General features: G+C 67.6%; 52 protein-coding genes (2 of these 52 running past the window's edge). 26 read left to right on the forward strand and 26 right to left on the reverse strand.

The annotated features are described in order from the left end of the window. The 3 genes in view from nirB to ACFUTU_RS03100 are tightly spaced (at most 45 nt apart) and all read left to right on the forward strand, a layout consistent with a single transcriptional unit that may run on beyond the window. Positions 1-75: the final stretch of a nitrite reductase large subunit NirB gene (gene nirB / locus ACFUTU_RS03090; protein ID WP_377960519.1), read on the forward strand. The gene continues 2439 nt to the left of window position 1, outside the view; the window shows 75 of its 2514 coding nt (coding positions 2440-2514); its start codon lies off the left edge, out of view; it ends in the stop codon at positions 73-75. After that, the gene (locus ACFUTU_RS03095; protein ID WP_377960521.1) at positions 72-431 is read left to right on the forward strand and encodes a Rieske (2Fe-2S) protein; all 360 of its coding nucleotides are present in this window, start codon (positions 72-74) and stop codon (positions 429-431) included. Before nirB ends, ACFUTU_RS03095 begins: the two co-directional genes overlap by 4 nt. Before the next feature lie 45 nt (positions 432-476). Beyond that, on the forward strand, positions 477-1208 hold the full coding sequence (locus tag ACFUTU_RS03100; protein WP_377960523.1) for an SAM-dependent methyltransferase: 732 nt from the start codon (positions 477-479) through the stop codon (positions 1206-1208). A gap of 212 nt (positions 1209-1420) precedes the next feature. Here the strand turns inward: ACFUTU_RS03100 and ACFUTU_RS03105 are convergent, their stop codons facing one another. After that, the gene (locus ACFUTU_RS03105; RefSeq protein ID WP_377960525.1) at positions 1421-2842 is read right to left on the reverse strand and encodes an MFS transporter; all 1422 of its coding nucleotides are present in this window, start codon (positions 2840-2842) and stop codon (positions 1421-1423) included. A gap of 2 nt (positions 2843-2844) precedes the next feature. After that, positions 2845-3879 (reverse strand): Lrp/AsnC family transcriptional regulator, encoded by a 1035-nt coding sequence (locus ACFUTU_RS03110; protein ID WP_377960744.1) that lies wholly within the window; start codon positions 3877-3879, stop codon positions 2845-2847. 138 nt (positions 3880-4017) lie between these two features. On the opposite strand from ACFUTU_RS03110, the gene ACFUTU_RS03115 reads away from it, so the two are divergent. Together ACFUTU_RS03115 and ACFUTU_RS03120 are read left to right on the forward strand one after the other, a co-directional pair. Continuing rightward, the gene (locus ACFUTU_RS03115; protein ID WP_377960527.1) at positions 4018-5328 is read left to right on the forward strand and encodes a M20 family metallopeptidase; all 1311 of its coding nucleotides are present in this window, start codon (positions 4018-4020) and stop codon (positions 5326-5328) included. Positions 5329-5351: 23 nt separating this feature from the next. After that, positions 5352-6641 carry an MFS transporter gene (locus ACFUTU_RS03120; protein WP_377960529.1) on the forward strand — a complete coding sequence of 430 codons (1290 nt, stop codon included), beginning with the start codon at positions 5352-5354 and terminating at the stop codon, positions 6639-6641. A gap of 6 nt (positions 6642-6647) precedes the next feature. Here ACFUTU_RS03120 and ACFUTU_RS03125 read toward each other — a convergent pair whose 3' ends face one another. Then, a complete protein-coding gene (locus ACFUTU_RS03125) occupies positions 6648-7877 on the reverse strand; it encodes an MFS transporter (protein WP_377960746.1) in 1230 nt (409 codons plus the stop codon). A 273-nt stretch (positions 7878-8150) separates the two neighbouring features. Here ACFUTU_RS03125 and ACFUTU_RS03130 point away from each other — a divergent pair, with 273 nt between their 5' ends. The 3 genes from ACFUTU_RS03130 to ACFUTU_RS03140 all read left to right on the forward strand — a co-directional run bounded on the left by ACFUTU_RS03130 (position 8151) and on the right by ACFUTU_RS03140 (position 10640). Further along, positions 8151-8570: a hypothetical protein gene (locus ACFUTU_RS03130; protein WP_377960531.1), complete on the forward strand. Its 420-nt coding sequence runs from the start codon at positions 8151-8153 to the stop codon at positions 8568-8570. 95 nt (positions 8571-8665) lie between these two features. Beyond that, the gene (gene trmB, locus ACFUTU_RS03135; protein WP_377960533.1) at positions 8666-9598 is read left to right on the forward strand and encodes a tRNA (guanosine(46)-N7)-methyltransferase TrmB; all 933 of its coding nucleotides are present in this window, start codon (positions 8666-8668) and stop codon (positions 9596-9598) included. 205 nt (positions 9599-9803) lie between these two features. After that, positions 9804-10640: a DUF1206 domain-containing protein gene (locus tag ACFUTU_RS03140; RefSeq protein WP_377960535.1), complete on the forward strand. Its 837-nt coding sequence runs from the start codon at positions 9804-9806 to the stop codon at positions 10638-10640. Positions 10641-10879: 239 nt separating this feature from the next. Here ACFUTU_RS03140 and ACFUTU_RS03145 read toward each other — a convergent pair whose 3' ends face one another. After that, complete coding sequence (locus tag ACFUTU_RS03145) at positions 10880-11563, reverse strand: zf-HC2 domain-containing protein (protein WP_377960537.1); 684 nt, start codon at positions 11561-11563, stop codon at positions 10880-10882. Further along, positions 11560-12060 carry a sigma-70 family RNA polymerase sigma factor gene (locus ACFUTU_RS03150; protein ID WP_377960539.1) on the reverse strand — a complete coding sequence of 167 codons (501 nt, stop codon included), beginning with the start codon at positions 12058-12060 and terminating at the stop codon, positions 11560-11562. Before ACFUTU_RS03150 ends, ACFUTU_RS03145 begins: the two co-directional genes overlap by 4 nt. Positions 12061-12253: 193 nt before the next feature. Here ACFUTU_RS03150 and ACFUTU_RS03155 point away from each other — a divergent pair, with 193 nt between their 5' ends. After that, positions 12254-12766, forward strand: coding sequence for a hypothetical protein (locus tag ACFUTU_RS03155; RefSeq protein ID WP_377960541.1), 513 nt, complete (start codon positions 12254-12256; stop codon positions 12764-12766). A 54-nt stretch (positions 12767-12820) separates the two neighbouring features. Next, positions 12821-13414, forward strand: coding sequence for a DUF5655 domain-containing protein (locus ACFUTU_RS03160; protein ID WP_377960543.1), 594 nt, complete (start codon positions 12821-12823; stop codon positions 13412-13414). A gap of 172 nt (positions 13415-13586) precedes the next feature. On the opposite strand, the gene ACFUTU_RS03165 is transcribed toward ACFUTU_RS03160, so the two are convergent. Together ACFUTU_RS03165 and ACFUTU_RS03170 are read right to left on the reverse strand one after the other, a co-directional pair. After that, a complete protein-coding gene (locus ACFUTU_RS03165; protein WP_377960545.1) occupies positions 13587-15308 on the reverse strand; it encodes an Ig-like domain-containing protein in 1722 nt (573 codons plus the stop codon). 219 nt (positions 15309-15527) lie between these two features. Further along, complete coding sequence (locus ACFUTU_RS03170) at positions 15528-16385, reverse strand: hypothetical protein (protein WP_377960547.1); 858 nt, start codon at positions 16383-16385, stop codon at positions 15528-15530. A 240-nt stretch (positions 16386-16625) separates the two neighbouring features. Here ACFUTU_RS03170 and ACFUTU_RS03175 point away from each other — a divergent pair, with 240 nt between their 5' ends. Next, on the forward strand, positions 16626-20060 hold the full coding sequence (locus tag ACFUTU_RS03175) for an SNF2-related protein (protein ID WP_377960549.1): 3435 nt from the start codon (positions 16626-16628) through the stop codon (positions 20058-20060). Here ACFUTU_RS03175 and ACFUTU_RS03180 read toward each other — a convergent pair. The 8 genes from ACFUTU_RS03180 to ACFUTU_RS03215 all read right to left on the reverse strand — a co-directional run bounded on the left by ACFUTU_RS03180 (position 20050) and on the right by ACFUTU_RS03215 (position 29574). Next, positions 20050-20481, reverse strand: a complete 432-nt coding sequence (locus tag ACFUTU_RS03180) for a hypothetical protein (protein WP_377960551.1) — start codon at positions 20479-20481, stop codon at positions 20050-20052. The genes ACFUTU_RS03175 and ACFUTU_RS03180 overlap by 11 nt on opposite strands. Positions 20482-20729: 248 nt before the next feature. Further along, the gene (locus tag ACFUTU_RS03185) at positions 20730-23045 is read right to left on the reverse strand and encodes a SulP family inorganic anion transporter (protein WP_377960553.1); all 2316 of its coding nucleotides are present in this window, start codon (positions 23043-23045) and stop codon (positions 20730-20732) included. A 373-nt stretch (positions 23046-23418) separates the two neighbouring features. Then, on the reverse strand, positions 23419-24279 hold the full coding sequence (locus tag ACFUTU_RS03190) for a phosphogluconate dehydrogenase C-terminal domain-containing protein (protein ID WP_377960555.1): 861 nt from the start codon (positions 24277-24279) through the stop codon (positions 23419-23421). 1 nt (position 24280) lies between these two features. Then, positions 24281-25078 (reverse strand): sugar phosphate isomerase/epimerase family protein, encoded by a 798-nt coding sequence (locus ACFUTU_RS03195; RefSeq protein WP_377960557.1) that lies wholly within the window; start codon positions 25076-25078, stop codon positions 24281-24283. Then, complete coding sequence (locus ACFUTU_RS03200; protein ID WP_377960559.1) at positions 25075-25902, reverse strand: triose-phosphate isomerase family protein; 828 nt, start codon at positions 25900-25902, stop codon at positions 25075-25077. The genes ACFUTU_RS03195 and ACFUTU_RS03200 overlap by 4 nt, the downstream gene beginning before the upstream one ends. Further along, positions 25886-26356 (reverse strand): ribose-5-phosphate isomerase, encoded by a 471-nt coding sequence (locus ACFUTU_RS03205; RefSeq protein WP_377960561.1) that lies wholly within the window; start codon positions 26354-26356, stop codon positions 25886-25888. Before ACFUTU_RS03205 ends, ACFUTU_RS03200 begins: the two co-directional genes overlap by 17 nt. Next, a complete protein-coding gene (locus tag ACFUTU_RS03210; RefSeq protein WP_377960563.1) occupies positions 26353-28107 on the reverse strand; it encodes a dihydroxyacetone kinase family protein in 1755 nt (584 codons plus the stop codon). Before ACFUTU_RS03210 ends, ACFUTU_RS03205 begins: the two co-directional genes overlap by 4 nt. Before the next feature lie 102 nt (positions 28108-28209). Next, positions 28210-29574, reverse strand: a complete 1365-nt coding sequence (locus ACFUTU_RS03215; RefSeq protein ID WP_377960565.1) for an MFS transporter — start codon at positions 29572-29574, stop codon at positions 28210-28212. Positions 29575-29789: 215 nt separating this feature from the next. Here ACFUTU_RS03215 and ACFUTU_RS03220 point away from each other — a divergent pair, with 215 nt between their 5' ends. The 4 genes from ACFUTU_RS03220 to ACFUTU_RS03235 all read left to right on the forward strand — a co-directional run bounded on the left by ACFUTU_RS03220 (position 29790) and on the right by ACFUTU_RS03235 (position 32343). Continuing rightward, positions 29790-30533, forward strand: a complete 744-nt coding sequence (locus tag ACFUTU_RS03220; RefSeq protein WP_377960748.1) for a FadR/GntR family transcriptional regulator — start codon at positions 29790-29792, stop codon at positions 30531-30533. A gap of 81 nt (positions 30534-30614) precedes the next feature. Continuing rightward, a complete protein-coding gene (locus ACFUTU_RS03225) occupies positions 30615-30839 on the forward strand; it encodes a hypothetical protein (protein ID WP_377960567.1) in 225 nt (74 codons plus the stop codon). A gap of 141 nt (positions 30840-30980) precedes the next feature. Then, entirely contained in the window at positions 30981-31343 is a 363-nt protein-coding gene (locus ACFUTU_RS03230) for a cupin domain-containing protein (protein ID WP_377960569.1), read from the forward strand. Positions 31344-31485: 142 nt separating this feature from the next. Continuing rightward, positions 31486-32343, forward strand: coding sequence for a prephenate dehydratase (locus tag ACFUTU_RS03235; RefSeq protein WP_377960571.1), 858 nt, complete (start codon positions 31486-31488; stop codon positions 32341-32343). On the opposite strand, the gene ACFUTU_RS03240 is transcribed toward ACFUTU_RS03235, so the two are convergent. Further along, complete coding sequence (locus ACFUTU_RS03240; RefSeq protein ID WP_377960573.1) at positions 32340-33572, reverse strand: benzoate/H(+) symporter BenE family transporter; 1233 nt, start codon at positions 33570-33572, stop codon at positions 32340-32342. The genes ACFUTU_RS03235 and ACFUTU_RS03240 overlap by 4 nt on opposite strands. Positions 33573-33682: 110 nt before the next feature. On the opposite strand from ACFUTU_RS03240, the gene ACFUTU_RS03245 reads away from it, so the two are divergent. The 5 genes from ACFUTU_RS03245 (at position 33683) to ACFUTU_RS03265 (ending at position 37562) form a co-directional block, all read left to right on the forward strand. Further along, the gene (locus ACFUTU_RS03245; RefSeq protein WP_377960575.1) at positions 33683-34534 is read left to right on the forward strand and encodes a Rieske 2Fe-2S domain-containing protein; all 852 of its coding nucleotides are present in this window, start codon (positions 33683-33685) and stop codon (positions 34532-34534) included. 128 nt (positions 34535-34662) lie between these two features. Then, positions 34663-35001, forward strand: a complete 339-nt coding sequence (locus tag ACFUTU_RS03250; protein ID WP_377960577.1) for a YybH family protein — start codon at positions 34663-34665, stop codon at positions 34999-35001. A gap of 125 nt (positions 35002-35126) precedes the next feature. Next, a complete protein-coding gene (locus tag ACFUTU_RS03255; RefSeq protein WP_377960579.1) occupies positions 35127-35555 on the forward strand; it encodes a YciI family protein in 429 nt (142 codons plus the stop codon). 33 nt (positions 35556-35588) lie between these two features. Beyond that, a complete protein-coding gene (locus tag ACFUTU_RS03260) occupies positions 35589-36863 on the forward strand; it encodes an RNA polymerase sigma factor (protein WP_377960581.1) in 1275 nt (424 codons plus the stop codon). Between the two features lie 117 nt (positions 36864-36980). Continuing rightward, on the forward strand, positions 36981-37562 hold the full coding sequence (locus tag ACFUTU_RS03265) for an adenylate kinase (protein ID WP_377960583.1): 582 nt from the start codon (positions 36981-36983) through the stop codon (positions 37560-37562). Between the two features lie 27 nt (positions 37563-37589). Here ACFUTU_RS03265 and ACFUTU_RS03270 read toward each other — a convergent pair whose 3' ends face one another. Both ACFUTU_RS03270 and ACFUTU_RS03275 read right to left on the reverse strand, forming a co-directional pair. Next, positions 37590-38258, reverse strand: a complete 669-nt coding sequence (locus ACFUTU_RS03270; RefSeq protein ID WP_377960585.1) for a response regulator — start codon at positions 38256-38258, stop codon at positions 37590-37592. 31 nt (positions 38259-38289) lie between these two features. Then, positions 38290-39867 carry an ATP-binding protein gene (locus tag ACFUTU_RS03275; RefSeq protein WP_377960751.1) on the reverse strand — a complete coding sequence of 526 codons (1578 nt, stop codon included), beginning with the start codon at positions 39865-39867 and terminating at the stop codon, positions 38290-38292. Positions 39868-40127: 260 nt separating this feature from the next. On the opposite strand from ACFUTU_RS03275, the gene ACFUTU_RS03280 reads away from it, so the two are divergent. The 5 genes from ACFUTU_RS03280 (at position 40128) to ACFUTU_RS03300 (ending at position 44858) form a co-directional block, all read left to right on the forward strand. Further along, entirely contained in the window at positions 40128-41138 is a 1011-nt protein-coding gene (locus ACFUTU_RS03280; RefSeq protein ID WP_377960587.1) for a Bug family tripartite tricarboxylate transporter substrate binding protein, read from the forward strand. Further along, the gene (locus ACFUTU_RS03285; RefSeq protein ID WP_377960589.1) at positions 41135-41638 is read left to right on the forward strand and encodes a tripartite tricarboxylate transporter TctB family protein; all 504 of its coding nucleotides are present in this window, start codon (positions 41135-41137) and stop codon (positions 41636-41638) included. The genes ACFUTU_RS03280 and ACFUTU_RS03285 overlap by 4 nt, the downstream gene beginning before the upstream one ends. Then, positions 41639-43330, forward strand: coding sequence for a tripartite tricarboxylate transporter permease (locus ACFUTU_RS03290; RefSeq protein ID WP_377960591.1), 1692 nt, complete (start codon positions 41639-41641; stop codon positions 43328-43330). Continuing rightward, complete coding sequence (locus ACFUTU_RS03295; RefSeq protein ID WP_377960593.1) at positions 43327-43719, forward strand: universal stress protein; 393 nt, start codon at positions 43327-43329, stop codon at positions 43717-43719. The genes ACFUTU_RS03290 and ACFUTU_RS03295 overlap by 4 nt, the downstream gene beginning before the upstream one ends. 182 nt (positions 43720-43901) lie before the next feature. Beyond that, positions 43902-44858, forward strand: coding sequence for a D-2-hydroxyacid dehydrogenase family protein (locus ACFUTU_RS03300; RefSeq protein ID WP_377960595.1), 957 nt, complete (start codon positions 43902-43904; stop codon positions 44856-44858). Between the two features lie 133 nt (positions 44859-44991). Here ACFUTU_RS03300 and ACFUTU_RS03305 read toward each other — a convergent pair whose 3' ends face one another. The 8 genes from ACFUTU_RS03305 to ACFUTU_RS03340 form a co-directional block, all read right to left on the reverse strand. After that, on the reverse strand, positions 44992-46779 hold the full coding sequence (locus tag ACFUTU_RS03305; protein ID WP_377960597.1) for a DUF222 domain-containing protein: 1788 nt from the start codon (positions 46777-46779) through the stop codon (positions 44992-44994). Positions 46780-46940: 161 nt separating this feature from the next. Next, positions 46941-49673, reverse strand: a complete 2733-nt coding sequence (locus ACFUTU_RS03310; RefSeq protein ID WP_377960599.1) for a PEP/pyruvate-binding domain-containing protein — start codon at positions 49671-49673, stop codon at positions 46941-46943. A 127-nt stretch (positions 49674-49800) separates the two neighbouring features. After that, positions 49801-50223, reverse strand: coding sequence for a heat shock protein transcriptional repressor HspR (locus ACFUTU_RS03315; RefSeq protein ID WP_377960601.1), 423 nt, complete (start codon positions 50221-50223; stop codon positions 49801-49803). A 15-nt stretch (positions 50224-50238) separates the two neighbouring features. Continuing rightward, entirely contained in the window at positions 50239-51216 is a 978-nt protein-coding gene (locus ACFUTU_RS03320) for a DnaJ C-terminal domain-containing protein (RefSeq protein ID WP_377960603.1), read from the reverse strand. 94 nt (positions 51217-51310) lie between these two features. After that, positions 51311-51973: a nucleotide exchange factor GrpE gene (locus tag ACFUTU_RS03325; protein WP_377960604.1), complete on the reverse strand. Its 663-nt coding sequence runs from the start codon at positions 51971-51973 to the stop codon at positions 51311-51313. A 2-nt stretch (positions 51974-51975) separates the two neighbouring features. Then, positions 51976-53841, reverse strand: coding sequence for a molecular chaperone DnaK (dnaK, locus tag ACFUTU_RS03330; protein ID WP_377960605.1), 1866 nt, complete (start codon positions 53839-53841; stop codon positions 51976-51978). Between the two features lie 237 nt (positions 53842-54078). Next, positions 54079-54501, reverse strand: a complete 423-nt coding sequence (locus ACFUTU_RS03335; RefSeq protein ID WP_377960607.1) for a hypothetical protein — start codon at positions 54499-54501, stop codon at positions 54079-54081. A gap of 59 nt (positions 54502-54560) precedes the next feature. Further along, on the reverse strand, positions 54561-56738 hold the full coding sequence (locus ACFUTU_RS03340) for an MMPL family transporter (protein WP_377960609.1): 2178 nt from the start codon (positions 56736-56738) through the stop codon (positions 54561-54563). Between the two features lie 164 nt (positions 56739-56902). Here ACFUTU_RS03340 and ACFUTU_RS03345 point away from each other — a divergent pair, with 164 nt between their 5' ends. Next, a protein-coding gene (locus ACFUTU_RS03345; RefSeq protein ID WP_377960611.1) for a MarR family winged helix-turn-helix transcriptional regulator crosses the window boundary here: on the forward strand, positions 56903-57124 show its start. Its footprint extends 309 nt past the window's final position; 222 of the gene's 531 nt are visible here — the first part of the coding sequence; the start codon lies at positions 56903-56905; its stop codon lies off the right edge, out of view.

The raw sequence follows: 57124 nt of genomic DNA on the forward strand, positions 1-57124 counted from the left end.
GACGACCCCTTTACGCCGGGCCAGTTCCGCACGTCCCTCCCGCTTGAGGCACTCCCCCGGGTGCCGGTCCAATGAGTACCGGCCCTGTGCACGCGGGCCCTGTGCGCTCCGGGCTGCCCGGCGCCGGGCTGCACGTCCTCGGCCCGGTGGACCAGGTCCCCGTGGGCGAGGGAAGGGCGTACGGCGTGGCCGGCGAACAGGTCGCGGTGTTCCGCCTCCGCGACGGTACGCTCCGCGCGGTCTCGGCGGTCTGCCCGCACAAGGGCGGCCCCATCGCCGACGGCACCATCGACCGGTCCGTGGTGATGTGTCCGCTGCACCAGCACGCGTTCGAGCTGGAGACGGGCTGCTCCACCACCGGCGCCGGCCCCTTGCGCAGCTATCCGGTGTACGCCGACGAAGAGGAGAACATCGTCGTCCGGCTGCCCTGACACGCCTCTGGTTGGGCCCACCCTTTGTGTGGCAGGGTATTCCCCATGGACCACGAGGGGCACGACGGCGCCGCACGCCATTGGGACGACATGTACCGGAGCAGGCCGCGCGTCTGGAGCGGCCTGCCCAACCCGCAGCTGGTGGCCGAAGCGGCAGGACTGGAGCCGGGCACTGCCCTGGACCTGGGCTGCGGCGAGGGCGCCGATGCCCTGTGGCTGGCAGAGCAGGGCTGGACGGTGACCGCTGTGGACGTCTCCGCCGTCGCACTGGAACGCGCCGCGCAGCACGCCGCGGGGTCCGCTGCCGGGCGGCGCATCACGTGGCTGCAGCGTGACCTTGACGCGTGGGCTCCCGAGGAGCAGTTCGACCTCGTGTCCGCCCAGTTCCTGCACTCCACCGAGGCTCCCTGGCAGCGGCCGCACCGGGTGGCCGCCGAAGCGGTCCGCCCCGGTGGCACACTGCTGATCGTCGGACACCATCCTGACGGCCTGCCGCCCTGGCGGAGCCAGGCTGACCAGAGCGCCCACACGGACGACGGCGGCAACGGTGGGCAGGCTGACGGGCAGAGCCACTCGCACGGGGGCGCGGGCCATGCGGGTCCGGGGATGTTCTTCACAGCTGAGCAGGCCGCGGCCGAGCTCGGCATCGCGCCGCCCGGGTGGCGCCTCGATGTTGCGGCCAGCCGGAAGCGTAACGCCACAGGTCCGGACGGGCAGTCGGCCGTGCTGGCCGACGCGGTGCTGCGCGCCACCCGCCTGCAGCCGCCACCTCCTTAGCCTGGAGTTTTTGTCCAGATACCGCGACTTCCGGGCCGCTTAACCCGCGACAGCTGTACAAAAACTCCGGCAGGCGACGCCGCGACCCACCTCTACTACAGGGTCCTCCCCCCTCATCTGAGGCCCTTTCATTGGAGTTTTTGTCCACGTATCGCGACTTCGAGGGCGATGAAGTCGCGATATCTGTACAAAAACTCCAAAGGACAAGAAGGCTAGTGGGCCACGCGGGGCGCTATGGCGACCGCGGCGGCGGCGATGACCGCGGTCAGCACAAAGACGCCTGCGAAGGAGGCCGCCGTCGCCGTAAATGCCGTGAACACGATCCCTGTTGCGGCAAGCGCAAGGGCGCCCCCGAGGGAATCGGAAATGGACATCGCGGAGCTGTTGAAGCCCTCGGTCTCCGGCGTGGAAAGCGCCAGGGTCATCACGCTCAGCCGCGGATACGCGAGCCCCATGCCGCCGCCGGCGAGGACCCAGCCGGCAATGGCGACGGCGGCCGGCCAGCCAAACGCGGTTGTCACCAGCGCCAGGGCGATCGCCAGCAGCACCATGACCGAGCCGATCTGCACCGCGGCCGGGCTGCCCATCCTCCCGCCCAGCCTGCTCTGGACGCCCGACGCCGCCGCCCATGCAAGGGCGCCGCCGGTCAGCGTGAGGCCGGCGAACGTGGGCGAGAAGGCGTAGCGCTCCACGAGCAGGTACGGCAGGTAGACCTCAGCACCGAAGAACCCGGCCGCAACCAGCCCCCGGATCAGGATCACGCTCGGCAGGCCCCGCCGCGCCGTCAGAGTTCCGCGCGGCACCAGCGGCTTCACGGCCAGCAGTGCAATGACGACGGCGGCGCCCGCGACAAGCGGTCCGCCCACCTGAAGTCCGGCCACCTGAAGTCCGGCGGACAGGTTCAGGCCCAGCACGGCCAGCGCGGCGAGCGCCGCCCAGGCCAGCCGGCCCGGCGCCCAGGGCACCGGGTCACCCTGCCCGGGCGCACTGCCGTTCCCGTTCGCGTCACCGTTCCCGTTTGCACTGCCCGACCGCACGCCGCGCAGCGCGGGAAACAGCATTGCCAGCGCGGGCACCACCAGGATGACGACGCCGAGGAACACCCAGTGCCAGCTCGCCAGCTGGGCCACGAGCCCGGCGGCGAACGGCCCCACGAGCGACGGGATCACCCACGCGGCGGAGAAGGCGGCGAAGATCCTGGGATGAAGGACGGCCGGATAGACCCGCGCCACCACCACGTACAGGGTCACGGTCATGGCTCCGCCGCCCAGCCCCTGCACCAGCCGGCCGGCCACCACGGCCCACATCGTTCCGGCAGTGCCCGCCACGAGCAGGCCCAGTGCGAAGACTGCGACGGAGGCCAGCAGCGGGCCAACGGGGCCGCGCCGGTCGGACCAGTTCCCGGCACCCACCATGCCGATCACGCCGGTGGCCAGCGGACCCGCGAAGGCGAGCGCGTACAGGCCGGCCCCGCCGAGTTCCCGGCTCACGACGGGCATGACGGTGGTGACGGCGAGGGACTCGAACGCGGCGAGAAACACCAGGGCACAGGCACCCACGGTCACCAGCAGGTAGGGCCGCTGGAGGATTCCCGCGCCGGGCGGCGCGGATAAGGACGGGGCTGATTCCTGCATGGTCAGCCCACCAGCTCCGGCGCGGCGGCGGGCACGGCCACGACGTCGCCGCTCGCCGTCGAATCGGCGTTCAGCATCCAGCCCACGCGCTTCACCGTCCGCAGCATGACCACGCTCTCCGCCAGCTCAATGCCCGGGATGCGCTGCTGCAGGGCCAGCTCCGCCGTCATGACGTCGGCGAGGGACTGCAGCCACATGATGATGACGAAATTGGTCCGGCCCGTGGTGGAGGCGCTCAGCCGCACATTCCGGAAGCTGCGGAGCTCCTCGGCCGCGGCCTCATGCTGGCCCGGCGGGACATTGGCGAACCAGTGGCAGGTCACCGGGAAGCCCGAGTACCGCTGCGCGATCTCGCAGCGGAAAGAGAGCAGGCCGCTGGCAAGCACCCGGTTCAGCTGGCGCTGCACGGTGGCCGGGTGGCGGTCAAGCGCCCTCGCGATGTCCGCGGCGGTCGCCCGGCCGTCCTTCGACAGGAAGGGCAGGATTGCCAGGTGGCTGGCGGGCAGCGGCTCCCGCACCGCCGCCGAGGGTGCCGACGCCGCCGCCTCGGGACCGGCGAGCGCCTTGAGCGCCTGCAGCTGGCTGCGGTTGAGCACATTGATGCGCCACGCATAGGCGCCGGTGTGCAGCCGCGTTGCCAGGGAAGTCTGGTATTTGACCAGCCCTTCGATGGCATGCAGCTTCGATGCCACGGCCGTGAAGTGCTGGAGGGAGCCGGTGATGACGGTCAGCATCAGGTCCCGGTTGCTCGCCGCCTCCTCCACGGTGACGATCTCGGGCACCGCCGCCAGCGCATGGGTGACCTCCGCCCGGCGGTGCAGCTCGCACTCGACGTCCACGAAGGCGAGGCACATCTTCTGCGGGTCCCCCATCGGATGCGCAGTGACCCACGCCGCCCCGGCGGCGGTGAGCCGTTCCCACCGCGCCGCGAGCGTGGTGGCGTGTACCCCCAGCACTTCCGCAGCATCCGCCCAGCTCAGCCGCGGTGCGATCTGCAGGGCATTGACCAGCGCGAGGTCCTCTTCCGTGACGTCCAGCTGCCCTCCCTCCGCGCCGCCATGCACGAATCGTGGATATCGGGCAGCGCTTTTGCATTTTTCCAGCTCTTCGACCAGATGTGAAGCAGACCACTCCAGAATAGACCCACACCACCTGACCACCAACGAGGAGAACACGTGCCGCTCGCCGAAGACGCCCGCCAGATGCAGGAAGACCTTGCCCGGTTCCGCCATGATTTGCACCGGGAACCCGAGATCGGGCTGCACCTGCCGCGGACCCAGGAAAAAGTGCTGAAGGCTCTGGAGGGCCTGCCGTACGAGATCACCCTGGGCAAGGAGACGACGTCGGTCACCGCTGTTTTGCGCGGCGGGGCGTACGACGGCGGCACTTCCGGCACGTCTGCCGGCGCGGCACCCGCCGCGCTTCCGCCGGCTGCCCTGCCGCCTGCCGTGCTACTTCGCGCGGACATGGACGGGCTGCCCGTCCAGGAGAAGACCGGCGTGGGCTACACCTCCACCATCGACGGCGCCATGCACGCCTGCGGCCACGACCTCCACACCGCCATGCTCGCCGGTGCTGCCACCCTCCTGGCCGAACGGCGGCACCGGCTGGCGGGCGACGTCGTCCTGATGTTCCAGCCCGGCGAGGAAGGGTGCGACGGCGCCAGCTACATGATCCGCGAAGGGGTCCTGGATGCCCCCGGCCGGCGGGTGGACGCAGCCTACGGCATGCACGTGTTCTCCTCCCTCGAACCGCACGGAACGTTCTGCACCAAACCCGGCGTGATGCTCAGCGCCTCGGACGGCCTGGTGGTCACCGTCCTCGGTGCCGGCGGGCACGGTTCGGCCCCGCATTCGGCCAAGGATCCTGTGACAGCTGCCGCGGAGATGGTGACCGCCCTGCAGGTGATGGTCACGCGCCAGTTCAACATGTTCGATCCCGTGGTGCTCTCCGTCGGTGTGCTCCAGGCGGGCACCAAACGCAACGTCATCCCGGAAACGGCACGCATCGAAGCCACCATCCGGACCTTCTCCGAGGAGAACCGGCAGCGCATGATGGACGCCGTTCCGCGGCTGCTCAAAGGCATCGCGGCGGCGCACGGCCTTGAGGTGGACGTGGACTACCAGCAGGAGTACCCCCTCACCATCACGGACCAGGACGAAACCCACACCGCGGAGAAGGTCATCGGTGAATTGTTCGGCGGGTCCCGGCTCTCCCGCTGGGCCACACCGCTCAGCGGCTCCGAGGACTTCTCCCGGGTCCTGGCCGAGGTGCCCGGCACGTTCATTGGGCTCAGCGCCGTCCCCCAGGGCGCGGACCACACGACTTCCCCGTTCAACCACTCGCCGTACGCCACGTTCGACGACGGCGTGCTGTCTGACGGTGCCGCGCTCTACGCGGAACTCGCCATCAGCCGCCTGGAGGCGCTGGCCACTGCCGGCGCCCCTGCTTCAGCCGGTGCATCCGCGTCCGTTCCGGCCCTCTAACCCGCCCATCCCAGGGAGACAACATGACCGCCATCATCAACGCCCAGAGCGAGGGCCGGGTTTCGACCCGCAAGACCATCGTCGGTACCGGCATCGGAAACGCCGTCGAATGGTACGACTGGGCCATCTATGCAACCTTCACGCCGTTCATTGCCAGCCAGCTGTTCAGCAAGTCCGACCCCGCCTCAGCCGTGCTGTCCACCCTGGCGATCTTCGCCGTCGGCTTCGTCGCACGCCCCTTCGGCGGCTTCTTGTTCGGCTGGATCGGCGACCGGGTGGGCCGCAAGGCATCCATGACGCTCGCCGTCGGCCTGGCGTCCCTGGGCAGCCTCATGATCGGCATCGCCCCCACGTTCGCCAGCGTCGGGGCGTGGGCCTCGCTCATGCTGCTGGTCGCCCGGCTGGTCCAGGGCCTGGCGCACGGCGGTGAGCTGCCGTCGTCGCAAACGTATCTTTCCGAGATGGCGCCCCGGGAACACCGCGGCTTCTGGGCCACGCTGATCTACACCTCCGGCACGGTCGGCATCCTGTTCGGCACGCTGCTGGGCGCGGTGCTGAACATGGCACTGACCACCGAGGTCATGAACGCCTGGGGCTGGCGCATCCCGTTCCTGATCGGGGCCGCCATGGGCCTGTACGCCCTGATCATGCGGTCCCGGCTGCACGAGACGGACGTGTTCGAGGACGAGACCGTCGGCCAGAAGCGCGCCCCGATCTGGCCGCAGATTGTCCGGTACCGCAAGCAGGCCGTACAGGTGATCGGCCTGACCGTCGGCCTGACGGTGATCTACTACATCTGGGGTGTGGTGGCGCCGAGCTATGCGACCACCGCGCTGAAAATCGACCGCGGAGAGGCACTCTGGGCCGGCGTCATCGGCAACATCGTGTTCATCGCGGCGCTTCCGGTCTGGGGCAAGCTGTCCGACCGGATCGGACGCAAGAAGGTGCTGTGGGCCGGCGCGATCGGCTCCGCCGTAATGCATTTCCCGATGACCTGGCTGCTGAAGGATTCCGCCTGGCAGCTGGCCGTGGGCATGTCCGTGATGCTCATCTTCATCGCCGCGAGCGCCGCCATCGTCCCCGCCGTGTACGCCGAACTGTTCCCGACGAGCATCCGCACCGTCGGCGTGGGAGTGCCTTATTCCATCTGTGTGGCGGCGTTCGGCGGCACGGCCCCGTACCTGCAGCAGTGGCTGGGAACCACGGTCCAGATGCCCCAGCTGTTCAACGTTTACGCGGTGATGCTGCTGGCCGTCAGCGTGGCATTCATCTTCACCATCCCCGAGACGAAGGGCAAAGACCTGGCACACTGAGCCAGCTCAACCCCCGATGTACCTGTTCCGCCCCGCCCTGTAGCCGAACACCGCAGCCAGCAACCCCACAGCCAGGAACAGGAGCCCCGCGGCCGCAAAGGATCCCGTTGCCTGGTGCAGCTGGCCCACCAGCAGCGTGCCCGTGGAACCGACGCCGTAGCCCACCCCCTGCATCATGCCGGAGAGGTGGGCTGCGGTGTGTCCGTCGCGGGTGCGGAGCATGATCATGGTCAGGGCGACGGCGGTGAGGCTTCCCTGGCCCAGCCCCAGCAGGCCGGTCCACACCCAGACCAGCTCCAGGGGGCCGAAGATGCTGAGGGCAAAGCCGCCGCCCGTCATGAGGGCGACCACCGTGTTGATCGCCCGTTGGTCGCGGAACCGGGCGGCGAGTGCCGGCGCGAACAGCGAGCCCAGCATCTGCAGCACAATGGACACGGACACGATCAGCCCGGCTGTCCCGCCGTCCACGCCGCGTTCACGCAGGATCGGCGCGAGCCAGGCAAAGACACTGAAGGACATCATCGCCTGCAGCACCATGAAGATCGTGACCTGCCAGGCCACCGCCGAGCGCCACACGCTGACGCCGTCCCGCACCGCCGTGTGCTGCCCGTGCCGCTGGCGCGCCGCCACCGGCAGGAAAAGCAAAAGCACGACGGCGGCCGGCACCGCCCAGAACCAAAGCGCCGAGGTCCACTGCCCGGCAGCGCTGAAAATGGGGTAGGTAAAGCCTGCGCCCAGCGCCGCAGAGGCGCAGATGGCCGTGGTGTACAGTCCGCCCATCAGGCCGAGCCGGTGCGGAAAGTCCCGCTTCACGAGCCCGGGCAGCAGAACGTTGCACAGCGCAATCGCGGCCCCGCATGCGGCCGTCCCGGCGAACAGCGCCGGCAGGTGCCCGATGCCCGGGATCTCCGCCGGCCGCAGCAGCAGGCCGGCAGTCAGGACTGCCATGGCGCCCAGCAGTACCCGTTCCGCGCCGAAACGCCGGGCCAGCACGGGAGCCAGTGGCGCGAACACGCCGAGCAGGGTGACCGGCACCGTGGTCAGCACCACCACCGCCCAGCCCGGCAGGCCGGCGTCGGACGTCACCTCGGGGAGAACCGCCGAGAAGCTGGAGAACACCGTGCGCAGGTTCAGCCCGATCAGCACCAGGCACAGGCCCAGGTAGACCATGGCCCGGCGGCTGCCAACGTGGGTGGGTTCGGCGGCGGGGATGTCGTCAGCCTCTGCGTCTACCAGGGTGTCCGCAACGGTTTCCGCACTGCCGGCAGAGTGGTGCGGCGGACTGCCATGCTTGCGTGGATTCCGGTCGTCGATCACCCGCCCATTCTTGCAGCCGCCTCTGCTGGCCGCCGCCAGGTGCCGCGGTGCCCTTCCTCCTGAAGTTATCCACATATGGGCGCAGCACCATATCCCGGCCATCGCCCGTGCAAATACTCTGGGCAACACACGCGGCTTCACAGGGCGGTCGCCCCGATAAAGAGGGCGGCCGCCCCAATAAAGGAGGACACAGTGAACGATCAGGCGATGCCCGAGCACCTTGAGCCGCCGCCGCGGTACGCCCCGCCAGGGAAAGGCGGCGGCGCCCCCAAGCAGTGCGGATCCGGACCGGGTGTGGCCAGCATCATCTGTGCCTTGCTGGTGATGCCCAGCATGATGGTCACGATCGTGCCCACGATGTTTGTCGCGCTGTTCACCCGTCCAGACACCGGTAGCAACGGCAGGGAGTGGATGGCAAATTTTGTCTTCCTTAGCCTGCCAGTGGCCTTGGGTCTGCTCGCCATGATTTTAGGGTTTTTCGCCCTCAATCGGGCGCCTCGCCGTTCGAGCGGGTGGAGCGCTGGTATTGCTGGCCTCATAGTGGTGCCGGCGGAGTTCATCATCTTCTTTTTCCCCTCGATCCAGCGAGGCCAGTTTGATGTCTTCTATTGAACTGCCGCCACCGCCTTTGATTCCTTGGGTTGACGGGCCCCTTCAGAGCTTGGCTGAAAACGCATGCCGTAATCGGCTCCACTATTCTGGAAGGGATGAGCGAAACACCCGAAACCCCGCAGATGCCGGCCAATCCGAACCAGCCGAGGCCCGTCACGCCGGGAAGCCAGGCGTCCTACGGAACCTACGGCGGCCGGCCTGTCAGTTTCGTGCGGCGCGGAACCCGGCTGCAGGGTCGCCGGCAGGCCGCGTGGGAGGAGCACTCGGGCCGCTGGGCCATCGACGTGCCCCGCCACGTGGCCAACACCTCGGTCCACCCGGACTACTCGTTCGACGCCGAAGCGGAGTTCGGACGCCAGGCTCCGCTGATCGTCGAGATCGGCTCAGGTCTGGGCGAAGCTGTCTGCCACGCCGCGGAGGAGAACCCGGACAAGAACTTCCTCGCCGTGGAGGTCTACACCCCCGGCCTGGCCAACACCATGATCAAAATCAACAGCCGCGGCCTGACGAACGTGCGCGTGGTGGAGGCAAACGCCCCTGAGGTCCTGGCCACCATGCTGCCGCCCGGCTCGGTCAGCGAACTCTGGGTCTTCTTTCCGGATCCCTGGCACAAGTCCCGGCACCACAAGCGCCGCCTGATCCAACCAGAATTCGCCGAGCTTGCCGCGAAGGCGCTGAAGCCGGGCGGTCTGTGGCGCATCGCGACGGACTGGTCCAACTACGCCGTGCATGTCCGCGACGTCCTGGCCGGGTCGGACGCGTTCGAAAACCTGCACGACGGCGAGCGCAGCGGCCCCGAGAGCCCCCTCACCCGGGTGTGGCAGACCGGTGTCGAGACCCTGGTGGGCGGCGCCCCGGTCAAGGAGGGACGGGCGCCCGTGAGCACGGAGCACACCGGACCCAACGAAGGCATCGACGAAAGAGGTGGCTGGGCCCCGCGCTTCGAGGGCCGCATCCGGACCAGCTTCGAGAACAAGGCCCACGAAGCGGGCAGGATGATCTTCGACCTCTGCTACCGCCGTATCTAGCCCCACCTCAAGGGCCTGGACAGCGCGAACGTACAGTTGTGGCCCCTGCCGGACCCTGCTCCAAGCGCGGGAACACCGGCCGATCCGTCCCTGTGCCGGGGCTCTGTTGCCGGGTGCCGCGCCGTGACACGATAAGCGTGTGGCGGAGTGCCACACGCAGTTGCAGGGAACCACAGCAGCTGTCCAGATGTGCCGGCGCGAAGGAATGATCATCAAACGGGAACTGAGAAGCGCAGCCGGTAAAGCAGCTGACAAAGCCGAGGACGTCTCGAACTCCAAACCGCTCGAAATGCTGGCGCGGGGCGGCTTTGCCGCGAGCGGCGTGCTGCACATACTGGTCGGTCTTATTGCCTTCGGCCTCGCCAGAGGCCGGGGCGGCCACGCGGACGTCAGCGGCGCCGTCGCCGAACTTGCGACCCAGCCCGCCGGCCCCCTGCTCCTGTGGGTCAGCTTCGCGGGATGCATCGCCCTGGCGCTGTGGCAGGCAGGCGACGCCATTTTCGACTTTGAACGGCTGCCCACGAAGCACAAGGCCGGCAAGAAGCTGCAGGCTGGAGCGCAGGCTGTCGTGTATGCCGGGCTGGCCTTCACGCTGGCCGCTTTCGCCCGCGGTACCGGCAAGGACAACCGGGAATCAACCAGCGACTTCACGGTCAGCCTGATGAAGGCACCCGGCGGCATCCTCCTGTTGGTGCTGATAGGCGTGGGTGTAGCCGTGGTTGGGATCATCTACGCCGTCCGCGGTTTCAGGAAGTCCTTCGAGAAGCACATCAATCCGCCGTCCTCCCCCGGCGCACGCAAAGCCATCACTGCCCTCGGGATGGCGGGCTATGTGGCCAAGGGCGTTGCCCTGTTTGTGACTGGCCTGCTGGTGGTCATCGCAACAGTCACCGTCCACCCCCAACAGTCGACAGGTCTCGACGGCGGGCTTCGTGCCCTGCGTGAGCAGCCTTTCGGAGTGTATGTGCTGGCTGCAGTGGGGGCGGGACTCATCTGCTACGGGGTCTTCATGGTAGCGCGGGCAAGGCTCGCCAGGATGTGATTCCCTGGGCAGTTGAACCGACAGCACACCCCGGCTGGCCCGCCCGCGTCGGGAGCCAGCCCGCGTCAAGTGCACAGACGGTTTCAGGTGTCCGGGCGGTTTCAGCTGTCCGGGCGGTTTCAGGTGTCCGGGCGGTTTCAGCTGCCAGGCAGCTTCAGCTGCCAGGCAGTTTCAGGTTGCAGGCAGTTTCCGGTGCCGGGCAGTTTCAGGTGGCAGGCAGTTTCAGCTGCCAGGCAGTTTCAGGTGCCGGGCACCGAAATGACGGCGATGGTCTGCTGCCGGTCGTTCCGCACCTCGACGCTGGCGATGCTCGTGTACTGCAGCGGCGTGGCGCTGGTGACCCGGACCCTGCCGCTCGGTGTTGCCATCCACGCGCAGGCGCGGTCCTCAACCCCGGCACGGTCCTTCACCCACAGTGAAAGCCGTCCGTTCTGGGGCAGGCTCCGGCCATCGACGGCCAGCTCGGTGCCCCAGGTTTTCTTGACCATGCCCACGGTGACCTGCATGCCGGTGTCTGCCCTGACCGAGTAGCTGGCGTCGGGTTTATCGGCCGGATCAAAGAGCGGCGCCGCCGCAAATCCCAGGGCCAGGCAGGCTGCCGCCACCACCCCCACCAGAGCCGTCACCCGCCGTCGGGAATTACGACGGCGGGCCGACAGTTCGTCGAGAACCGGCCCCGGAACGGGCGCCGGGTCAGGTGACGCGGTGTCCGCGCCGGGACGGCGGGGCGAAGGAACGGCGAGCGCCACGGCATCGGGGACGGGCAGCGCATCCAGCAGGCCCGGCAGGGATTCCAGGTCCGACAGTTCACGGCGGCACGTGCCGCACTGCTTGAGGTGGTCCTCGAACCGCAGCCTGTCCGCGTCGTCGAGTCCTCCCAGCAGGTATGCCCCCAGCAACTCATGGACTTCCTTGCCGTTCACCGTTCCACACCCATTTCGTCGAGTATTGTCCGCAGGGCCTTCACCGCGTAGAAGGCCCTGGATTTCACCGTTCCGCTCGGAATGTTCAGCTGCACCGCCGCTTCGCCCACCGTGAACCGCCGGTAGTGCAGCGCCACCAGCACATCACGGTGCTCCGAACTCAGCCGCAGCAGCGCCTCCTCCATCAGCACCTTGTTCAGGAGATCATCCACCCGTCCGGTGGCTTCCTCCGGGTCCGCGAGGTCACGGTCCTCGGACTCCTGCGGGCGGCGCTGGGCCTTCCGGTAGTTGTCGATCATGATGTTCCGGGCTGTCCGGAACAGGTAGCTGCGCATGCTGCCCGTCACCTTGGGAGCCTGCTGCCAGACGCGAAGCACCGTTTCCTGGACTATGTCGTCAGCCATGTGCGGGTCGCGGGAGGCACTGAGCACAAACCGGCGGAGCGCCGTTCCGTGCTCACGGTAGATCGCTGCAACCAAATCCTCATCCAGCGGCACCTTCGGCCTCCCTGCACTGACCCTATGAAGCCGTTCCGGGCGGGCGGGCTTTCCTGGCAAATACGACGTCGGTGGCCGGGGATAAGTTCAATTCCGGCCAGCTCCAGATTCCTTTGAACCATTCTTCACCTTTGTGCGTCATTCCAAATAGCGCCGGTCTCCCAATCTGCCGGCCCGAGCCAAGGAGCAGCACATGAAGAAGCAACTGAGCGTTGGCCTCGCAGTTATGGCCCTTGCCGCCTCACTGACGGCATGTGGCGGCGGATCCGGCACGACGGCCACCACCACGGCGGCCGCCCCGGCCAGTGAATCGCCGGCGACCACCGCCAGCGCATCGGCCACCAGCGATTCGGCCACGGTGGACCTCAAGACCGCATCGTCCAGCAAGGGTGACATCGTGGTGGACGGCAAGGGCATGAGCGTCTACTACTTCACCAAGGACGTGAAGGATTCCGGAAAGAGCAACTGCACCGGCGACTGCCTCGTGAAGTGGCCCCCGGTGATTGCTGCCACGGACACCCCCAAGGTCGAGGGTGTTACGGGAACGGTCGGCACCATTGACACCCCGGATGGCAAGAAGCAGGTCACGGTCAACGGCATGCCCGTCTACCTGTGGGAGAAGGACAAGGCCCCCGGCGACATCACCGGCCAGGGCGTCGGAAACGTCTGGTACCTCGTGGCACCCGACGGGGAGATGATCAAGTAAACGCTCAGGTCTGTGCCGGCGCCTGGCGACAGGTGCCGGCACTACCATCGGAGCATGGCGAATCCACACAGTCTGACAGCAGCTGCCGGAACCTGGAAGTCCATGGTGGACAACAACCAGGCACTGCTGCTGCGAAAGTCCGGACATGACGTTCACTGGTGGGCGGAGCAGGGACGCTCCGCCGGGCTGAAGAGCGACGCCGAGCTGCGCGAATGGATGCGCGCCGAGCATGGCATCACGGGCTATGCGCAGTACGCCGTGTCGTGGGAGATGTTCGGCTACCCCGATTTCATGCTGCGGGACGCCGACGAACTCCTTGACGGCCAGTACAGGGACCATCCAAACCTGCGGCCCATCGCCAACACCCTCCTGGCGTGGGCCGCAGCCCATCCGGGTGTGGAAGTCCAGATGCGCAAAGGCTACATCTCGCTGCACAGCAGCCGCCGGAAGTTCGCGCAGGTGACGCGGGCCAACAACACCGCAGTGGATGTCACCCTCCGCCTTGAGGCGCCTATTGGGGAGCGCCTCAAGGCAGTCAAAGTCCGCGACGGCGATTTCTTCGACCGCAAGATCCGGCTCACTGCGGAGGACCAGGTGGATCAGGAGCTGTTGGACTTCCTGGAGACCGCACTGGAGCAAAACAGCTGACAGCAGCCACAGGCCGGGCCCGCCGAGTTCAAAACACGCCCCACCGGCCGGCCCGCCGAGTTCAAACACGCCCCACAGGCCGGGCCTGCCGAGTTCAAAACACGCCCCGCAGACCGGGCCCATCGACTTCAAATACGCCCCGCCGGACGTTACAACCAGCGGCAAAGGCTGCCTACGGTCCGGTGGTGAAGCTCCAGGACTTCGGAACCAGGGAATTTCCGACCGCATCCTTGATGGCCGTGGACAGTGACGCCGTGTACTGCGTGTTCGCCGCGAGCGTTACACCCGGGTTGAGTGTGGCCACCCTGGTCACGGAATTGAAGGTGACGGTTGCCGGGATAACAGTGGTGGTCCCCGCCTTTCGCAGCGTGAAGGTTCCGGCGCCGACGCCTGACACCCGCTCGCTGATGTAGGCGGCGAAGTTTGCGGCCCTGGGCACTCCGGTGCGCCCTGCGCCGGGTGTTGTTGCCGTAACCGTCGGCCGCGGCCCCGTGGTGAACGTCCATGACGATGCGCTCATCGGGTTGCCGGCAAGATCGGTGATGCCGGCCGTCAGGCTGGCCGTGTACCTGCTGTCGGCTGCCAGGGTCGCCGTCGGGTTCAGGGTGGCAACCCGGGTTGTCGCGTTCCAGCTGACCGGCGCTGCCAGAACCGTCCCTGCCGCATTCCGCAATTTGAAGGTGGCGGTTCCCAGTCCTGCAATCGCCTCGTTGAATTTCGCGGCGACGTTCCCGGTCTGGCTTGCCCCCGTCGAGCTCACTCCCGGCGCTTTGGCGGTGATCACGGGCCCCGCTGTGTCGACAGTGACGGTGAGCGAGCCAACAGAGCGGGTTTCGACGCCGGCCGGGCTGACTTCGCCGGCGGTGACTGTATGCCGGCCGTTGGCCAGCACTCTGCTGGACGTGATGGAGTAGGTGCCGTTCACCACCGTTGCGCTGCCGCTGGCCACGCCGTCGATGAACAGGTTGACGCTTGCCGCGTCCGGCAGGGCGACAGCACCGGCAAACGTGGGTGTGGTGTCCCGTGTGATGTTGTCCGTGCTGAGCCGGCCCGTGTCACTGGCGGCAACCAGGTTGGGTACCGTCGGCCCCTTGGCCAGGGGTGCGGTGCACTCGGGGCCGGCCGGACCGCCGACCGCGCCGTACTCGAAAATTGTGACTTCGTTGCCCACCGCGGCATTTCGTCCCAGCCACATGCCCCGGCTTTCGGAGTTGGTGGGCGATGCTGCCCGGTCTGCGTCGGTCAGGCCGTCCGCACCCACACCGCCGAGACCCGTCCAGGTTGCCGTCCAGGTGGTGAGGCCCGGCCCGTCGTAAACAACCACGCCCTCCTCGCCTGAACCCGGGGCCCCGGCACGCAGGGTACGCCGCCCATTAAGGGCGAACGACTGGTTGGCGGCCACAATCCTGGCTTCCAGTTCGTCCGCCGGAAGCTGCCCGCCGCCGGGCGCCACGGCGGTACCCTTCATCACCACGGTGGTGGCGTTGGTCTTGGTGGCGGGCTGCGTGACGGTGACGTTCCCCACGAACGTCTGGTCGCCGACGTCGGGCGCTGTGAGAACGCGGATGACATCCCCGGAGCGGATGTCCGGAGTGGTTCCTTCCCAGCAGCCTCCGCCGGGGTGGTTGACTTCGACGATCCCGCCCACGGGCACCAGATTGGATGCGGTGCCGATAACGGCGCCGCCGCGAAGCACCTGGATGGTGGGGCGGTCGCTGGAGGCGTATCCCTCCGCGGAGACCATGTCGCGTTCCGGGAAAACGGTGATGATATGCGTCCCCGGGTTGCTGATGACGCCGAACGCCGGAACAGCCACCGTGGGAACGGCCAGTGCCACGAGCGCTCCGGCCGTGATGGCGGCTGCCAGGCGTGGACGGCTTCTTGCAGGTTTCATGGAAAGCTCCCCTCAAAGGCCCCAGACTTCACCCCGGCCGAGACCCAGCAAGGGTGATCCTCTTCAGGTCCATGATCTGAAGAGGAAGCCAGTATCCGGACGCCACCCTGCGGAAACCTTTAACCAGAACCTGCAAGACCCCTCAAGGAGGGTTACCCGCGACCGAAGCACTGCACCGGGGCAGCCGGCAGCGGGAGGTGCCGGCCGCCCCGCTCGGTGCTACGCCTCCACGAGGTCCTCTTCCAGTTCTTCGAACTCGACGGCGGCCACGATTTCCTTGGTATCGGGGTTGAGCATGAAGGCCTCGTCCTCATCCTCGATCATGAGGAAGTCGCCGTGGTCTGTGCTGAAGCGCCAGGCGAGTACCGTCTCGCCGTTGTGGTCGTAGTTCGGATCGCCCATGGTGATCCGTTGCAGCTCATACCCGGCGATGTCGCACAGCTCCCGGATGATGATCTCGAATTCCGGGGCGTTCTCCAGGGCCTCTTCCTCGGCCTCAGCTCGGCGTTCTTCGAGGTCCAGCAGCGCTGCCACCCGCTTGGCGATGTGGGCGGTGAGCTCATCGTCGTTCAGGACCAGGAGGCCTTCCTGTCCGCGCAGCCACGCCGCGTTGAGGGCCACCAAATCCTCCGTTTCAAGGAGCGCCTCGAATTCAGCGTCGAGGTCCTCCATGGCCTGCACGGGCTCCGGGAGCACTCCATCATCACTGGCGTCAGCCACGCCGTCGAGGTAGGTATCAGCTTCCTCCTCGGACAGGGAGTCGAAGGTTTCCGCCGTGCGGTTGAACAGGTCAGCATGCCCGGCGGCGCCCATGCCTTCCAGGCCCTCACGGATGTAGGCGTCGATTTCCTCACGGTCCTGTGCGGTGAACACATACTGCGCAAAGCCGCCGCCCAGGGACTGCGTCAGATAAAAGTCCACAAAGTAGCTGCGCAGGGCGTTGGGCGCGATCTCCCCCGCACCGAGCAGCTCCTGGTACATGGTGTTCACCACCGCAACGTTGGAATCAACTGTCCCTGCATCGCTGCCTGCTGTGCCTTCAACGGTCAGGACAACGGGGTATTCGTTGGAAGTCATGGGAATCCTTACTGCTGAAAAACCGGTGGTGCTCAGGACACCTTCAACGTACGCGGCCCCGGCTGGCTGCAGGTTTAGGGCGAAGTTAACGCCAGGCGAAAGTTTTGCGCCTGCGGCGCCTTTGGGCAGTGGCAGAAAAGCCCGACGGCGGCCGGCGGCAAATTTGAGAGCCTCCTCCGCCCTACTAAGATGGATCAGATAACCTGCAGATTCCCGACCTGCCGAAAGTAGCGCGCACCCATGCCTTCCCACCCGGACGACAGTGCGGCACTGGCAATCCAGACCCCCGCGATCAACGACCGCTCCCTTGCGGCCGGACTCGCCTATGCCATGGGCGGCCGCGTCTCCGGAATCTCCTTCGACTCCGCCACCGGGCTGATGCTCGGCAAGGTCCGGGGCGGCCTGGAGGTGCCCTACTCCACGACCGCCAAGCTGGTCCGCAGGGGCGGCGGCTGGAGCTGCACGGTGGGTGTCTGCAGCTGCCCGGTCCGCAAGGACTGCAAGCACGTTGCCGCTCTGCTGTTCGCCGCAGAGGACAACCCCGCTGTCAGGGTTCAGCTCCTGTCCCCCGCCGATGTTTCCAGGGTGTCGCGGGAACAGTCCGTCCCGGCGCTTTCTGACTGGGAGCAGGCGCTGAGCCCCCTCATTTCGCAGGCCGGCCCGGCCCAGCAGAGCGGCGGCACTCCCCTTGCCCTGCAGTTCGAGGTGGAGGAGCCGGCCCCGCACTTCTCCTACACAGGCCGCCGGGACCCGCTCCGCAGCGTCCGCCAGCTTAAGGCCCGCCCGGTGATCATGGGCGCCAAAGGCAAATGGATCCGCGGCGACGTCTCATGGAACACCCTGAGCTACCTGAGCTTCAAGCGTGAGTGCAACCAGGCGCACGTCGAGTGGATGCAGACCTTCCTGGCGGCCCATACCGCCGGCGCCAACCGGCCGTATTCGTCGTCGTCCGCTGCTTCCTGGCTGGGGCTGAACTCCTTCGCCGGCAAGAATCTCTGGAGTCTCCTGGAGGAAGCCCGGGAAATCGGCGTCGCCCTGGTGCACAGCCGCGGCCAGGAGCCCGTGAAGGTGGCGGCGGAGCCGGCGGCCGTGGGCCTCAACCTGGGCCGCTACGGCAGTGACGGGCAGGAAGGGGGCCTGGAGCTCGCGTCCACGGTCACGGTCGACGGAACCGAGGTTGATCCGGCCTCGGTGGGCACCATCGGGCGCCCGGCGCACGGAATTTTCATCACCTCCAGCGGGGACTCGCTGCCGGGAGTCGCCGCGGACGAGATCATCACCCTGGCACCGTTGGAGAGCGGCCTGAGTGAGGAGCTCCTCGCGTTCGTGACGGCGGGCAGCACCCTGCACATCCCGGCACGGGACGAAGGCCGCTTCCTGACGGGGTTCTATCCCAAGCTCAAGCAGACCGCGCGCGTGACGGCGGCAGACGAGTCCGTCGAACTGCCCGAGCTCGCCCTCCCCACCCTGTCGCTGCTGGCCAACTACGGCACCGACCACCGCGTGCGCCTGCACTGGGAATGGCACTACAAATCCGGAAACATCGTCACCGCACAGCCGCTCTGGCGCCATCCCGGCGATCACGGCTACCGCGACGACCCGGCCGAAGCCCGGATCCTGGAAGCCGTGGGCCAGCCCTGGGACGTGGTGCCCAAGCTGGGCGAGTCCGCCACCGGCGGCTGGGGCACGCCACGGCTCGCGGCCACCGCGGAGCTGAGCGGGCTGGACACGCTCGCCTTCACGGAGGAGGTCCTCCCGAAGCTCAAGGCCACCCCCGGCGTCGACGTGGACACGTCCGGAGACATTGCCGACTACCGGGAGGCCGAGGACCCTCCGGTGGTGGCCATCTCCACGAAGGCCACCGACCAGCGGGACTGGTTCGACCTTGGCATCGTGATCACCCTCGAGGGCCATCCGGTGTCCTTCGCGGCCCTCTTCTCAGCCCTCGCCGCCGGCCAGACGCGGATGCTGCTGCCCAGCGGGGCGTACTTCTCGCTCGACCTCCCCGAGCTGCACCAGCTGCGGGCCCTCATCGATGAGGCCCGCGCGCTGCAGGACAACAAGGACGCGCCGCTGCAGATCAGCCGGTTCCAGGCCGGCCTGTGGGATGAGCTTGCCCAGCTGGGGATCGTGGACGAGCAGGCGGCTGCCTGGCGCGCGGCCGTGGGCGGGCTGCTGGAGGACGGTGTCCAGGGGCTGCCGCTGCCGGCCACGCTCAACGCAGAGCTGCGCCCCTACCAGCTCGAAGGCTACAACTGGCTGAGCTTCCTGTACCGCCACAGCCTCGGGGGCGTGCTCGCGGACGACATGGGCCTGGGAAAGACGGTCCAGGCGCTGGCCCTGATGTGCGCGGCGAAGGAGCACGCGGCTTCGCCGCCGGACGCTACGGCAGCGGACCCGGAAACAGCGCCGGGCAAGGCAGCGAACGACGGCGGCACGCCCTTTTTGGTGGTGGCCCCCACCAGCGTCGTGGGCAACTGGGAGGCCGAGGCCGCCCGCTTCGCGCCCGGCCTGACGGTGCGCGCCGTCGGCGAGACGTTTGCCAAGAGCGACGCGGACCCTGCCGAAGCCCTGGCCGGGGCCGACGTCGTCATCACGTCCTATGCGCTGTTCCGGATCGACTACGAATCATACGCGGGGCGCCAGTGGGCCGGGCTGGTGCTGGACGAGGCCCAGTTCGTGAAGAACCACCAGTCCAAGGCCTACCAGTGCGCCCGCAAGCTTCCGGCGGCATTCAAGCTGGCCATCACCGGCACACCGCTGGAGAACAACCTCATGGAGCTCTGGGCACTGACCTCCATCGTTGCCCCGGGGCTGTTTGCGAGCCCGTCGAGGTTCGCCGAGTACTACCAGAAGCCGGTGGAGAAAAACGGTGACAAGGGGCAGCTGGACAAGCTCCGCCGTCGGGTCCGTCCGCTCATGATGCGCCGCACCAAGGAGCAGGTCATCAAGGACCTGCCGCCGAAGCAGGAACAGGTGCTGGAGGTGGTGCTCAACCCGCGGCACCAGAAGGTCTACCAGACACACCTGCAGCGCGAGCGGCAGAAGATCCTGGGCCTGATCGAGGACGTGAACAAGAACCGGTTCACCATCTTCCAGTCGCTCACGCTGCTGCGGCAGCTCAGCCTGGACGCCTCACTGGTGGACGAGTCACTGTCCGGCGTGCGCTCGAGCAAGCTGGATGTGCTGTTCGAGCAGCTGGAGGACCTCGTGGCCGAAGGCCACCGTGCCCTCATTTTCAGCCAGTTCACGGGTTTCCTGGGCAAGGTCCGTGAACGGCTCACCGAGGAGAATATCGAGTTCTGCTATCTCGACGGCGGCACCCGGAACCGCGCCGACGTCGTCAACGAGTTCAAGAACGGCACGGCCCCGGTGTTCCTGATCAGCCTCAAGGCCGGCGGCTTCGGGCTCAACCTGACCGAGGCGGACTACGTGTTCCTGCTCGATCCGTGGTGGAACCCGGCCTCGGAGGCCCAGGCCGTGGACCGCACGCACCGGATCGGCCAGGCCCGGAACGTCATGGTCTACCGGCTGGTGGCCAAGGACACCATCGAGGAGAAGGTCATGGCCCTGAAGGCCAAGAAGTCGCAGCTGTTCGCCGATGTGATGGAGGGCGACGCACTCTCGGGCGGCGCGCTGACGGCCGAGGACCTGGCGGGGCTCTTCAACGACTGACGGATCCCGGGCCTGCGACGGACATCGCCGCGGCCGAGGCCGGCGTGAGCCCGAAGGCGATCCGCCTGCTGAACCACCGCCCCAGCGCCTTGCCCTTGCCCTTCCACCAGCTGTCCTCGTCGGTGTCGGTCCGCCACCGGTAGATCAGGACCACCAGCACAAACATGCCGGCCGTGACGTTCGGCCAGACGCCGGAGGCAGCATCGAGCAGCGCCCTGACCGCCGTGGCCAGGATCGCCGGCAACGCCAGCGTGCGGAAGACGGTGTTGGCCAGATACCTTCTGTGGGAGCGCGGCACGGACATCAGGCGGACCATGTCCGAACAGGCGCACACCACCACCACCGCCTGCCCCAGCGTGAGCAGGATGGACCCCGGCAAAGACCCGGCGAACATCACCGCTGATGCCAGCCCGGAACTCATGGCCTGTATCCGTCCATGTTCGTCTCCTTCGTCGGTTCTCGCGCCTTACCGCTCGTCCTGCACCACTCCCCGTACCCCGGTGGGTGTCAGACCATTCAACGCGTGCGGCCCGCCCCAGTCACGGGGGTCGGCTACCCGTCTTTGCCGCAGCGGCTACGCGCCTGCACAAGCGGGTACGCAGAGCGCCCCCCGATTGCCCGGGTGGAGACCAGCTGCCTTTAAGACTTGCCGATGGCCCGGGAGACCCGTCAGGCGGGCGCCAGCTCCCCGGCCTGCGGCAACGGGTCCAGGTGGCTGATGCCGGTCGGCGTGACCTGGAGGACCCTGGCCGTGGCAATGTCGTAGAACAGGCCGGTCACGTGCACGTCCCCGTTCCGGACGGCGTCCTGCAGGCTGGCGTGCCGCTGCAGGCGCTCCAGCTGGACTGCAACATTGACCATGGCTAGCTGGTCCACGGCGCCGAATCCGGCCTGCTCGGCTGCAACCTGGACGGGATGGCCCGCATGGAACGACTCGAGGCTTGGCCTGCCGTGCTCCAGCCAGGATTCGACGGGGCACCGTTCCTCCTGCCCTTCCGGCCCCCGGCCCCCGGCCGGTCCGGCGTGCAGGGCGGTCATGGCGCCGCAGCCGGAGTGGCCGCAGATGACCACGTTCTTCACCGACAGCTCCTCAACCGCGAACTTCAGGGAAGCTTCCACCGAAGGTTCAAGCCGGTCGCTTCCCACCACGTTGCCCACGTTCCGGACCGTGAACAGGTCGCCCGGGCCGCTGCTGGTGATCAGGTTCGGCACCAGGCGCGAGTCAGCGCAGGTGATGAAAAGCGTGTCCGGGTCCTGGAAGGTGGACAGCTCCTGGACGTGGGGGCGCAACAGGTGGGCGTGGCGGCGATGGTAGCTGTCGACGCCGCTGAGCACCGAACGAACGGGCGCCGGTACATCCTCCGCGGCGCCGGCCGGCGCCCCACCGTCCCGCTGCCAGCTCCGCCACGGCGCGAACCCGCCGCGCAGGGCCGACCGCGAGGAGCCGCGCGCAGGTGTTCCGGCAAGGGCGGCATGGAGCGTCGCAGTGCCGGTCTCCTCGATTTCGACGCTGCCTCCGTTGTTCATGTGCCGTACGCGCCAGGCCTCCAGGGTGTCGTGGACGGGGTGGTCGAGGTAGTCGACGTCGAGCTCCACCGTGACATGGGCGGCCGCCGGCACCGCGGCCAGCACCTTGCTCAGGCGCGGCAGCGACAGGAACGTGCAGGAACCGTCAATGACCACACGCCAGCGGCCTTCGGCTGCTGCACCGAGGGGCTCGGCGTGGATGCTGGCGCGGACCACGCGCCACAGGACCAGCAGCACGGCCAGGGCAAGCCCGATCAGCACTCCGGCCAGCAGATTGACGAACACCACCGTCAGCAGCGTGGCGGCGTAGACAGCCAGGTCACCGGTGACCCGTGCCGTCTGGAAGTCGGCAACCTTGACGAGCCGGATACCGATCATGATGAGCAGCCCGGCGAGCACGGCGTTCGGCACCAGCTGGATGACTCCTGCCAGCAGCAGGGAAAAAACCAGCACCCAGATGCCGTGGAGGATGGCGGACTTGCGGGTCCGGGCCCCGGCCTCCACGTTGGTGGCGCTGCGCACGATCACGCCGGTGACGGGAAGCCCGCCCAGCATGCCCGACGTCACGTTGGCGGCACCCTGGCCGAGGAGCTCGCGGTTGAAATCCGTCCGGTCGCCGTGGTGCATCTTGTCGACGGCCACGGCGGACAGCAGCGATTCGACGCTCGCCACCAGGGCGATCGTGACGACGCCGACCGCAATGGCTGTCCACTCACCCTGCGGCAGGTGCGGAAGGGAGAGCGCGTCCAGCAGCGAACCGTCGAAGGTGATCCGGTCGACGTCGGAATTGAACGGCAGCGAGAGCAGCGTCGCGGCCACGACGGCGACGAGCGGCCCGGGCACGCGGCGGACGGCCGCGGGCATGTGCTTCCACCCGACGAGCAGCGCGATCACCACGGCGCCCAGGAATGCGGCCTGCGGGTCGAGCACGGCGAGGGTGTCCGGCAATGCAAGGATGTTGTGCAGCGCCGCCTCGCCGGCTTCGGCGCCGAGCATGACGTGCAGCTGCTGCAGGACGATGATGATGCCGATCCCGGCAAGCATCGCATGCACCACCACCGGCGCGATGGCCAGGGCCACCCGCCCCACCCTGGCCATGCCCAGCAGCACCTGGAGGACGCCGGCAGCCACAGTGATGGCGCAGGTGACGGGCCATCCGAACTGCTCAATGAGGCCGGCGACAATGACTGTCAGGCCTGCGGCCGGGCCGCTGACCTGCAGCGGCGCGCCGCCCAGGCTGCCTGCCACGATGCCGCCGACCGCGGCCGCGATCAGCCCGGCCATAACGGGGGCACCAGACGCTGCTGCGATGCCGAGCGACAGCGGGACAGCAACGAGGAAGACCACGAGGGAGGCGGGAAGGTCCCAGCGCAGGCCCGAGGTCAGGCGGGCCAGGACTGGTATCCGGCTCCTGCCGGAGTGGATGGGGTTTGGATCCGTGGCGGCTGGCGAGGGCATATATGTCCTTAGCTCGTTCGAAGGGTCCTTATCCACGCTATTGACGGCGGAACACGGGCCGCAAGGATACCGCCCGTGAGAAGAAACACGAGGTCAGAGCAGACATAAAGCGAAAATTTGCGCGCTAATCCATTCGTTTGCATAAAGGAGGGCCGGGCTCGGAGGAACTGCTCCCCGGAGCGTCGGGGCTGCAGAGCCGGAGGGGGAATCCGGCGAGGTTCAAGTCAAACCGGGGCGGCACACGCCCGACGCCGGCTGGTCCGGCAAAGATTTTACCGGCCGGAAATATTTGGCTTCAGGGCTTAAACGGCAATGGGCCCGTCCCGGGGGGACGGACCCATTGCCACTAGGCTGGGTTTTCTGGCCCGCTGCCTTACCGCTTGACGGCGTCCAGCTTCAGCATCTTGGCGATGACGCTGTCGAGTTCGGAGTCGTCGAAGATCTTCTTCCAGTCGTCCTTGATGATGGTGTCCTTGCCGTACTGGATGGCGATTTCGCAGGCCTCGGAGAACGGGTTGGAACCGCGCAGGGCGTTCGTGAGGGCGATCTGCACGTGGCCGAACAGCATGGCCTTGGCGGCTTCCTCGGGCACACCGGCGGTGTGGACGGTCTCGTGCAGTGCTTCGTTGAGCAGGGTGCCGATCATGCAGGCCACGGTTTCCACAAGGGTGGGCTCGAGGATGGCGAGCTGCTTCACGGTGACCCAGTGGACGTCGATCACGGGGGCGTAGATGGTGCGGATGGTGGCCTCGGCGGCTGCCTTGGTGTCCGCGGAGGCGTCCTCGTCGATCGCGGCGACGACGTTCTGCGGGGCGCCGGCGCCGCCGAAGGTGTCGGCCCATTCTTCCTTGGTGGTGCGCTCCAGGAACACGGACGGGTGGCAGGGGTGGGCCACGGCCTGGACGACGTCCCCGCGCTGGGCGAGCAGGCCGGCGTAGGCGGCGGCCGGGTCCAGGGTGAGCAGGATCGCGCCGGACTTCATCTGCGGGACGACCCCCTCGGACACGACGCCCAGGACGGTGTCCGGGACGGCGAGGATCACGACGTCGGCGCCCTTGACGGCGTCGTCGGTGGCGGTGATTTCACGGCCTTCGGCGCGGACGCGCTCCTGGCCTGCGGGTGAGTTCTCCGAGTAGAACACGGTGTGGCTGGACTTCTGGAGGTTGCGGGAAACGCGCATCCCCATCTTGCCTCCGGCTCCGATAACGGCGACGGTCAACTGTTCTGCAGACATTTCATTTGCTCCTTAGGAAATCGAGGCTTTGCTTGGTCCACTGGTTTTCGAGGCGGATGGTTTCGTCCTCGGAGTCCTGCCACGGCAGCCAGTGTTCGACGATCTGGTTGATGTTTCTTTCTTTGGGCTGAAGCTTCCGGACCATGTAGTCGTAGTCCAGGAGTCCTTGCCCGAGCGGCGCACCGGAGTAGGTGAATCCGACCCATCCCTCCTTGCGGCTGAACGCAAAGTCTTTGATGTGCATGTTCATTACGTGGGGTGCGACGGCGTCAATCACCTCACGCGGCGACTCCAGGGCCGCCACGGTGTTGGCCGGGTCGCTGCACACGCCCAGGTACAGGCTTCCGACCCGGTCCACGACCTCCAGGATCCTGGACGTGGGGACCTGTTCGTACGTCTCGATGGCGATCTTCACGCCGGCTGCCTTGAACTCGGGCAGGACCTGGGTGAAGATGTCCACCGCTTCGTCCGCTGTCGGGGTGTGCCCGGGGGTGTTGAACATGGTCCGCAGCAGGGGTGCGCCCAGGATTCTGGCGATGTGCAGGAACTTCCGGAGGTGTTCGGGCCGGATGCCCTTGGTGCCCAGTTCCAGGCTGATCCCGAGGGAATCCGCGGTGGCCCGCACGGCCTGCAGTTCGTCGTCGGTCATGGTTTCCAGCGGCGCGTAGTCGCAGATCTGGAACAGGTCCACGCCCAGTTCCGCGGTCCGCTCCAGCGCTTCGTGGATGCTCAGCGGCCGGGAGACCCGGTCCGAGAGCTGCCAGAAGAACGCGTAGCTGCTGAGCCCTATCCTGCTCATGCCGCCACCTCCATGGTTTCCAGCCGTGCTGCGGCTTCATCCAGGATGTCCCGCACGGCTGCGGGGTTGTGGGCGAAGCGGCCCAGGAACAGTCCGGTGACGGCGGGGCCGAGCTGGCTGATCAGGCCCGGTCCGGCGCTGCCGCCGTAAATGACCCGGCTGTCTTCCTGGCCGGGGCGGCTGCGCAGGTGGGCGTCCAGTCCGGTGATGACTTCGGTGATGAACTCCGGGGAGGCCGGCTCGGGGGCGCCGATGGCCCACTGGGGTTCGTACGCCACAATGGTCCGGCCGGGGTTGCCGAGGCTGCCCGCGCGGTTCAGGACGGCGTCGATTTCGCGGACGCAGTGCTTGACGGCGTCCGCCGCGGTCCCGCGGCCGGGTTCGCCCACGCACAGCACCGGGGTGAGGCCGTTGCGGTAGGCCGCAGCGGTCTTGAGCCCGATCACGTCGTCGTCCTCACCGAAGATGCGGCGCCGTTCGGCGTGGCCCACCTCGGCGTACCGGCCGCCGGTTTCGGCCACCATCTTGCCGCTGACCTCGCCGGTGAAGGCTCCCTCGTCCTCCCAGAAAATGTCCTGGGCCCCGGCCGCGGCCCCGGCGGCGGAGAGGATCCGCGCGCACTCGGGCAGGACCGGGTGGGCCGGCAGGGCGAACAGTTCAATGTCGCCGCTGCGCACGGCCGGGTGGGCCGAGGCGATCCGGGCCACGTCCCGGCACCAGTCCAGGGTGCGCTCGTAGCCGAAGTACATCTTCAGGCTCACGCCGATGATCGCCTTGGGCGTCGCCGCGCCGGGCTGGGAAGGCTTGTTAGCAGGAAGTGACACCTTCGTAGTCCTTAATCAGGGTGACTTTCTCTGCGGAGGCGGAGGTTTCGTCGAAGGTGTAGGTGAGCCATTCCCTGGCGAGGCGGCGGGCGAGTTCCAGGCCGATGACGCGCTGGCCCATGGTGAGGACCTGGGCGTTGTTGGACAGGATGGAACGTTCAACGGAGAAGGAGTCGTGCGCGGTGACGGCGCGGACGCCGGGGACCTTGTTCGCCGCGATCGCGACGCCCAGGCCGGTGCCGCAGACCAGCAGGGCCCGGTCGGCCTTGCCGGCGGCGATGAGTTCTGCGGCGGCGATGGCCACGGACGGGTACGGGGTGTGGCTGGTGGCGTCCACCCCGACGTCGGTCACGGACTCGACGCGGTCGGACGCTTCCAGGTCCGCCTTCAGGGCTTCCTTGTACTCGAATCCGGCGTCGTCGGAACCGATGACCAGGCGCAGTTTGGCGCTCATGCGTTCTCCTTCAGGGTTGTCTTTTCGACGTTTTCTACGAGGGTGTTGTGGATGGCGCGGACGATCAGCGCCATGGACACGGCGCCGGCGTCCGGCGTGCCCAGGCTCTTCTCGGCGTGCGGGCGGGCCCGGCCCATCAGGGGCAGCAGGTTGGCGGTTTCCTCCGCGGCCTGCTGGGCCGCGGTGGCTGCCGTGCCCCAGGCGTCGGTGAGGGACTGGCCGGTGCCGACGGCGGCGGACAGGGCGTCGCGGAACGGAACCAGCACGTCCACGAGGGTCTTGTCGCCCACCTTGGCCTTGCCAAAGCCCATGATCGAAGCGGCGGCTTCCGCCACCCCGGCGGCGACAGCGCCGCCGTCGGGAATGCTGCTGTTGCCGATGGCGTCCCCGACCGCGCGCAGGGCCATGCCCCATAGCGCACCGGAGGTGCCGCCGGCCCGGTCGGCCCAGGCGTCCGCAGCCAGGTGCAGGGTGGTGGCGGCGCCGGCACCGCGTTCGACGGCGTCCGTTGCGGCTTCGACGGCTGCGCGGACACCGCGCTCCATGCCGATGCCGTGGTCGCCGTCGCCGGCGATCGCATCGATGCGGCCCAGTTCCTCGACGTTCGCGTCGATGACGTCCTTCGCGGCGCCGAGGGCGGCCAGGACCCGCACGGCAGCGGCGCGGGACTCGTCCGTGGCGTCCGGGATCACCGTGGTTTCGGTGTCCGTGGCAGACAGTTCGTCCGCGGTGAGGGCCTGCGCGGTGACGGCGCCGCGGCGGAAGGCCGGCGCGTCACACGGGGCGTTCCAGAGTTCTTCGAGTTCGGCGTCGAGCCAGAATAGCGTCAGCGAGGTGCCGGCCATGTCGAAGCTGGTGACCAGTTCGCCGACCTGCGGGTCCACGGCCTCCACCCCGGCCTCGGCCAGGAGCTGGGCGACGCGGCGGTACGCCACGAACAGTTCCTCGTATTTCACCGAGCCCAGGCCGTTCAGGATCGGCACCACCCGCGCACCCCTGGCTTCCACGCCCTCGGGGACCTCGGTGAGGAGCTTGCCCACCAGCAGCCCGGCGAGCTCATCCGCCGTCGGAATGCCTGTTTCGTCGATGCCGGGTTCGCCGTGGATGCCCATGCCCACGGCCATCCGGCCCTCCGGGACGGTGAAGAGCGGCTTCTCCGCACCCGGGAGAGTGCAGCCGGTGAACGCGACGCCGAACGAACGGGTCCGGTCATTGGCGCGTCCGGCAATGTCGACGACGGCGTCCAGCGAATGCCCTGCCTCCGCGGCGGCCGCGGCGACCTTGAAGACCGTCAGGTCCCCGGCGATGCCGCGCCGTTTGTGCCGCTCGGCCAGCGGGGCGGAGGAAACGTCGTCGGTCACCGCGATGCTGCGGCAGTCGATCCCTTCGGCGCGGAGCTTGTCCTGCGCCTGGGTGAAGTGCAGGACATCGCCGGCGTAATTGCCGTACCCCAGCAGCACGCCGCCGCCGTTGTTCGCGGCCTTGGCCACGCTGTAAACCTGCTGGGCCGAGGGGGAGGCGAACAGATTGCCCATCGCCGCGCCGTGCGCCAGGCCCTGGCCCACCAGACCCGCGAACGCCGGGTAGTGCCCCGAGCCGCCGCCGATCACCAGGGCCACCGTCTCCGCAGTGCTCCTCGTGCTGCGGGCCACACCACCGCTAACGCGACGGACCCACCGGCCATGCGAGGCAACAAAGCCCTCGATCATCTCATCAGCAAACGCTGCGGGTTCATTGAACAGGCGGGTCATTGCGGTTTCTCCTGGGGACTGATGGCTGGCGACTGGGCATGGAGGATCGGTTGGTGGGTTGCGCCCTCCAATGGCAGAGGGCGCAACCGGCTATGGGTTTTTCTACGGCTCGGAGTGGTGTCCGGCGCCCGCGGGGTCCAGTGCCTCGGCAGCGACGCCCTCACTGACCTTGCCGGAGCGGCTCAGTGCCACCATGAGGATGCAGGACAGGAGCATGAAGCCGCCCACGACGATCATCGGAACGGTGTAGCTGCCGGTCCAGTCCTTGAGCCAGCCGGTGATGTAGCCGGCGCTGAAACCTGCCAGGTTGCCCATGGTGTTGATCAGGGCGATACCGGCGGCGGCCGCTGCCCCGGTGAGGAACTGGGTGGGGACAGTCCAGAAGTTGGGCAGCGCAGCGAAGATGGACATGGCCGTGATGGTGATGACGGCAATCGTGGCTGCCGGCGAGCCGGCGAACAGGGCCAGCGGGATGCTCAGGCCGCCCACCAGGGCAGGGACCGCAATGTGCCAGGTCTTGACGCCCCGCTTGGTGGCGTCCTTGGACCAGAAGTACAGGGCAAAGGCTGCCGGGAGGTACGGGATCGCGGTGATGAGCCCCTTCTGGAAAACATCGAACTTGGTGCCGTAGATGCCTTCGAAGCCGGAGATGATGGTGGGCAGGAAGAACCCGAGGGCGTAGAGGCCGTAGATGAAGCCGAAGTAGATCGCCGAGAGCACCCAGACGCGGCCGTTGCCGAAGACGGTGCGGACGCTGACGTGCTTGTTGCTGGCGACGGTCTCGTTCTTTTCCTTCTCCAGGGCGCCGGTCAGCCAGGTCTTTTCCTCGGTGGTGAGCCACTTGGCCTTTGCCGGGGAATCTGCCAGGTAGAACCAGGCGATGACGCCGATGATGATCGCCGGAAGAGCAACACCGAAGAACATGACGCGCCAGCCGGCGAGGCCAAAGAGCCCATGCTGCTGGATGAGCAGGCCAGCCAGGGGCGCCCCGATGACCGTGGTCAGCGGCTGGGCCAGGTAGAAGAGGGCGAGGATCTTGCTGCGGTGCCGGGCCGGAACCCAGAGGCTCAGGAAGAGAATGGCGCCCGGGAAGAAGCCGGCCTCGGCCACACCGAGGATGAAGCGCAGGATGTAAAGCTGCTCAACGTTGCCAACCCAGGTGAACAGGAGCGAGACGATGCCCCAGCTGACCATGATGCGGGCAAGCCAGCGGCGTGCACCGAACTTGTGCAGGGCCAGGTTGCTGGGGACCTCGAGCAGGATGTAGCCGATGAAAAAGACGCCGGAAGCGAAGCCGAACTGCGCCGCGGAGAGGGCGAGGTCCGTGTTCATGCCGTTGGGGCCGGCAAAGGAGATGGCCGTGCGGTCGAGGTAGTTGATGAAGAACATCAGCGCGACGAACGGCACCAGCCGGATCGCTACCTTCCTGATTGCAGATCGTTCGACCACCGATTGTGTGGTGTCCACATTGACTCCTAGATGTTGGTATCCCCGGCCAGCGCCCTGCTCTGGAGGCTTTGGGGGTTGTCTCAATACCGTCGCCGGAAGGAGACCGGCATTGGCTAAAGCGTGTGAGATCAACCATACGGCTCGAAAGGCAAATTGGTCAACCGGTTGACGGATTTAGTTGCTTTTCGTCTTTCCCCGCCGAAAATTGGTCAGCCGGTTGCTACCCTGTGAAGATGTCCCAAAACTCCCCGGCCGCTGTGGCCAAGATCAGCGCCGCCCTTGGCCCCATGGAACAGGGGTCGGTGGTGTCCGAGGTCGCGGAACGCCTGCTGGCCTACTTCACCAGCGGAGACATAGCAGCGGGCACCAGGCTTCCTGCCGAACGGACCCTTGCCGCGTCCCTTGGCGTGGGGCGCTCGGCTGTCCGCGAAGCATTGGCGGCCCTGGAGATCCTGGGCATTGTGATTGTGCGGCCAGGCTCCGGGACGTATCTCCGCGACGGCGTCTCGGAACTTCTGCCGCGGACGCTGAGCTGGGGCCTGATGCTGGGCGCGCCGCGCACCCGCGAGCTCGTGGAGCTCAGGAGCGGACTTGAGGTGCAGGCCGCGCAGCTCGCCGCGGAGCGCATCGACGACGCGGCGCTCGACCGCATGCGCGCCAACCTGCAGACCATGGAGGACAACCTCGACGACCTGGCCGCGTTTGTCGAGGCCGACGCCGCATTCCACCGTGAGATCGCCGCCGGCTCAGGCAACGACGTACTCCGGGAACTGCTGCAAAGCATCCGGTCACTGCTTCGTATCTGGGTTGACCGCGCCCTCACCGACGAAGGCCATGCCGCGGCGGCGCTCAAGGAACACCGCGAAATCTTCATCGCGCTCGAAGCCCATGACCCGGCCGCTGTTACGGCGACAATGCGCTCCCACATGCAGACCGCATCACGCCGCCTGCTCGCGGGGTTCGACGCCGCCCAGTAAGGGCCCGTGCAACGGCGGGGCGCCCCATTTGGGGGTGCCCGCCGTCAGGAATCTCGAAGGACGCGGCGACAGCCTGTCTCCATGGTCTATGCCCAGAGCGATCCGGCCGCGCTCCGCGTCAGCGCGGCCCTGATGATGCTCGACATGGAGCACCGGGACGTCCTGCTGGCTCTGCACTACAGCCGCCTCACAGTGGCCGAAGCGGCAACACAGCTGGGTATTTCCCCCGCACTGGTCAGTCACCGTGCGCTCGGGGCGTTGAGAACGCTGCGGCAGCTGCTGGACCAGGGGACACAGACCCCTTAGCTTCCGCTTTGACCTGCCGCCTGAGGGGTGCGGGGCCTTGACATGACAGTCCGGCGGGCCTACAAAGTGGCGTAGCAGACAGCGGCATCTGCATTCCAAGCCTTCATCCCAGGAGCAGGAAATCCACTACAGGAGGTTAAGATGCCAGGTCTAATCCGCAAGAGTTTCGACTCCCCCGAGGAGACCCGGCCGTTTGAGGACGGCAAAGGCCAGCTCCAGCTGGTGCACATGGAAGGCGGCGGCGTGGGCCGTGCCACGTTCGAGGCAGGCTGGCGTTGGTCGCAGCACGTGAAACCCATCGCCAAGACGGACAGCTGCCAGGCTGCCCATAAGGGCTACTTCGTCTCCGGCCGGATGAAAGTGGTCATGGATGACGGCGAGGAGATGGAGTACGGGCCCGGTGACTTCGCCATCATTCCGCCCGGACATGACGCCTGGACCGTGGGCGATGAAGCCTGCGTGGTGATCGACTGGCAGGGGTTCTCCGACTACGCGAAGAGGTAGCAGCTCTTCTCGCGTGACCCGGCGCCGCCTGAACTAGGCTGCGCTGCCTGCAATAGGCGTCGCTGTTTGGATTAGCTGGCGCTGCTTGGGTTAGCTGGCGCTGTTTGGATTAGCTGGCGCCGGGCGTGACATCATACGGAACATGGCCCAGAAAATTGCGTTCCAGGGTGAGCCCGGCGCCAACTCAGATATCGCCTGCAAGCAGATGTTCCCGGAACTGGAGAGCGTTCCCTGCGCCAGTTTCGAGGATGCCTTCGAGCTGGTGTCCAGCGGCGCGACGGATCTGGCCATGATCCCGATCGAGAACTCCATCGCCGGCCGGGTGGCTGACATCCACCTGCTGCTGCCGCACTCCGGCCTGCAGATCGTGGGTGAGTTCTTCCTGCCCATCCACTTCGACCTGCTCGGCATCCCGGGCAGCACCATCGAGGGCGCCACCGAGGTCCACAGTCATATTCATGCCCTGGGCCAGTGCCGGAAGCTGATCCGTGAGGCCGGACTCAAACCCGTGATCGCCGGTGACACGGCCGGTTCGGCCCGCGAGGTGCGCGAGTGGAACGATCCCACCAAGCTGTCCCTCGCGCCGCCGCTCGCCGCCGAACTGTACGGCCTGGAAGTTCTGGCCTCCGCGGTGGAGGATGACCCCTCCAACACCACCCGCTTCGTGGTCCTGGCCCGGGAAACCGAGCTGCCGGCCCGGGAGGCATTGCCCGGCCCGGCAGTCACCAGCTTCGTGTTCCGTGTGCGGAACGTCCCCTCCGCCCTCTACAAGGCCCTGGGCGGCTTCGCCACGAACGGGGTGAACATGACGCGCCTCGAAAGCTACATGGTAGGGAACGAGTTTGCCGCCACGATGTTCATGGCAGACGTCGAAGGGCACCCCGAGGATCTGCCGCTCAGCCTGGCTCTGGAGGAACTGGACTTCTTCACCACGGAAGTGTGGATTTTGGGCGTTTACCCGGCCGCCGAACACAGGACGCAGCGGGCAGCGGGGAATTAACCAGCGGCTTTGCCCTGCGGCTTCTTCCGGGCCTTGAGGACCTCCCGGACCAGCAGCCCCGCCAGCAGGGCCCAGAACGCTGCCCCGATGCCCAGGAAGCTCAGCCCCGACGCGGCCACGAGGAAGGTCACCACGGCGCCCGTCCGCTCGCCCGGTTCCGCAAGGGCCGACGCGGCGGACCCGGCGAGCGTGCCCAGCAGGGCGAGCCCGGCCACGGCTTCCAGCACCCCTGCCGGAGCCGCAGCCACGAGGGCGGCGAGTCCGGCGGAGAAGGCGCCCAGGAGCAGGTACGCCAGTCCTGAGACAAAGCCCGCCACCCAGCGCCGGCCCCGGTCCGCGCCGGCCTCCTCCCCCGCTGCCAGCGCGGCGCTGAGCGCGGCAAGGTTGACGGCGTGCCCGCCGAACGGCGCGGCAAGCAGCGTTCCGGCGCCGGTGACCAGCATGGAAGCCCGCCACGGCGCCCGGTAGCCGAAGGACCCCAGCACCGCCACCCCGGGAACGTTCTGGGACGCCATCGTGACGATGTACAGCGGCAGGGCGATGCCCGCCACCGCACCCACCGACCAGGCAGGAGCGGTCCACTCCAGCCCCGGCAGCAGGCCGTCCGCCGCCACGGCCCGGCCGTCAACAACCAGTTCCACCACGATGCCCGCGAGTGCCACGGCCAGTGCGCCGGGAACCGCCCAGCGGGGCGCGAACTTTGAAAGCAGCAGCCAGCACAGCAGGATCGGAACCACCAGCAGCGGCGCGGTCTGCAGCGCCTCCACCGGGGCCAGGCACAACGGCAGCAGAACCCCGGCCAGCATGGCCTGCGCCAGGGGTGCCGGGATACTGCTGATGAGCCTGCCCAGGGGGCGGACCAACCCGGTCACGGCGATCAGCACCCCGGTCACCAGGAAAGCGCCGACGGCGGCCGGCCAGCCGCCGTCGGGAACTCCCGCAACGGCCAGCAGGGCGGCCCCCGGAGTTGACCAGGCGAGGGTCACCGGAAGCCGGCTCCGCCACGTCAGGAACAGCACCCCGGCACCGACCACCAGGCAAAGGGCCAGGAGGCCGCTCGACGCCTGCTGGGGGTTCGCGCCCACGGCGCGAAGGCCGGAGAGGACGACGGCGAACGTCGAGGTGAAGCCGACAAGCGCTGTCACTATGCCCGCCATGGCCGGCTTCACCAGCCCCTCGGAAACGGGGGCAGCGGGGTCGCGGGATATTCGGGGCGATGACAGCGGCATGTGAAATCACGTTACCGGAGACCGGCCCGCCGGCACCTTGTCATGGCGTCCGCAGCGATGCAGACTTTGGTGGACCACCTGCCCTGACCGCCAGGCCGAAGGAGTCCGCCGTGAACCCGTTGCACGCGCTAGTTGATGCCATTGAACACTTTGACCGGCTGGACGGGGCGGCCGCGGCCATCTCCAAGGCGGTTGGGAAAGCCGTCCAGCCGCGGGCTGTCCGCAACACCCTCAGCGGCACATCACTGGGCCACCCGCTGCATCCGGTGCTAACGGACTTTCCCATTGGAGCCTGGACCATGGCGACGCTCCTGGACGCCGTCGGGGGTCCCGCCGCCGAGCCGGCCGCCGACGTTCTGGTGGCCGCGGGAATAGCAACGGCCGTCCCCACCGCAGCGGCGGGCCTGAATGACTGGTCCGACACGCAAGGGAAGTCACGGCGCGTGGGGCTCGTCCATGCGGCCGCCAACGGTACGGCGCTCTGCCTGTTCTCATGCTCGGCCGCGGCACGGGCCACTGGCAACCGGACCGCCGGTAAAGCTCTTGGGATGGCCGGCTTCGGGGTCCTGATGTTCGGCGGCTTCCTCGGCGGCCACCTCGTTTTCGGCAGCGGAGTCAACGTCAACAGGACGGCAAGCAGGATGGGGCCCCGGCAGTGGACGCCTGTACTGCCGGAGTCCGAGCTCGCGGACGGTGCGCACCGCAAAGTCGACGCCGGCAAGGTCTCGGTCCTGCTGCACCGCTCCGGTGCCGGAATCACGGCGCTGGACAGTGTGTGCAGCCACATGGGAGGTCCGCTCGAGGAAGGTACGATCGCGGACGGCTGCGTCACCTGTCCGTGGCACGGCAGCACGTTCCGGCTCGACGACGGCCACATAGTCCGCGGACCGGCAACCACGCCCCAGCCCAGCTACGAAGCCAGGGTGAACGAGGGCCAGATCGAGGTGCGCCGGCGCGCCTAGCAGGCAGCGGTCCGCCGGCCTGCAGTTTCCCTCTGGCTTCCCCGGCCCGCTGCTGATAGATTGCCCACCTCAGACGATGGAGTCGTGGGGAGGGCCCCGTGGGAATAACGGATCCGCATGCTTTGCACATGGCATGGGCTGCGCGTTTCAACGCCAGGGACGTTGACGGAATGCTGGAGTTCTTCGAGCCGGATGCCGTGTTTGTTCCCCAGCCGGGCATGCCCACCACGGGCGAAGACAGCGTCAACGCGATGATGGGATTCCTGCAGGCCGGGCTGCCCATCAGGATGACCACCCGCCATGTGTACGTCATCGGCGACGTCGCCCTCGCCATCGCCGAATGGGCCATCAGGGGCACCGCCGCCGATGGCAGCAACGTGGACCTTCACGGCAAAACTGCCGACGTCCTGCGTAAAGGACGCGAAGGCTGGAAGTTCGCCATCGACAATCCCTTCGGCACTGCCTGAAAAGATTCCCGGCCCGGAAAATTTGGCCGTGAAAAACTTCGGCCACCTGTCGATTTCCGCAAGTCCCGTTCGACGGAAGAGTAGATGGACGCACACGGCGTCCACGTCAAGGCAAGGAGAGAACCATGAAGTACATGTTCATCATGCGCGCCACGGACGAAGCCATCGAAGCGTCCAAGCAGGTGCCGTTCGAGGAGATCCTGAACCAGATGGGCGCCTACAACGAACAGCTCATCAAGGCAGGCGTCATGCTCGCAGGCGAGGGGCTGACCGACCTGTCGGAGGGTTCGGCGTTCGTGGTCGACTTTTCCGATGAACCGCCCGTGGTGACGGACGGCCCCTACGGCGAAACGCATGAGCTGTTCAACGGCTTCTGGATTGTCCAGGTGGCCTCCAAGGAGGAGGCCAAGGAGTGGGCCAGCCGCTGCCCGCTCGGTCCGGGGTCGAAGCTCGAGGTCCGCAGGATCGCCGAGGCAGAGGACTTCGCCGATTTCGCCGACAACGAGTACATCAAGAAGGAAGCTGTGTGGCGCCAGGAGCTGAACCAGGCCTGAGCCGAGGTCAGCCGGCGGGGAGGGGAGCAGGCGGTGAGTGAGCCGGCAGGGAACCGTGAGCAGGCAGGGAACCGTGAGCAGGCAGCCGCGGTCCGGCGCCGGCTTGATGCCCTGTGGCGCATCGAGGGCGCGCGCATCGTCGCGGCCCTCGCCCGCGCCACCCGGGACGTGGGTTTCGCCGAGGACCTGGCCCAGGAAGCCCTTGCTGATGCTTTGGTGCAATGGCCGGCATCCGGGACGCCTGCCAACCCCGCCGCCTGGCTCACCGCCGTCGCCAAACGCAAGGCCATCGACGCGTGGCGGCGTTCCGAAGGGCTCGAGGTGCGGTACCGGGCCATGGCCCGGGATTTGGAAAACGACGACGGCGTGGCCTGGGTTCCGCTGGAGGACGACGTGCTCCGGCTCGTGTTCACCGCCTGCCATCCGGTCCTCTCCCGGGAGGCACAGATGGCGCTGACGCTGCGGGTGGTGGGTGGCCTCACGACGGAGGAGATCGCCCGGCTGTTCCTGGTTCCCGTCGCCACGGTGCAGCAGCGCATCGTACGGGCCAAGAAAACACTCGCGGCGGCTCAGGTGCCCTTCGAGGTTCCCGAGCCCAACGAGTGGGGCGCACGGCTGGGAGCGGTCCTCGGCGTCGTCTACCTCATGTTCACGGAAGGGTACGCCGCCACCACGGGGGAGGCCTGGATCAGGCCCGACCTCGCCAGGGAGGCCCTGCGGATCGGCCGCATCCTGGCCGGGCTGGTTCCCCGCGAGCCGGAGGCCCACGGGCTGGTGGCCCTGATGGAGTTCCAGGCGTCCCGCTTCCCGGCCCGCACCACTCCAGGCGGGTCTCCGGTGCTGCTGGCGGACCAGGACCGGACCCGGTGGGACCGCGCGCAGATCGGCCGGGGCCGCGCCGCCCTGCGCCGCTGCGATGCACTTAGCCGGGGCCGCGGCAATTACGCATTGCAGGCTGCGATCGCCGAATGCCACTCGTCGGCGCCAAGCGTCGACGACACCGACTGGCACCGCATCGTCCTGCTCTATGAGGCCCTGGGGAGGATCGCGCCGAGCCCCGTGGTGGAGCTGAACCGGGCAGTGGCGGTATCCATGGCTACCGGACCGGCGGCCGCGTTGGTGATCGTGGACGGGCTGGCAGCCGCAGGTGTGCTGCGCGGAACGCACCTGCTGCCCAGTGTCCGCGGTGAACTGCTGGTCCGGCTCGGCCGGATCGACGAAGCACGCTCCGAATTCGTTGCGGCGGCCGGGCTGGCGAGGAACCAGCGCACGCGGGAGCTCCTGGAGGAGCGCGCCGCCGGCATCTGACCGTCTCTGGACCGCCAACGGGACCGTCCGGCTCATCGGCAACCGCCCATTGCAGGCGGCTGGGACGCACGGGAGAATGGGCCCAAGCGTGCTTTCTCGGCAGATCGGACCAAAAGCATGACCCGCATCCTGCTCATCGGCCCGCCGGGTTCCGGCAAAGGAACCCAGGCGCGCCGGCTCAGCGGACAGCTCCACGTCCCGGAGATCTCCACCGGGGACATGTTCCGCAGCCACCTCGCCAACGGCTCCCCGCTGGGCCGGGAAATCAAGGAATTCCTCGACGCCGGCAACCTCGTCCCGGACAACCTCACCACCGCCATGCTGCGGGACCGGCTGCACGAACGCGATGCGAGGAACGGCTTCCTCCTGGACGGCTACCCGCGCACCGTGAGCCAGATGAACGACCTCGACGGCATACTGGACGCCACCGGGACGAAACTCGATGCCGTGGTGGAAATTGCCGCCGGCGACGACGAGATCGTCCGGCGGCTGCTGCTCCGCGCTGAAGCCGAGGGGCGCAGCGACGATACCGAGCACGTCATCCGCCACCGGCTGGAGCTGTACCGGCAGGAAACCGAGCCCGTCATTGAACGCTACGGCCGGCGGGCCCTGCTGGTGCGCGTTGACGGCACTGCGGACGTCGACGCGGTCACCGTCAGCGCACTGCAGGGCATCGAAGAAGTCCGGGCGCGGCCCTGACCGCCACACCCTGAAGCAGCGGCCCGGTCACCCGGCCTTCCACACATACCGCCGTTCAGGCCGTCCGACGCCGTACTTCAGGGTCACATCCACCAGCCCCTCGTCGTTGAGGTACTCCAGATAACGCCGCGCGCTGACGCGCGACGTTCCCACCTGCACGGCCAGTTCCGCGGCCGAGACGTCGCCGTCGGCGCCGCGCAGCGCCTTCTCCACCACCTGGAGCGTCTCGGCGCTGCAGCCCTTCGGCAGCGGACGCTCCGCCCGCTCCAGCCCGAAAACGCGGTTGACGTCCGACTGCTCCGCCACGTCCTTGGACGAGGCCAGGCTCTGGTAGGTGTTGCGGTAATGCTCCAGGCGCTCCTGCAGGTCGGTCTGGGAAAACGGCTTGATGAGGTAGTGCACGATCCCGCCGCGCAGCGCCTTCCGCACCGTCTCCACCTCGCGGGCAGCACTGATCACCAGCACGTCCAGCTCCGGTGCCACATCCCGCAGCTGGTGCATCAGGTCCAGGCCGTTGATGTCCGGCAGGTGGATGTCCAGGAGCACCAGGTCCGGCTGCAGCCGGCCGGTCTCCAGCACCGCCTGCGCACCGGTATGGGCAACCCCGACGACGGAGAACCCCGGCGTGCGCTGGATAAAACCGGCGTGGACCTTGGCCACCATGAAATCGTCGTCGACGATGAGTACGTTGATCACGTCTGCTCCTCTGTAAGCATCGGCAGCGCCCTTACGCATGAGCACTGCCCTTACGCATCAGCACTGCCGTAAACACGGCACCGTGGTCATTCCGCACGGTAAGCCTGCCTCCGCGGCGCTGGCACACCACCCTGGCGAGCGCCAGACCATAGCCGCGGCCGCCGTCGGGCGAATTCTTGGTACTGAACCCCTGCCGGAAGATGTTATCCATGACCTCCGCCGGGACCCCCGGCCCCGAGTCCCGCACGTCAACCCGCACGCCGCCGTCGTCATCCCCGATGAGCACCTCAACCTTCGCATCGGAGGTGTTGGTGACGGCGTCCAGTGCGTTGTCCACCAGGTTGCCCACCACGGTGGTCAGGTCACGGGACAGTTCCTCGTCCACCTTACCCAGCCGGGATTCCTCAGCGAGCTGCAGGGCCACCCCGCGCTCGGCGGCGAGGCTCGACTTGGCGATGAGCAGGGCGGCCAGGGCGGGGTCCCCGATCCTGCTGGTCACCTCGTCGTTCAGGCGGGTCCGGTTCGACGTGGTGCCGTTCACGAACTGGACGACGGCGTCATACTCCCCGATCTGGATCAGGCCCGAGATCGTGTGCAGCTGGTTGGCAAACTCGTGGGCCTGCGCCCGGAGGGTGTCGGTGGCCGTCCGCGTCGTGCCCAGCTCACGCTCCAGGGAAGCCAGCTCCGTCCGGTCCCGCAGGGTGGTGACCGAGCCGATCACCCGGCCGTGCGAACGCATCGGCATCCGGTTCAGGACCAGCAGCTTCTCCCCCACCAGGACGAGGCGGTCGGGGCCCGGCTGGTCCCCGGTAAGAACCTCGCGCAGCACCGGCGGAACGGCAAGGCTCCCCAGATCCTTTCCCACGCAGTCGTGCGGCAGGCCGAGCAGGCTCCGCGCGCTGTCGTTGACCACCGTGATCCGCTGCTGCGGGTCCAGCGCCACCACGCCCTCCTTGAGCCCGTGCAGCATCGCCTCCCGGTTTTCCACCAGGCCGGTGATCTCGTCCGGTTCCATGCCCAGGGTCTGCCGCTTGACGCGCCGCGCCAGCAGCAGGGAACCCGCCACGCCCAGGACGCTCGCGACGCCCAGATACGTCAGCAGGTTCGGGACCGCGTCACCGAGCCGTTCCAAAACCGAGGGGTAGTTCCTGCCGACGACGGCGATCCCCACCATTTTTCCGGCGTTGTCCAGGACCGGAACGTGGGCCGCCACGGCCTCGCCCGCACCGGTTCCGACGACCCCTGTCCAGGCCCGCCCGGACATCACCGCGCTGTCGCCGAGTTCCAGCTCTCGGCCGTTTTGGGACGGGTCCGAGGACGTCACCACAATCCGGTCGGAGCGGGCGAGCGCCACCTGGGAGGAGCCCGAAATCGTGCGCACCGCTTCGGACACCGAAGGGAGCACGGAGTTGCCCTGCGGCTGGGCGTCAGGCAGCAGGCTGCGGACCGCGGGATTGGCTGCCAGCGTCTCGGCCGCTGAAAGGGCCTGCCGGCCTTCGATCCTCTCAAAAGCCGCCGCGGACTGTGCGAGCGAGATCGCCACCACGGCCACCAGCACGGCCAGCACGATCAGGAGCTGCAGCCGAAGATACTGCCCCGCAAGGGACATTCCTCGCCGTCGAGTCATGCGCTGCTGTTTCTTCCTGTGGATCCGGTTTTCTGGTAGCTCCGGGGGGTGGGGTGAACTATACCTGACACGCTACCGGGCAATCCCGCCGTGTGCTGCCCGGTGCGACGGCGGAAACGTGAACGCAATGAACTTAACTTTCTCTGGTTACACAAGCGTGAGCTGCCTCACGTCCGGCCCTAGCATCGGAAACACACCCCGATCACACGGATCACAACGGACCAACCGAGAAGAGGAACAACATGCGCGGAATGAGCGCACTGCGCGTGGCCGCAGTAGCCGCAGGCATCGCCCTGATGGCGTCAGGCTGCGGAGCAACCGGCAAGACCAACTCCGGCCCCGCCACCAGCGGCGCAAGCAGCGCCCCGCTGGCAGGGCTTCGCATCATGGTGCCGAACACCGCAGGCGGCGGGTACGACACCACGGCCCGCGCCGCGGCAAAGGTTCTCGAAGACGAGAAGCTCGCCACCAACCCCGAGGTCTTCAACCTCGCCGGAGCCGGCGGCACCGTCGGCCTGGCCCGGATCGTCAACGAAAAGGGGAATGGCGACCTGACCATGCTCATGGGCCTTGGCGTGGTGGGCGCGAGCTACACCAACAAGTCCGAGTCCAAGCTGACCGACACCACCCCGCTGGCCAAGCTCATTGAAGAGCCCGGCGCCATCATGGTCTCCAAGGACTCCCCCTACAAAACCATTGACGATCTGGTAACTGCCTGGAAGAAGGACCCCTCCAAGGTCAGCGTCGGCGGCGGCTCCTCGGCCGGCGGCCCGGACCATCTCCTGCCGATGCAGCTCGCAGGTGCCGTGGGCATCGACGCCAAGAAGGTCAACTTCGTTTCCTACGACGGCGGCGGCGACCTGCTCCCGGCCATCATCGGCAACAAGCTCGGCTTCGCGGCTTCCGGAGCCGGCGAATACATCCAGCAGATCAAGTCCGGTGACATCCGCGTGCTGGCGACCAGCGGTGAAAAAAGGCTTGAGGGAGTGGACGCCCCCACCCTCAAGGAATCCAACATCGATCTGGTCTTCACCAACTGGCGCGGCATCGTGGCCCCTCCCGGCGTCAGCGACGCCGACCGCGACGCCCTGATCGCCACCCTGCAGAAGATGCACGAGTCGGCATCCTGGAAGGAAACCCTCAAGACGCGCGGCTGGACCGACGCCTTCATCACGGGTGACGAGTTCAAGTCCTTCCTCGCCGACCAGGACAAGCGCGTTGCCGATGTCCTGACGAAGCTCGGACTGGCGTGACCTCCTTGGCCTCCCGCCTCAAAGGCCGCTCCGAGCTGGGCGTTGCAGCCCTGCTCGGGGTGGCCGGCGCCGTGGTCCTCGCCGACGCGCTGCGCCTGGTTGTGCCCTACTCCCAGTCAGACCCGGTGGGACCCAAGGCTCTGCCCATCGTGGTGGGCGGGCTCCTGCTGGTCTGCGCAGTGATGCTGGCAGTGAATGTCCTGCGCGGCGGCCGCGGCGAGGCCGAGGGCGGCGAAGACGTCGACCTGACCCACCCGGCGGACTGGAAGACCGTCCTCCCCCTGGCCGGCGCCTTCATCGCCAACATCCTGCTCATTGACTGGGCAGGCTGGGTCATCTCCGGAACGGTGCTCTTCTGGGGCAGCGTCTGGGCCCTGGGAAGCCGCCACTATGTCCGCGACGGACTGATCTCGCTGGCGCTCGCCCTGCTGACCTTCTACGGCTTCTACCTCGGCCTTGGCATCGCTCTTCCGGCCGGGCTCCTTGAAGGGATTCTCTAGATGGACATCCTGTCCTCGCTCATGGACGGGTTCGCGACGGCGCTGACCCCCATGAACCTCCTGTACGCCTTCATCGGCGTCCTCCTGGGCACCGCCGTCGGCGTCCTGCCCGGCATCGGCCCGGCCATGACCGTGGCCCTGCTGCTTCCGGTGACGTCCGTCCTTGAACCGACCAGTGCCTTCATCATGTTTGCCGGCATCTACTACGGCGGCATGTACGGCGGCTCGACGACCTCGATTCTGCTCAACACCCCCGGCGAATCCTCCTCGGTGATCACCGCGATCGAGGGCAACATGATGGCCAAGGCCGGAAAAGCGGCCCAGGCGCTGGCGACGGCGGCCATCGGATCGTTCATCGCCGGCACCATCGGCACCACCCTCCTGGTGGTCTTCGCACCGATCGTGGTCAAGTTCGCCGTGAGCCTGGGTTCGCCCAGTTACTTCGCCATCATGGTCCTGGCCCTCCTGGCAGTCACCGCCGTCCTGGGTTCGTCCCGGCTGCGCGGTTTCGCCTCCCTCGGGCTCGGTCTGGCGATCGGCCTCGTAGGCCTGGACATCGTTTCCGGCCAGGCCCGCCTCACCTTCGGCCTGCCGCTGCTGGCCGACGGGCTCGACGTCGTGGTGGTCGCGGTGGCGATCTTCGCCGTCGGTGAAGCCCTCTGGGTGGCGGCGCACCTGCGCCGCACACCGCTGCAGATCATTCCGGTGGGCACGCCTTGGATGGGCAAAAAGGACTGGAAGCGGTCCTGGAAGCCGTGGCTGCGCGGTACCGCGTTCGGCTTCCCCTTTGGGGCACTGCCGGCCGGTGGCGCCGAGATCCCCACGTTCCTCTCCTACGTCACGGAGAAGCGGCTGACCAAGCACCCGGAGGAGTTCGGCAAGGGCGCCATCGAAGGCGTCGCCGGCCCGGAGGCTGCGAACAACGCCGCCGCGGCGGGAACGCTGACCCCCATGCTGGCTCTGGGTTTGCCCACCAACGCGACGGCGGCCGTCATGCTCGCTGCGTTCGTGCAGTTCGGCATCCAGCCGGGTCCGCTGCTGTTCGAAAACGAAGGCCCCCTAGTGTGGGCCCTAATCGCCAGCCTGTTTATCGGCAACTTCCTGCTGCTGCTGGTCAACCTGCCCCTGGCACCCGTCTGGGCAAAGCTGCTCCGCCTGCCCCGGCCCTACCTGTACGCCGGCATCCTCTTCTTCGCCACACTGGGCGCCTACTCGGTCAATCTGCAGGCCTTCGACCTGGCGATCCTGCTGGTCCTGGGCGCGCTCGGCTTCATGATGCGCCGGTACGGGCTGCCCGTCCTGCCGCTCATCCTCGGCGTGATCCTTGGACCGCGCCTGGAGAAGCAGCTGCGCCAGACTCTGCAGCTGAGCGCCGGTGACGTGTCCGGCCTTTGGAGCGAACCGATCGCCGTCGTGGTTTACATCATTGTTGCCCTGGTCCTCCTCTGGCCGCTTCTGATGAAGCTCTGGCGCCGGCTGCGGCCGCGGCCAGCCGCACTGGCCACGGCCGGCGGGCCCGCGGTTGACGGACCGGCTGCGGGACCTGCTGCCGCGCCGCCGGTTGAGGAACCCGGAGCCGGATCCTATCTTTCCCCCACAGTTGAGGCTCCTGCTGCTGCCGGCCGCCGCGGAGCGGGTGCCGCCCATGCAAACGACGGCAACCACGCCAACCACCGACAGGAGAACCCGTGAGCATCATCGTCGGCTACGTCCCCACCGCTGAAGGGACCGCCGCCCTGGACCGTGCCATCACGGAGGCGCACAAGAGCCAAAGCCGGCTGGTCATCATCAACTCCTCGCGCGGTGACGCCATCGTGGACAAACGGTACGCCCAGGCGGCGGACATCAACGAGGTGACTGAACGCCTGGAAAAGGAAGGGATTGAGCATCTGGTGCTGCAGCCGGTCCGCGGCAACGATGCGGCCAACGAAGTTCTGGAGGCCGCGGAGAAGTACCGCGCCGACCTCATCGTGATCGGCCTCCGGAAGCGGACCCCCGTGGGCAAGCTGATCATGGGGAGCACGGCCCAGCAGATTCTGCTGGAGGCGTCCTGCCCAGTGCTGGCCGTCAAGGCGGGCTGAGTTCACCCGGCTGGTTTACGGGCCGGGTATCTATGGCCCGGCAGCCCGCGGCGCGGCAACCCGCGGCCCGGCAACCGCATCCGGCCGCACTACTCGACTAGCCTCAGGAGGCAGGGGCCCGCTCTGGCGGGTCCCTGCCTCCTTGGCTTAAGCACAGTCTCATTTCACCGCAGAAGGACAGCATGCACCAGCTCGCGATTCTCGACGATTACCAGCGTGTGGCCCACAGGTACGCCGATTGGAGCTCCCTGGAGGAGCGCGGCGTCACCGTCACGGCAATCAGTCAGCACATCGCCGCCGAGGCAGATGTTGTGGCAGCGCTGCAGGACTTTGACATCGTTATTGCCATGCGGGAGCGGACACCGTTTCCCGGCCGGATCCTCGAAAAGCTTCCCAGGCTGAAACTACTCGTCACCACGGGCGCCGCCAATGCCTCGATCGACGTGGAAGCGGCAGCACGTCTGGGGATCACCGTCTGCGGAACGGGCGGCTCCCCCGCCGCCGCGCCCGAACTGACGTGGGCGCTGCTGCTGGCCTTCGCCCGGAACCTGACACAGGAGGAAGCCGCACTGCGCGGCGGGCGGTGGCAGACCGGCGTCGGCTTCGAATTGTCCGGCAAGACCCTCGGCATTGTGGGACTGGGGAAGATCGGGACGCGCATTGCGGGCTACGGTCGTGCCTTCGGGATGGACGTGCTGGCCTGGAGTCAGAACCTGACCGAAGAGGCCGCCGCCGCGGCGGGTGTCCGCAAGGTCACCAAGGATGAGCTGTTCCGGGAGTCCGACGTCGTGTCCCTCCATTTGCGGTTGTCGGCGCGTTCAGAGGGCACAGTCGGGGAACGCGAACTGCGCCTCCTCGGTCCCGACGGCGTGCTGGTGAATACGGCCCGCGGTCCGCTGGTGGACCAGGGGGCGCTGGTCACCGCGCTGCAGGAGGGGTGGATCCGAGGGGCGGCGCTCGACGTGTTCGACCAGGAGCCCCTGCCGTCTGGCCACCCCCTCCTTGAAGTTCCCCGTACCCTGCTGACCCCGCACCTGGGATACGTCACCGACGCCAGTTACCGGGCGTTCTTCGGCGGCGCGCTCGAGGACGTGAAGGCTTGGCTGGACGGCTCCGCGATCCGGACGCTGACGCCCTAGAAAACTGCAACAGTCGAAAGGCTGGCGCGGTAGAAGGCTCGCTCGGTAAAGAGCCGGCGCCGGGAAGATGCTGGCGTGGCAGGGCCTTGCCGAAAAGCGCTGATAAGCAGCCAGCAGAGTCCGCGACACGCCCCTACGCTGCGGCGGGCGGAGGCCAGTCAGGCCATTCACAGGCAGGCTCGGGAGGCAGGGGCGGACCAAGGTTGTCGGCTATATCCGGCTCGACACCATCAGGCCCGAAGTTGCCCGGCTCAAAGTTGTTCGGGTCAAAATTCTCCGGCTCAAAGTGGGCTAGCCCAAAGTTGACGGGGTCAGAGTTCCCGGGTCCAAAGTTGCCCGGGTCAAAGTTCCCGGGCCCAAAACCATCTGGCCAGGTGGGTGGTTCCCAGTCCTGGTGTTCGGCCGGGTAGTGACGCCCGGCCGGTGAGATCCAGCCGGGTGGCGTGTCCTTGGTGGCGCCGACCGGTCTCCACGCGGTGGCGTGTTTGAGCCGGTGGTGCTTGGGGCAGGGCTGGCCGAGGTTGGCCACGCCGGTGCCGCCGCCGGCTGCCCAGGCAAGAATGTGGTCGGCATCGTTGTCCAGGGAATGGTTGCTGCAGCCGGGGAACGAGCACTTGGCGTCGCGGAGGCGGAGCCAGTGGCGCATGGGTTTGGTGAGCCGGTAGCTGGTGCGTCCGATCTCCAGCGGTGCCCCGTCCCGCGGGTCGGTCAGGACGCGGAGGAACGACGTGGCGCCGTCGGCGACGAGCCGGCGGGCCATCGAGGCCGGGATCGGCCCGTACCCATCCAGGGTGGCGGGCTCGTCCGTCATGCCGAGCAGCGCGAACACCGGAACTGTGACCAGCACCTGCGCTGCCGGGGACGGCACCTCACCGGTCAGCACACCACCAGCGAGGACATCACCGGTCAGCACATCACCAGTGAGGGCGGAGCCGGTTGTGGCGTCACCTGCCGGGACACTGCCCGGGGGCAGGGATCCCGCCGGCCGGGAGCTTGCGTGTCCGGAGCCTGCCGGCGCACCGTCTATTGCGGCTCTTCCCTCTGCTACGCCAATTCCGTCTGATCCGTGGGCCCCCTGTTCTCCGTGGCGTGGTCTGAGCAGCCAGGTGGAAAAGACATCGGCCCGGAGCTGGGTGAGCGTGCGGGTTTCGGTGGGGCCTTGGAGGGCACGCGCCCCGGCGGTGGTCCGGTTCCAGATCCCGGCGGCCTGGTCCGCTGGGAGGTAGGCCGAGAGCCAGGCCATGCCGTCCCGGTCCGGGGTGTACTCCAGCCGCCGGTCCTTCACGCTGTGCTGGTGCCGGGCTTCGATGCTGTCCTGGTGGTGCCGTTCCCGCCAGTACCGGGCCTTGGCCCGGAACCTCGCCGGTGCCAACTCCCCCGCAAAGCAGCCCCGCGCCGCGCCGGGAGCGTCCGGGTCCAGAAAGTGGGCCTCAAACGCCGCGGCCGCTCCCGGTGACAGCCCGTCGGTCTCATCACACATGATCCGGGCATGCTGCCACGAAATGCTTCCCGCCTGCAACGCGGCAAGAGTCACCGGCAGTTCCGTGGTCAGCAGGCCCGCTTCCACCAGCAACCGCTCGGCAGCGCCTTCGCTGATGGTCAGCGCACCAGCCACCTCCGCCCTCACCGCCATCTGCCGAATGGCCGCATCCTGCGGGCTATTGCCCGGGACCGCCATGGCCGCGTCCGCCGTGACGTACCCGGCAACGAGATCCACCTTCACAGCCGCAAGCCGGGCCTCCATCCCCGCCACCCCGGTCAAACCGTCCAGGCACACAGTCGCCTGCTCCCCCAAAGGATCAACGGGATCCGGCACCGACTCCAAACCGACGTCAGCGGCCCCGCGGACCTCGGCAGCCATCGCCAAGGCAGAGGCAGCAATAGCCTCCAACACCTCCGCAACAGCCACACCACTGTTCATGCATCGAGCATGCCACCGGCCCGTAAGAAAAACGACGCTGCACCTGGTCTATGTGTAAAACCGGGCCCATGTGGAAACCGGACCCGTGTGGAAAACCGGTCGGAGCTGAAAGCGGAGCCTGGAAACGCACCACGGTGGAACGGCCCAACGGCCACGCCGCGTCAGCTGTTGCCGTCGATTGCCCGGCCACCCTCCGTGACACCGGAACCGTCGAGGGTAACGGTGCCGGCATCGCCGTCGACCTTGATCTTCTGTCCGCTGGATACCCGCTGGGTGGCAACGCCAGTGCCCAGAACGGCGGGAATGCCGTACTCCCGGGCGACGATCGAGCTGTGGCTCAGCGGGCCGCCAACGTCCGTGACGACGCCCGACGCCATCGCAAACAGCGGCGTCCACGCCGGCGTGGTCATGCGCGCCACCAGCACCTCGCCGGGCCTCATACTGCCGAAGTCGTCGGGGCCGTGCAGCAGCCGGGCAGGCGCACTCACCTGCCCGGAGCTCGCGCCGACGCCGGTAATGACGTCCCCGGCCTGCTGCAGCGTGCGCGCCGGCATCATGCTGCCGAATGCCCGTTCCATCCACCGGCTCTGCGGCAGCAACTGCGGGGCAGCTGCCTTCCGCTGGCCCCGCCACAGCATTTTGCGCTGCTCAACGGCATCTGCCCGCGCCGGGCGGTCAGTGCCCGTGATCGCTGTTCCCGGCGCGGCCAGGCCAAAGTCGATGGCGTTGCGGAGCTCGTCCAGGCGGAGCCAGAAGATGTCGGCCGGGACGGCGATGACGCCCGAGGCGGTGAGCCGCTCCCCCAGTTCCAGCAGCATCCGGCGCATCAGCGGCCAGGCCAGTCCGACGTCTGCCAGCGCGTCCTCCCGGACCGGCGCCGCTTGCTGCGCCCACCGCAGGAGCTTGCGGAAAACGGCGCGACGGCGGGGACCCAGCCTCTCGCTGACCAGCCGGGCGTGGTCCTCCCGCCGGTCGGCGGACAGCTGCTGGCGCTGGTGCGGATCCTTGCCCTCGCCCCGCACAAAGTACTTCAGGGTCTCCAGCAGCGCGGACGGATCGTCGGCCGGCACGGGGTTGACGAAGTCAAGGTTGTAGACGGCGTGACCGTAACGGTCCAGGTGCCGCTGGAGGCGGGAACGCCACTCCGCCCACTGCTCCGGCTCCACAGCTGCGGCTCCGTTGCCTGGGGGAGGCGTGCCGGCGCGGAGGGCTTCGGCGATGCCGGCCCCTGTTCCTTCCGTGACGGCGGCTGCAAGCTGCGGCCGCTCACGGGTCCAGACCGCGAGGTCGTACAGGGATTTCTCGGCGCGGATGGGCTCGCTGTCGTAGCCGAGGAGGAAGACCTCCGCTGACGGGTCACCGGGCCGCCGGACCAGCTTGTCGTAGTAGCTCCGGAGCATGATCTCGCTGGTGGCGGCGATGGGGATGATGGACTGCACGGCTGTGTAATACGCGGCGCCCGCATCCAGCAGCGCACAGATGCCCTCCAACAGCTCGGGGGCCGGACGGTCCGACGGCGGTTTGGCCGCCCAGGACTTCACGATTCCGCGGTACTTCGGGTGCGAGTGGTCGCGCCAGCCCTCGATTCCCATATGGGCCTTGCCCCGGGCGAGTGCGCGCATGGCCGTCAGGGACTGGCCCATGACCCGCCGCATTCCGGAGTTGCTGTAGTAGTAGTACGCGTAGCCGTTGACGGTGGGCAGGGAAACGTCACCGGGCCGGACCACGTTCTTGCCGAATGCCTCGCCCAGCAAAGCATTCAGGGACCGCACCACGGCGCCGTCGATCATGTCCGCGAACAGGGGTGAAAGCGGGTCCGGCAGCTGCTCAACGATGCTGGCGCGGAAGTACATCCCGTTCGGATAGGGCAGCGGCCACTCCCGGGGGGCCGCGGCGGATGGCTCGGGCAGGGCGGTGATGGGGCGTGCCTGGAGGATGAAAAATTCACCGGAAGCCTGCGCCCACTCGATGTCCTGGGGCACCCCGAAGTGGTTTGCGATCGCGGTTCCGTGGCGGCCCAGCGCGGCTGCCGCATCGTCGTCGAGCACGGCCTGCCGGCGCTTCTCGTCGGGCACGGGCTGCTCAGTGGTGCCGGACCGGGTGAAGACGGTCATCACGTCCTTGTCCGCCGTCCGGCGCTGGGCCACCTTGCCCGTGGCCGAATCCACCACAATGTCGTCGGTGGTGACGGCGCCGCTGACCACTGATTCGCCCAGCCCCCAGGCGGCGCTGATCATCGCCTGGTCACGGCGGCCTGTAGCGGGATCTGCGGTGAACAGCACGCCGGCAGCATCGGCGTCGACCATCTCCTGGATCACGACGGCGAGCCTCAAGTGGGAGGGATCGATGCGGTTCCGTGAGCGGTAGGCCATGGCGCGGGCATTCCACAGGGACGCCCAGCAGTCGATGACCGCGGCGGCCACGGCGTCCGGCCCGGTGACGTTCAGGTATGTGTCCTGCTGGCCGGCGAAGCTGGCGGAGGCGAGGTCCTCCGCGGTGGCCGAGGAACGCACTGCCACCCGTGGCTCACCGCCGGCATCTGCGCCGGAGTCTTCTCCTGTGGCGGCCATGTGTTGGCCCAACTGCAGGTAGGCTGCGCGGAGTTCGCTTCCGATCTCCTCGGGCAGCATGCCCTCGGCGAAAAGGTCCCGGATGTGTCCCGCGGCGGCCTCATAGTCGTCATTGGAAGCGTCCGCCGGCAGGGCCGCCAGTTCCAGGATGCGGCCGGCGATGCCGTTGGCGTTGACGAAGTCCTGGTAGGCGGCAGTGGTAAGGACGAAGCCCGGCGGGACCGGGAAACCGGCCCTGGCCAGCTCGCCGAGGTTGGCTCCCTTGCCGCCTGCCTCGTCCAGATCGCCGCGTCCCAGCTGGTCAAAGTCCTTGATATAGGTCATGACACTGCGTCCCTTCCGCCAGGGAGCCGGGACCGCGGCATTGCGGCTGGTGACCCCGTTCCGGCCTGCACCCTATTTTTGGCACAGCGCCTGCTTCTGGCAATGGGCGGGGGCTAGTAAGGAATGACTAGACCTCGCCCCGGGGACGCCACACCACAACGGCCTGCGAACGGGCGCGCGGCCGCTGGCCGCGCGCCAGGCTCACCACATCGCCGGCGGTGCCGGCGGCGAAGATCCGGGATTCCAAAGGCTCACGACGGCGGGACAGCTCCTCGGTCAGTTCACTCACCCGGTGCTGCAGTGCGGCCACCTGGTTTTCCAGTTCAAGGATGCGCTTGATTCCCTCGAGCGAAACGCCCTCATGGGACAGCCGCTGTACCTCGCGGAGCCGGTTGACGTCCCGCTGGGAGTACCGGCGGGACTTGCCCGGTGCCCGGCTGGGCGAGACGATGCCCAGCCGGTCGTACTGGCGGAGGGTCTGCGGGTGCATGTCGGCGAGCTCGGCGGCCACCGAGATGACGAAGATCGGCTGATCGAAATTGATGTCCACGGCCGGCACCCGTCGCTACAGCCGGGCCTTGGCTGCCAGGCCCTGGCGGACGTCTGCGCCGGCGGTGGCGGCTGCGAATGCTTTCACGGCCTCCTCGGCTTCCTTGCTCAGGTTCTGCGGAACGGCGACGTCGATGGTCACCAGCAGGTCCCCGGTGCCCTTCGACGTCTTCACGCCGCGGCCTTTTACGCGGAGGGTGCGCCCCGACGGGGTGCCGGCGGGAACGCGGACGCGGACATGTTCGCCGTCGATCGTGGGAACCTCGATGTCGGCGCCCAAAGCAGCCTCCGGGAAGCTGACGGGCACGTGGATCCGGAGGTTGTCGCCGTCGCGCGTGTAAAAGTCATGGGGCTTGACGTTGACGGTGACCAGGAGGTCGCCGTTGCCCGCCGGGCCGTACTGGCCCTTGCCGCGGACGCGCACCTTCTGGCCGTCCTTGATGCCCGCGGGCACCCGGACGTCGATGACCTCACCGTCAGGTTCGCGCAGGCCAATCGTGGTGCCGCGGATGGATCCGGCGAAGGAGATGCTGGTGCTGGCCGTCCGGTCAGCGCCCTTCTGGGGCGCGCGCTGGTACCCGGCCGGGCCGCCGCCGAAGCCGCCGCCGAACAGGTCTGCAAACTCGGGCGGAACACCGCCGGCGGTGCTGAACCCGCCGGAGTGCCGTCCGCCGCCACCGGTGAACAGGCCGCCGAAGAGGTCTTCGAAGCCGCCGTTCGCCGTGCTTCCCGCGCCGTGCGGGGCAAAGCGTGCGCCGCCGCCCATGGCACGGATGGCGTCATACTGCTGCCGCTCGTCGGGATCGGACAGCACGGAGTAAGCCTCGGAAATGTCCTTGAACTTCTTCTCCGCAGCAGAGTCCCCGGAGTTCGTATCAGGGTGGTACTGCCGCGCAAGCTTCCGGTAAGCCTTCTTAATGTCAGCGTCGGAAGCGTCCTTGGCAAGACCAAGGATCTTATAAAAGTCCTTGTCCACCCAGTCCTGGCTAGCCAATGGCGTTTCCTTTCAAATCTCTGAGCCGAGATGGCAGTCCACGGCAATGTTCCTTCGAACCACTGCCGCGAACTGCCATCTCGATGGGGTAATGCTACGCAGGCACCGCGACGATTACCTGTGCCGCGCGGAGGACCCTTTCGCCGGACTTGTAGCCGGAGCGGAGCACCTGGCTGACCGTGTCAACCTCGATGTCCTCGCCGGGCTGCTGGATGAGGGCCTCGTGGATGGTCGGATCGAACTCCACGCCGGTCTCATCGATGCGGGTCAGGCCGTACGTCTTCAGCGCGTTCTCCAGCTTGGTGGCGATCGCGGCGAACGGGCCGTCCGCGAGGTCACCGTGCTGGCGGGCGGCGTCGACGTCGTCCAGCACCGGCAGGAGGGAGTTCAGGACGCCGATGACGGCCATCTCCCCTGCCACGGCACGGTCGCGTTCGACGCGCTTGCGGTAGTTGACGTATTCGGCCTGCAGGCGGAGCAGGTCGTTCTTCAGCTCCGCCGCCGCCGCGGCCTCGGTGCCCTGTGCCACGGATTCCTCTGCGGGCACCTCGACCTGGTTGAGGATTTCCTCAGCCTGGGCGAGGGCGTCGCCGTCGGAATCCGCTGCAGCGGCGGAGGCTGCCTGCTCACCCTGCTGGTGGCGGGCTTCCCCGGTCACCGGGTCCACCTTGCGGTGGTCCCGGATGACCGGTTCGTCGCGTTTGCTGCTCTGGTCGCGGGAAGAGTTGTGCTCTTCTTCGTTACCGTGGTGCGGCATGGTTACTTCTTCTCTTCTTCGTCAACGATCTCGGCGTCGACGATATCCTCGTCAGCCTTGCTTCCGCCGGCCTGGGCACCTTCGGCACCTGCAGCGCCGGTGGCACCGTCCGGGGAACCGGCCTGGGAGTAGATGGCCTCGCCGAGCTTGGTCTGGGAAGCCTGCAGCTTCTCAAACGCGGACTTCACGGCGGCGTCATCGGTGCCTTCGAGGGCCTTCTTGAGCTCGTCGACGTCGGCCTGGACCTCGGTCTTGACCTCTTCCGGCAGCTTGTCGGCGTTGTCGGCGATCAGCTTGTCCACGGAGTAGGCGAGCTGCTCGGCGGTGTTCCGGGTGTCGGTGGCCTCGCGGCGTGCCTTGTCCTCGGCTGCGTGCTCCTCGGCGTCCTTGACCATGCGGTCGATGTCTTCCTTGGAGAGCGCGGTGCCGCCGGTGATGGTCATGGACTGTTCCTTGCCGGTGCCCTTGTCCTTCGCGGAGACGTGCACGATGCCGTTGGCGTCGATGTCGAAGGTGACCTCGACCTGCGGGACGCCGCGGGGAGCCGGGGCGATGCCGGTCAGTTCGAACGTGCCCAGCGGCTTGTTGTCGCGGGTGAACTCACGCTCGCCCTGGAAGACCTGGATGGCCACGGACGGCTGGTTGTCGTCTGCCGTGGTGAAGGTCTCGGACCGCTTGGTGGGGATGGCCGTGTTGCGCTCGATCAGGTGCGTCATGACACCGCCCTTGGTTTCGATGCCGAGGGACAGCGGGGTGACGTCGATCAGGAGAACGTCCTTGCGCTCACCCTTCAGCACGCCGGCCTGCAGGGCAGCACCAACAGCAACAACCTCGTCCGGGTTGACGCCCTTGTTGGGCTCCTTGCCGCCGGCCAGTTCCTTCACGAGGTCGGAGACGGCGGGCATGCGGGTGGAGCCACCGACGAGCACGATGTGGTCGATGTCGGACAGCTTGATGCCGGCTTCCTTGATGACGTCGTGGAACGGCTTCTTGGTGCGCTCGAGCAGGTCCTTGGTCAGGTCCTGGAACTTGGCGCGGGTCAGCTGCTCGTCCAGGTGGACCGGGCCGTCAGGGGTGACGGAGAGGTACTGGAGCGAGACGTTGGTGCTGGTGGAGGAGGAGAGTTCCTTCTTGGCCTGCTCGGCGGCTTCGCGGAGGCGCTGCAGGGCGATCTTGTCCTTGGACAGGTCGATGCCCTTGACCTTGAGCTGGTTGAGCAGGTACTCGACGACGCGGTTGTCCCAGTCGTCGCCGCCGAGGCGGTTGTCACCGGCGGTGGCGCGGACCTGGATGGTGGAGAAGTCGTCCTCGTCCTTGCCGACTTCCAGCAGGGAGACGTCGAACGTGCCGCCACCGAGGTCGAAGACCAGGATGAGCTCGTCTTCCTTGCCCTTGTCCAGGCCGTAGGCCAGGGCGGCTGCGGTGGGCTCGTTGACGATGCGCAGGACGTTCAGGCCGGCGATTTCGCCGGCTTCCTTGGTGGCCTGGCGCTCGGCGTCGTTGAAGTAGGCCGGAACGGTGATCACAGCGTCGGTGACCTTTTCGCCGAGGTAGGACTCGGCGTCGTTCTTCAGCTTCATCAGGACGCGGGCGGAGATTTCCTGGGCGGTGTACTTCTTGCCATCGATGTCGACCTTCCAGTCCGTGCCCATGTGGCGCTTGACGGAGGCGATGGTGCGCTCGATGTTGTTGACGGCCTGGCGCTTGGCGATTTCGCCGACCAGGACCTCACCGGACTTGGAGAACGCAACGACTGACGGCGTGGTGCGGCCGCCCTCGGCGTTGGCAATAACGGTGGGCTCGCCACCTTCAAGAACGGAGACAACGGAGTTGGTGGTTCCGAGGTCGATACCTACTGCACGTGACATGTGTTGCTTCCTTCTTTCCTTGGAAACTTGGGGTTCGCCCACTCCTTGAGCGATCTGAACTCAACTTTACTCAGCCCGGAATTTAAGTCAATCTGAAGTTGAGTCAAGTGCGCTCAACTTTGTGTCCAAGCGGCTGACGGGCACAGAGAAGCCCCCGCTTTTCCGCGGAAAATCCGCGAAAAACCAGGGGCTTGCCCGACGGCGGGAGCCGGGTTTCGCCCAGCGTGAACTGCCGCCTTACCCGCCTGAGGAGCGGCCGCCGTCGTCATTCCGGGGCGCATTGACCTGGCCGTCGATCAGCTCATCCTTCAGGTCTTCGGCGGCGCCGCCTTTGGGGGCGGTTCCGGCGGCACCATAGTCGCCCTCGGGGTACTCGCCTTCTTCATCCCCGGGAAGCTCCTGGCCAACGGTTCCGGCCCGGCCGTAGTCGCCTTCCGGATACTCGCCCTCGTCCACCTGCGCGGCAGACTCAACCGTTCCCGCGTCACCATAGTCCCCAGCCGCGTATTCGCCTTCCGGCTCGGCGGCGGACTCACCCCCGGCTGCGCCGGCATCGCCGTAATCGCCCTCTACGTACTGGCCGCCCTCACCCTCGAGCGCCGGATTCCTGGAGCTCGTGTGGGCCTTGCCCTGAGTGCCGGACTCACTGTTTTCGGTCATCGATTGATCACTCCTTCGAAAGGACTGGCGCGCCTGGTCCCGGCGCAGTCGCAGTCTACTCAGCCGGCGCGGACAGCAACAGGGGCCCTGCCGGGCTCTGCCTGCCCATCGTGCCGGGCCAGCTTGCCCGGCCACCAGATGCGCCGGCCCAGGTCGTAGGCCAGGGCCGGAACCAGGAGCGAGCGCACCAGAACGGTATCCAGCAGCACGCCGAAGGCCACGATGAAGGCCAGCTGCACCAGGAACATGATGGGAATGACGCCCAGGGCCGCAAACGTGGCCGCCAGAACCACTCCGGCCGAGGTGATCACCCCGCCGGTCACTCCAAGGCCGCGCAGGATCCCGGGCCGCGTCCCGTGCTTCAGTGATTCCTCGCGGACCCGGCTCATGAGGAAGATGTTGTAGTCCACGCCCAGTGCCACCAGGAACACGAAGCCGAACAGCGGAACTGTGGCGTCTGCCCCGGGGAAACCGAAGACATGGTTGAACACCAGGGCGGAAACGCCCATGGCCGCCGCGTAGGAAAGAACCACCGAGGCGACCAGAAGGACGGGCGCGAGGACGGACCGGAGCAGCAGCATGAGGATCACCAGGATGACGGCGAGGACCACCGGGATGATGGTGGCCAGGTCCCGCTGGGCGGTGGCGTTGGTGTCCAGCGCAGTGGCGGTCACGCCGCCGACCAGGGCCCCGGGATCCGTCTGCACGACGCTCTTCCGCATGGCAGCCACAGTGTTCTCGGCGGCATCGGAATCGGCCGCGGAGTCGAGGGTGGCGTTGATGAGCACCTTGCCGTCGCGCACGGCCGGAACGGTGGGCGCTCCCGGCGCGCCGGTGATCGGTACGCTGCCTTCCGCCAGAAGGTAGGCGGCCCCTACCCCGTCCGTGGCCTTCACTGCTTCGAGGACCCCGTCCGCCTTCGCCTGGCTGGAGACGATGACCGCCGGGCTGCCGCTGCCGGCGTCGAAGTGGCGAGCCAGCGCTTCCTGCCCGTCGACGGCATTGGACGCACTGAGGATGACGGCGGCCTGCGGCACACCGTTGGCCTTCAGCTGCAGGATCCCGGCCGAGGCCGCGACGAGCAGCAGCACAGATATCACCCACACGGTGCGGGGACGCCGCCGCACCAGCGTGCCGGTTGCACGCCACAGCCCCTTCTGGCCTTCCAGCCCGGTGACGAGTTCCGGCCCGCGCGCATCGGCCGGCTGCAGTTTCGGCCGGAACGGCCAGAAGGCGGACCGCCCGAGGAGCGCGGCGAAGGCCGGGAGCAGGGTCAGCGCCGCGAAAAGCGAGCAGACGATTCCGGCGGCCGCTACGGGTCCCAGCGCCTTGTTGGAGTTGAGGTCGGAAAACAGCAGGCACAGCAGTGCGATGGCCACGGTGGCGCCGGATGCCAGAATCGGCTCGAAGGATGCCCGCCAGGCGGCAAGGGCTGCGGCTGTGCGGTTGGCCGTGTGCTGGAGCGCCTCACGGAAGCGCGCCACATAGAGCAGCGCGTAGTCTGTGGCGGCACCGATCACCAGGATGGAAAGGATGCCCTGGCTCTGGCCGTTGAGCTGGATCCAGCCGGCCTTCGCCATCCCGAATACCAACAGGATCGCCGCGCACAGGGCAAACACCGATGTCAGCAGCACCGCGAAAGGCAGCAACAGGGAACGGTAGACAACCAGCAGGATGACAAAGACCGCAGCCAGCGCCACGAGCAGCAGGATGCCGTCGATGCCGGCAAAGGCCCCGGTGAGGTCGGCCGCGAGCCCGGCAGGCCCGGTGACATACGTCTGCGTGCCGTCCGGAGCGCCAGCGCTGACCGCACTGCGCAGCTCCTCAACGGCCTCGGCCGGCTCAGCCGCGGCAACGGAGACGATGAACTGCACGGCCTTCCGATCCTCCGAGGGAACCGGCCCCGCCACCGTACTGCCCACGCCAAGGTCCTCAATCCTGGTTTTGAGGCCGGCGGCCGCGCCCAGCTGCGAGGGGGTGAGGGTGCCGGGGCTTTCAATCACGACGACGGCCGGCACCTCGCCGGCGTCCTGGAATTTTTGCTGCCACTCACGGGCCTCCGTGGCCTCGGCTCCCGTCGGGAGGAAGGACGCCTGGTCGTTGGACGAGACCTCGTCCAGCCTGCCGAACGTGGGCCCGCCAACTCCTGCAATGGCGACCCAGCCAACCACCAGGACCACGGGAATGAGCCACCGGATCCAGAACGCAACGTTCGGTGTACGGACTGCCTGGTGCATATGAATGACCTCCTGGGCGCGGCGACTGTTTGGGTGCGCTGTCAATAGTGATTCGATCATAAACTATCTCTACTATGGAGATAAATAGTCCTTGTTCGCCAGCGAGCCACGAAGGGGCGGGCTGTAAACTCCGGTAGGCGGGAGCGAGGAGAGAGGAGGCAGCCATGGCAGAGAAGCGCCCCACCGCCGGGCAGCCCGGCGGTCCGGCCCCCACAGGCCCGGTCCCCATGGGTCCGGGAGCCCAGCATCCCCTGATCCGGCTGCTCCAGGAGTTCACCCTTCAAGCCAACCGCTACGTCGACTCGGCAGGCGGGCGCAACGACATGCACCGGACCGACCTCAACGCCCTGGCCGCCGTTATGAGGCACGCGGCCAACGGTGATGTC

This window comes from Arthrobacter sp. NPDC057388 (genome assembly GCF_042668165.1).
Taxonomy (GTDB): domain Bacteria; phylum Actinomycetota; class Actinomycetes; order Actinomycetales; family Micrococcaceae; genus Arthrobacter.

Bases quoted from the DNA above. Each gene is read 5' to 3' on its own strand.
- ACFUTU_RS03340 (WP_377960609.1), bottom strand. From the start codon at position 56,738: ATGCACCAGGCAGTCCGTACACCGAACGTTGCGTTCTGGATCCGGTGG.
- ACFUTU_RS03325 (WP_377960604.1), bottom strand. From the start codon at position 51,973: ATGCCGCACCACGGTAACGAAGAAGAGCACAACTCTTCCCGCGACCAG.
- dnaK (WP_377960605.1), bottom strand. From the start codon at position 53,841: ATGTCACGTGCAGTAGGTATCGACCTCGGAACCACCAACTCCGTTGTC.
- ACFUTU_RS03100 (WP_377960523.1), top strand. From the start codon at position 477: ATGGACCACGAGGGGCACGACGGCGCCGCACGCCATTGGGACGACATG.
- ACFUTU_RS03190 (WP_377960555.1), bottom strand. From the start codon at position 24,279: ATGTCTGCAGAACAGTTGACCGTCGCCGTTATCGGAGCCGGAGGCAAG.
- ACFUTU_RS03205 (WP_377960561.1), bottom strand. From the start codon at position 26,356: ATGAGCGCCAAACTGCGCCTGGTCATCGGTTCCGACGACGCCGGATTC.
- ACFUTU_RS03275 (WP_377960751.1), bottom strand. From the start codon at position 39,867: ATGTCCCTTGCGGGGCAGTATCTTCGGCTGCAGCTCCTGATCGTGCTG.
- ACFUTU_RS03210 (WP_377960563.1), bottom strand. From the start codon at position 28,107: ATGACCCGCCTGTTCAATGAACCCGCAGCGTTTGCTGATGAGATGATC.
- ACFUTU_RS03120 (WP_377960529.1), top strand. From the start codon at position 5,352: ATGACCGCCATCATCAACGCCCAGAGCGAGGGCCGGGTTTCGACCCGC.
- ACFUTU_RS03310 (WP_377960599.1), bottom strand. From the start codon at position 49,673: ATGACCTATATCAAGGACTTTGACCAGCTGGGACGCGGCGATCTGGAC.
- ACFUTU_RS03230 (WP_377960569.1), top strand. From the start codon at position 30,981: ATGCCAGGTCTAATCCGCAAGAGTTTCGACTCCCCCGAGGAGACCCGG.
- ACFUTU_RS03185 (WP_377960553.1), bottom strand. From the start codon at position 23,045: ATGCCCTCGCCAGCCGCCACGGATCCAAACCCCATCCACTCCGGCAGG.
- ACFUTU_RS03265 (WP_377960583.1), top strand. From the start codon at position 36,981: ATGACCCGCATCCTGCTCATCGGCCCGCCGGGTTCCGGCAAAGGAACC.
- ACFUTU_RS03140 (WP_377960535.1), top strand. From the start codon at position 9,804: ATGATCATCAAACGGGAACTGAGAAGCGCAGCCGGTAAAGCAGCTGAC.
- ACFUTU_RS03305 (WP_377960597.1), bottom strand. From the start codon at position 46,779: ATGAACAGTGGTGTGGCTGTTGCGGAGGTGTTGGAGGCTATTGCTGCC.
- ACFUTU_RS03240 (WP_377960573.1), bottom strand. From the start codon at position 33,572: ATGCCGCTGTCATCGCCCCGAATATCCCGCGACCCCGCTGCCCCCGTT.
- ACFUTU_RS03220 (WP_377960748.1), top strand. From the start codon at position 29,790: ATGTCCCAAAACTCCCCGGCCGCTGTGGCCAAGATCAGCGCCGCCCTT.
- ACFUTU_RS03335 (WP_377960607.1), bottom strand. From the start codon at position 54,501: ATGACCGAAAACAGTGAGTCCGGCACTCAGGGCAAGGCCCACACGAGC.
- ACFUTU_RS03175 (WP_377960549.1), top strand. From the start codon at position 16,626: ATGCCTTCCCACCCGGACGACAGTGCGGCACTGGCAATCCAGACCCCC.
- ACFUTU_RS03250 (WP_377960577.1), top strand. From the start codon at position 34,663: ATGGCATGGGCTGCGCGTTTCAACGCCAGGGACGTTGACGGAATGCTG.
- ACFUTU_RS03255 (WP_377960579.1), top strand. From the start codon at position 35,127: ATGAAGTACATGTTCATCATGCGCGCCACGGACGAAGCCATCGAAGCG.
- ACFUTU_RS03235 (WP_377960571.1), top strand. From the start codon at position 31,486: ATGGCCCAGAAAATTGCGTTCCAGGGTGAGCCCGGCGCCAACTCAGAT.
- trmB (WP_377960533.1), top strand. From the start codon at position 8,666: ATGAGCGAAACACCCGAAACCCCGCAGATGCCGGCCAATCCGAACCAG.
- ACFUTU_RS03165 (WP_377960545.1), bottom strand. From the start codon at position 15,308: ATGAAACCTGCAAGAAGCCGTCCACGCCTGGCAGCCGCCATCACGGCC.
- ACFUTU_RS03105 (WP_377960525.1), bottom strand. From the start codon at position 2,842: ATGCAGGAATCAGCCCCGTCCTTATCCGCGCCGCCCGGCGCGGGAATC.
- ACFUTU_RS03170 (WP_377960547.1), bottom strand. From the start codon at position 16,385: ATGACTTCCAACGAATACCCCGTTGTCCTGACCGTTGAAGGCACAGCA.
- ACFUTU_RS03180 (WP_377960551.1), bottom strand. From the start codon at position 20,481: ATGAGTTCCGGGCTGGCATCAGCGGTGATGTTCGCCGGGTCTTTGCCG.
- ACFUTU_RS03195 (WP_377960557.1), bottom strand. From the start codon at position 25,078: ATGAGCAGGATAGGGCTCAGCAGCTACGCGTTCTTCTGGCAGCTCTCG.
- ACFUTU_RS03300 (WP_377960595.1), top strand. From the start codon at position 43,902: ATGCACCAGCTCGCGATTCTCGACGATTACCAGCGTGTGGCCCACAGG.
- ACFUTU_RS03155 (WP_377960541.1), top strand. From the start codon at position 12,254: ATGAAGAAGCAACTGAGCGTTGGCCTCGCAGTTATGGCCCTTGCCGCC.
- ACFUTU_RS03225 (WP_377960567.1), top strand. From the start codon at position 30,615: ATGGTCTATGCCCAGAGCGATCCGGCCGCGCTCCGCGTCAGCGCGGCC.
- ACFUTU_RS03095 (WP_377960521.1), top strand. From the start codon at position 72: ATGAGTACCGGCCCTGTGCACGCGGGCCCTGTGCGCTCCGGGCTGCCC.
- ACFUTU_RS03290 (WP_377960591.1), top strand. From the start codon at position 41,639: ATGGACATCCTGTCCTCGCTCATGGACGGGTTCGCGACGGCGCTGACC.
- ACFUTU_RS03280 (WP_377960587.1), top strand. From the start codon at position 40,128: ATGCGCGGAATGAGCGCACTGCGCGTGGCCGCAGTAGCCGCAGGCATC.
- ACFUTU_RS03160 (WP_377960543.1), top strand. From the start codon at position 12,821: ATGGCGAATCCACACAGTCTGACAGCAGCTGCCGGAACCTGGAAGTCC.